Raw genomic sequence first — 54,827 nt, forward strand, 5'->3', positions numbered from 1 at the left:
TAACCCGAACTCAGGTTAAAATATTAAAAGATTAAATGATTGGAATTACTACCGTATTGAAAATCAAAAAGAATCTTTATCTGAAAAAAATCATAAATAGTGGTTTTAATTAGTCTAATCAAATTTTCATTCCTATTTTTGCGAATCATAATTTTCAGAATGAAAAAGATACAGGATATTCTTATTTCTACAAGGACAATGGCAGTGTTGCTACTTGCTTTCGCCATCTCCATGGCCGTGGCTACGTTTGTTGAAAATGATTACGGAACACCAACAGCTAAAGCTTTAATTTACGAAGCCAAATGGTTTGAAGTTATAATGTTTTTGCTGATTCTTAATTTTATTGGAAACATTGGGAGATATAGACTTTGGAGAAGAGAAAAATGGCCTGTTCTGGTTTTTCACCTCGCATTTATCCTGATTTTTATAGGCGGCGCGATAACCCGTTATATCAGTTTCGAGGGGACAATGCACATCCGCGAAGGCGAAACTTCCAATGAAATTGTCACCGACAAGCATTTTTTCAAAATTAAAATTGAGCAGAAAGGAGAGCAGCAGAATTACCACGATGTTCCTTACTTGATGTCGCCTTTGCATCACAACTTTCAGGCAACTTATGATTTCCTTGGTAAGGAGAAAATTGTAGTAAAAGCTTTGGATTATATCCAGAGAAAGAAAGACAGTTTAGTTGCAGGTAACGGCAAAGAATATCTGCACTTGGTTTCTACAGGCGATATGGGTGGTAGACAAAATATTTATCTGGCTGAAGGCGAGGTTCAGAATATCAACGGAACTTTGGTGAGTTACAATAGAACGTCTATTGACGGTGCTGTCGAATTCCAGAAAAAAGACGGACAGCTTTATATCAAAACACCAAGTGATGCCTCTTACATGACGATGGCTACACAAGCTACAGGAACAACAAAAAAAGATGAATTCCAGCCTTTGGCGCTCAGAAGCCTCTACACCGTCGATCAGTTGAAATTAGTAATTCCTGAGGGAACTAAAAAAGGAAAACTGGTTGCGTACGAAGGTGATAAACAGAAAGATAAAGATGTGCCGGATATGTTAAAAGTGGAAGTTGCCGGACCAAAAACTAAGCAGGTTGTTGACCTTATAGTTGAAAAAGGAAATCCAAATAATTACAAACAGATTCATTTAGATGGACTGGATATAATGCTTGGATTCGGACCAAAAGTCTATTCCACGCAGCCTTTTGCCTTGAAATTAGATAAATTCGTGATGGAAACTTATCCTGGTAGTTCTTCGCCATCAGCTTATGAATCACATGTGAAAATTGTGGATGAAGGAAAGGAAACGCCTTATAAAATATATATGAATCACGTTCTTAATTATAAAGGATACCGATTTTTCCAGGCGAGTTTTGACCCAGACAGAAAAGGAACAGTTCTTTCAGTAAACCATGATTTTTGGGGAACACTCATCAGTTACATTGGTTATGCGTTTCTGTTCGTTGGAATGTTTGTAACGATGTTTTGGAAAGGATCCCGTTTCTGGAATCTTAATAAAATGCTGAAGCAGGTGAGCGCTAAAAAAGCGGCAACATTGATTCTAATTTTGCTAAGTTTCGGGTTTCATGCTCAGGAAATTGATATGCACGGAAAAGATGGCAGCCACGAAGGGCACGCCCATTCTACAGAAATTAAACCTACATCTTCCGGGAAAAATCCGACGGTGATTGATGGGGATGCAATGGTCAAAAATATAGAAATCAATAAAGAACATGCGGACAAGTTTGGTTACCTTCTGGTTCAGAACTATGAAGGACGGATTGTTCCAGCTAATACTCAGGCACTTGACATTCTTCATAAATTGACAAGCAGAAGTAAGTTTCAGAATCTTGATGCTAATCAGTGGTTTTTAGCTGCAACAATAGATCCGATGTTCTGGGCGCAAGTCAACATTATCAAAATCGAAACTGCTGGGAAGGTAGGGAAGGATTTGAGAGCTAAAACCAAAGCTACAGATGAAGGATTTACCAGTTTAATCAAATTGTTTCCTGCAGATAAAAATGGAAATCTGCGTTTTGTTTTGGAAGATGATTTTAACGAAGCGTTTCGTAAAAAAGCATCAGAAAGAACAAGATATGATGAAGCTGTTATCAAACTGAATGACAAAGTTCAGGTACTGAACGGCATTATGTCTTATCAATATTTCAGAACTGTTCCGGTTAAAAATGACTCAAACCACACTTGGAATTCGGTAATGACACCTGATTTTGAAGCAGATGAAAATGCACAGGCGGTTTTAGGTCCTTATTTATCAAGTGTTCTAATGGCAACACAAGGCGGTAGCTGGGCAAAAGCCGATGCAGAGCTTAAGAAAGTAGAAGAGTATCAACAAAAATGGGGTAAAAATGTAGTGCCTTCTGAAACCAAAGTTAAGCTTGAAGTTCTAATGAATACATTGGATATCAACTTCAAATTGTTGATTTTCTATACAATCATTGGAGGTTTATTATTGGTTTTAGGTTTTGTAGAATTATTCAGACCGCGCAAAATTCTTCATAATGTTATAAAAGCATTGATTTACATCGGTGCAATTGGTTATATTTTTCATTTCCTTGGTTTGGTCGGAAGATGGTACATCTCTGGTCACGCACCTTGGAGTAACGGATATGAAGCAATTATTTTCATCTCTTGGGTTGGTATTTCGGCTGGATTTGCTTTGTACAGAAACTCCAATACTTTGATTCCAGCAGCAGGATTTTTGGTTGCAGTAATTATGATGGGATTTGCGCACGGAGGTTCTGCGTTGGATCCACAAATTACGCCATTAGTTCCTGTTTTAAAATCATATTGGCTTGTGGTGCACGTAGCAATTATCACCTCGAGTTACGGATTCTTCTCATTATCGATGTTAATCGCAATGATTTCCTTGATTTTTTATGTGATTTCAAATAAAGAAACATTCAAAAAACATAATGACACGACGTTAAAAGAATTGGCTATCGTGAGTGAAATGTCTTTAAACATTGGATTGTTGGCTTTGACTATCGGAAACTTCTTAGGTGGAATTTGGGCCAATGAATCCTGGGGTCGTTACTGGAGCTGGGATCCAAAAGAGACCTGGGCATTTATTTCAATTATGATTTACGCATTTGTCATTCATATGAGATTGGTGCCGGGATTGAGAGGAAGATATACTTTCCATGTGGTTACGATGTTTGCATTCTGCTCAATGGTGATGACTTATTTTGGTGTAAACTATTATTTATCTGGACTGCATTCTTATGCAAAAGGTGACCCGATTCCTTTGCCAACTTGGGTTTATGTGAGTCTTGCATATATGTTTCTGCTTTCTTTGGCTGCCTGGTTCAAATACAGGAAGCTGAATGACAAAAACGAAAAACGAACTCAAATTGAACCATAAGCCGACTGGAATATAAATTATAACCGAACTTTAATAGTTCGGTTTTTTTATGAATAATAAAGAAAAGCAGCAATGGTAAGTAATCTGAGGAATAGATGTTATACTGAATTCTGAATATTTTAACTAAATTTCAGTGTATTATTTTTGTAATGATAAATGACGAAGATTTTTGCACTTGATCTTTTAATTCGTTATCTTTAAAAAAAATAACTCTTATGATTTTTATTTGGATTATCGTCTTTTTTGGACTGATTACTTTATTTGCTTCTTTTTTTACAGTAAAACAGGAAACAGCAGCTATTGTAGAGCGCTTAGGAAAACTTCATTCCGTACGACATGCGGGTCTTCATCTCAAGATTCCGTTTATAGATCAGATTTCTAAAAGAATGAATCTTAGAATCCAACAGCTGGATGTGATTATCGATACCAAAACGCTTGACAATGTTTTCATAAAAATGAAAGTTTCCGTTCAGTATCAGGTCATCAGAACTCAGGTTGGCGATGCTTACTATAGACTGGAAAATCCGGAATCTCAGATCACTTCTTTTGTGTTTGATGTCGTAAGAGCAGAGGTGCCAAAGTTGAAACTGGATGATGTGTTCGTAAGAAAAGACGATATCGCAGTTGCTGTAAAAGGAGAGCTTCAGGAGGCCATGAACAGTTACGGTTATGATATCATCAAAGCATTGGTGACAGACATCGATCCGGATGAACAAGTAAAACATGCGATGAATAGAATTAATGCGGCTGAACGCGAAAAAACGGCTGCAGAGTATGAGTCAGAAGCGCAGAGGATCAGAATCGTAGCTGTAGCAAAGGCGGAAGCTGAATCCAAAAAACTCCAGGGCCAAGGTATTGCAGATCAAAGAAGAGAGATTGCAAAAGGCTTAGAAGAATCTGTAAAAATGCTGAACAGTGTGAAGATAGAACCGCACGAAGCATCTGCACTGATTGTGGTAACCCAGCATTATGATACACTTCAGTCCATTGGGGCTAACAATAGATCTAATTTGGTTTTACTGCCTAATACACCAACTGCAGCCAGCACAATGCTTAATGATCTGGTAGCAGCGATGGCTGTTTCTAAACAAATAGATAATGTTGATAATAAAAGATAGTGAAAGTAAAATCTCTGTCTGCAAAGTAGAAAGTCTGAGTCAATCAGACTTTTTTTTATTAAAAATAGGTATTCAGCAATATGCTAACCTGAAACAATTTGAAACAGCCAGTTTACATTTAGAGAAATAAAATCAAAAATGCATAGCTTAAAATCTTAAATGTGTTATTTGAAAGTTATCCGTAGCTATCAATTATTCCGTAAAATTGTGAAAAAGCTTATTATTTTTGAAAAATTTATCAATTCAAATAGAAACTATACAATTCGAAGTAACAAATAAGTCAAAGTAAAGACTTTTATATAAAATATTAATATGGTGAAAATACTGGAAGTAAAAAACCTGACCAAAAAATTTAAACATATTGCGGTCAATAACATTTCGTTCGACGTAGAAAAAGGAAATGTTTACGGATTGCTGGGGTCAAACGGAAGTGGAAAATCTACCACTTTCGGGATGCTGCTTTCCACCATCAATCCTACTTCTGGTAGCTGGAAATGGTTCGGGAAAGAAGGGACTGATACAGACACGCTTAAAAAAATTGGTGCGATCATAGAGCAGCCAAATTTCTACCCTTATCTCAGCGCAGAGAAAAATTTGCAGATTGTAGCTGAAATAAAAGGTGTTTCTGAAAAGAGAATTGATGAAGTTTTAGAAGTTGTCAATCTGCTTGCAAGAAAAAAAGATGCATTCAAAACATATTCTCTTGGGATGAAACAGAGATTGGCTATCGCATCGGCTTTGCTGGCTAATCCTGAAGTTCTTATTTTGGACGAACCTACCAATGGACTGGATCCCGAAGGAATCATCCAGATCCGGGAGATCATCAGCCAAATTGCAAAATCCGGAACCACCATTATTGTCGCAAGCCATCTTTTGGATGAGATTGAGAAAATATGTTCTCACGTTATCGTTTTGAAACAAGGAACTGCCATCTATTCCGGATCTGTGGATGCGATGAGTAATACCAAAGGCTTCTTTGAACTGAAAGCTGAGAATACTTCACAATTAATGTCTGCGTTGGAATCATTGGGAATATTCTCTTCCGTAAAAGAACGAGATAACCTCATAATAGCTCAGATTTCAGAGGATATCTCTGCTTCGGAACTCAACAGAAAACTTTTTGAAAAGGGAATTGCACTCGCACATCTGCAAAAGAAAAAAGAAAGTCTAGAAACCCAATTCCTTGAACTTGTAAAACAAAATAACCTATGATACGCCTTCTAAAATTAGAATATTTCAAAAACTTGAACTACAATCCATTTAGGATCTTTGCATTGCTGTATTTTCTTGTTCTCACTTTGCTCTTGTTTATTGGTTTGGTAGATTTTGATCTCGCGGGACTCAAAGTTAATCTGAAAGAACAGGGAATGTATAATTTTCCCGGAATTTGGAATTTTACCACCTATATTGTCGGCCTGCTAAAGATTTTTCTTGGATGCATCATTGTATTTTCTATTTGTCAGGAATTCAGTAATAGGATGTTTAAGCAAAACATCATCGATGGTCTTAGCAGAGAAGAATTTATAGCTTCCAAATTGCTAACCATTCTGGTTTTTACTATTTTTTCTACATTGCTTGCTTTTACAATTGCGCTCGTTCTTGGAAAGACTTATTCTGATACGCAGGATGGTAAATTAATTTTTAAAGAGATTTATTTTATTTTCAATTATTTTCTCAAATTATTTACATTCTTCACATTCTTGATGTTCTTATCTGTTTTGTTTAGAAAATCGATTTTTGTTTTTCTTGGGTTTTTTATGCTCTGGTTTGTAGAAGGCGTTTTTTCCGGAATTGAAAAGTTTATGCTTTTGAAAAATGTAGCACAGAAAGACAAAGCTCGAGTGATGCTGGAACATCATTTCATCACGGACTATCTCCCATTGGAAAGTATGTCCAGCCTGATTCCAAACCCGCTGGTGAGAACCAAAATGGCTCAGATGATTGGCATGGATTTTAAGCTTGATTATCCGTTTTATAGTGTTATTGCATGTCTTGTCTGGTCATTAATTTTTATTGGTGGCAGCTATTTAATTCTTAAAAAGAAAGACTGGTAAAAACTTATTTTTTTACGGTTATATTTAATCATTCTATTTAATAAAAATGCTATTGAATTATCGATAGCATTTTTTCATTTAAATGACCATTTTTATTTTCAATAAATGCCTTATTTTAGAGGTTTTATAATGCTATTTTTAACCCAATTTTAACTTTTAAACTGTTGATTTTAACAATAAAACGGATAATTTTGCATTGATGGATATTAGGTCGTTTCTAACCACATTGGTTTTTTTATTTTTCACACAGTTTTTTGTAGCTCAGAAGAGTTACAATGCGCTTGTGTATGAAGGTAATAAAAAATTTGATGCGAAGGATTATAATGCTGCAACTGGGAAGTACCTGGAAGCTATATCTGAAAAGAGCGGAAATTACACAGCCCATTACAATTTGGGCAATTCACTTTATAAAAGTAAGAAGTACGAAGAAGCATCTGCAGAGTATCAGAAATCTATTGGACTTACAAAAAGTAAATATGAGAAAGCCGCAGCATTGTACAATCTTGGAAATGTTTCGATGCAGTCTAATAATCCGGAAAAAGCAGCAGATTTTTACAAGCAATCACTGAAACAGGATCCTTACAACGAGGCTGTGCGCAAGAATTATGAAATCGCTAAGCTGAAGGATAAAGAAAAGAAAGAGCAACAAAAGCAGAAAAACAACGGCAAAGGAGGAGGAAAGGATCAGAAAGATCAGGACCAGTCTGGGAAAGGTAATCAGAAAAAGAACGATCAGAACGGACAAGGCGATCAGCAGAAAGGTGATAGCCAGGGAAAACCAAATCAGCCTAAAAAGCAAGAAAATAAAATACCTGAAGAGGCAGAAAACACAATATTGCGGGATATTGAAAACCGGGAACGGGAAACCGCAAGAAGAATTTTAAACAAAAGAGCCAATTCGATGCCGCAAAGCAACGAAAAGGACTGGTAATGATAAAAAAAAGTTTATACATATTATCTATTCTGGCATCGTATTTTTCGTTTGCCCAGGTTAATCTTTACTCGGAAGTCAATACGAAGGAGGCCCGTGTCAATAATCCTTTTGTTTTTACTGTTGTACTGGATATTTTCGGTGAAGATCTGATCCAAGAAACTCCAATCAAACTTCCTGACTTTTCAAAATTTGATTATGCCGTATCTTCTGAGCAAAGCACGTTCATAGATCCTGTCAAAAAAATCAGGATTAACCAAATTGTTTGTCAGATCTCTTTGGATCCAAAAGAGGCTGGAAATCTCCGTGTAGGTTCTGCACTGGTAAAGGTGAATGGTAAGATTTATAAAACGGAACCAATTGATATCAACGTAAAGGAAGCCGATAAAAAGCCACTTGCCAGCAATGCAACAAGCCCTGCAAAAAATATGTATGTGAATATGCAGGTTTCTGACAGAGATGTCTATAAAAATGAGCCAATAATCGGTGTTATAAAAGCTTATTCAAAAAATATAGCTGGTTTCCGACATTTGGAACCTGCAAGATTTGAATCGGCAAAAAATTTCGCCATTAGATCGATTGCTAATTTTGATGAATCTATTGAAGAGTCAGATAATGATTTTTCTTCGCAGGTGGTTGCTATGTTTGTGATAGTGCCCAAAGTGGCAGGAATAATGGAAATTCCGCATGCAGAAGTACCTTTCAAAAATCATAAAAGCGAGTTGATTTCCAATAAAGTGAAAATCAATGTGAGGAAGCTTCCTGATGGTGCACCGATACATTACAAGAATGCTGTTGGAAAATATGATTTTAAAGTCGATTTCGTGGACAAAGGGAAGGAAAATTTTGAAATCAACAAAGCGTTTAATATCAGTGTAAAAGTGAGTGGGACTGGTAATCTTTCCCCATCAATATTGCCAAAAATCCTTCCTTCTCCAGAGTACGAAGTGTTCGAACCAAAAATTATCAACAATTCTATCCCAACTTCCGAAGGTATTGAAGGAGAAGTTCAGGCGCAATATGTCATCATTCCTAAAAAACGTGGCGACATTAGGATATTAACCGAAGATTTTTCTTATTTTGATCCGAAAGAGGAAAAATATGTTGAAGTCGGACAAAAATTTCTGATGCTGAAAGCAGTTACTCCGCAGGATATTGCCAATTCTAAATCAACTTTGCAAAAAGTCAATGAATATACCAATAATGTATTGGATAAGGTTGATTCTCAAGTTATAAGTACTCAGAAACTAAAAATTAATGTGCATAAAAGTGTCAATTGGTCTGGCATACTTGGAAATATGGTTATCGTTTTTCTGGGTGGCAGTGTATTAATTTATTTTTTTAGAAAATATAGAGAAAAGAAAAGATTGGAGGAAGCTAAAGCAAAAGATCGTAAAAAACCCATTATTAATATAGAAGAAACTGAAGCGCTTCTCAGAAAAAAGGTAGATTTTGATACTAATTCTTATTTGGGCTATATGGGAAAAATGTTGGAACAGGACAATCAAAGCCGGTTTTTTGAAGGTTTTGAAAGCTTAAAGTCCGATGCAGATCAGTATTGTCTCAATCATTATTCGTTAGATTTTGCAGGATATCTGAGATCTAAAGCAGGAAGTAGTTTGTACGAAAAATACAATACTATGCTTACAATGATTAGTATTGAAAAATATTCTCCATTTTCTTCCAAAGAAAAACTGCAAGATATTTTTAGAGAAATCGAGGGTGTATATAAACAGCTTTAAGGAATTGTCAATAAAGTTTCTTATTTTTGTGAAATCTTTAAAGTTAAAGTTATGGAATTTTTAGAAGAATTTTCGGTCAAAGAGACAATGACTGCATTTATGGTTTTATTTGCGGTTATTGATATCCTTGGATCTGTGCCAATCATTGTTTCGCTGAGACAAAAATTCGGAAGAATCGAGTCTGAGAAAGCTGCAATAGTTGCAGGATTGTTAATGATTTCATTTTTATTTATAGGAAATAATATTCTGAAATTCATTGGTGTGGATGTCAATTCATTTGCGATAGCAGGTGCTTTTGTTATTTTCATCATAGCCATAGAAATGATTCTGGGGATAGAAATTCATAAAACCAATCAGCCGCAGGCCGCTTCTATTGTTCCGATTGCGTTTCCGCTTATTGCCGGTGCAGGAACACTGACTACAACGCTCTCACTAAGAGCAGAATATCACGATATCAATATCATTTGTGGTATTGTACTTAACACCATTCTTGTCTATGTCGTTTTGAAGCTTGCGCCGTGGATTGAGCGAAAAATGGGTGAAGGTTCTTTGCAGGTTTTACAAAAAGTTTTCGGAATTGTGCTTTTGGCTATCTCTATTAAATTATTTACTGCTAACTTTGCGCAACTGTTTCAAAATTATATTCATTTTTAATCATCAGAAATTATGAAAACGTTTTATAAAGTATTTTTAGTTTTATTCATCATATTCATTGGGATTAATATCTATGCAATTGACTGGAGATCCGGATTTTTTGATGAAGATAATACCAAGTTTATATTCTCTATTTCAGCAGGAATCTTGGGTGTTATTGTAGTTTATATTCTACATACCTGGAGTAAGCTGGCAGAAAAAAAATAAAAAAACGCTTCAGATTTCTGAAGCGTTTTTTTTAGTTCATTTCGGAAAGTATATTTCTCAGAAGCTTGATGCCTGTTTTGTTAATTTTATGTTGTGACTTTTTGTTATCCCATTGAGAGAGGATTTCTTCCACAAGTTCATCTTCGCATTCATATCTATCCTCGTCATCGAACATTACTGTTCTCGCAAAGTGAATGAGTTCATCTTTATTAACTTCTTCCGAAAGAAACCTATCACAGATTTTTATCAACTCTTTTTTTGTGATAATCATTGATATTTATTTAGTGATTGAATGTAAAATTATCTGTCATAAAGTTTATCATATAACTTGATAAAATGTTCCTTTATGGCTTTCCTTTTTAATTTGAGGGTAGGTGTTAGTAAACCATTATCTTCAGTCCATATTTCTGGTGTCAATTCAATTTTTTTGACCTGTTCCCATTTTCCGAGATGTACATTTATTTTAGAAATTTCTTTTTCAATTTCAGCTTTCAGCTCTTTAGAACTGGCAATTTCTTCAGGTGAACTACCAATGTTTAGATTGTTTTTTGAAGCCCAGCTTTTGGCGAATTCAAAGTCTGGCTGAACCAAAGCTGTAGGCATCTTCTCACCATCACCTACAACCATAATCTGCTCAATGAACTGCGATGCTTTTGCAAGATTTTCAATGACCTGAGGTGCTACATATTTTCCTCCGGAAGTTTTGAACATTTCTTTTTTACGGTCTGTGATGAAGAGAAAATTGTCTTTATCCAATATCCCAATGTCGCCAGTTTTGAAATAGCCATCCTCCGTAAAAGCTTCTTTTGTTTGCTTTTCGTCTTTGTAATAGCCTTGTGTTACGGTTGGTCCTTTTACAGTAATTTCGCCGTCTTCCTGTATTTTTACATCAATATTTTTTATAGGTCTTCCAACAGACCCTATTTTGGTATGCTCAAAGCTGTTTACAGCAATTACAGGTGACGTCTCGGTCAGTCCATAACCTTCCAGAATAGGAATTCCCGCAGCATGAAACATCGTGTTAAGACGTTTTGATAATGCAGCAGACCCGGAAACCAATGTAATAATATTGCCACCTAAACCTTCTCTCCATTTGCTAAACACCAATTTATCCGCTATAATGTGAGCCAGTGATTTAGAATCACCAATTTTATATTTTTCAGCTACTTTAATTGACCATAAAAATATTTTAGATTTTAGGCCTCCAGCTTCCGTTCCGCGTTTGTAGATTGCGTCATAAACTTTTTCTACCATTCTCGGAACCACCGTCATATATTGTGGTTTTATCTCCTTCAGGTTTTCGCTTAGTTTCTCGTTGCTTTCTGCAAAATAGATAGAAATTCCATTCGTGGCAAAAAGATAAATAATCATTCTTTCATAAACATGGCAAAGCGGAAGAAAACTAAGTCCTTTGTTTTTGGAATCTTTATGCGGAACTCTATCTTCGCAGCCTAACACATCAGATACAATGTTTTTGTGTGTAAGCATTACACCTTTTGGCTTTCCTGTGGTTCCGGAAGTGTAGATAATGGACACCAGATCATCTTCTGATATGGAATCTTTTATGGTTTCCACTTCCTGCTGATTATCGGTTTCTTTGCCAGATTCTAATAATTCTTTCCAGTTTTTAGCATTCTTTACATCATCGAATGTAAAGATATCTTTCAGTTCAGGAAGTTGGCTTTTAATTGTATTGATTTTGTCAAACAATTTTTCATCCGAAACGATACAGATTTTTGAGCCAGAGTTTTCCAGATTGTACACGCAGTCTTCGGAAGATATCGAAGGATAAATAGGAACTGTGACAGCGCCAATTTGCAAAGCCGCCTGATCAAAAAAGCACCATTCAACTCTGTTTGTGGATGTGATGAGCGCGATTCTGTCTCCTTTTTTTATGCCATATTTTAAAAGTGCCCGGGACAGTTGGTTGGTAATCCTGATGTATTCATCCGTAGATATTTTTTCCCATTTTCCATTTCTTTTGTCGCATACAAAATCATCTTTCTCGAAATGTGCTTTCGAATAATACGGAATATCAAAAATCCTTTTTACTTCCATTGAATGTTAATTTTTTTTAAACTGTCGTTTAGCGCAAATATAAATAAATAAGAAGTTTCCCGGTGTTAGTATTTGCATAAAAAAAGCTATCCTATGGATAGCTTATAGTTAACTTCTATACATTCGGTCATACAAATCCTGGAATTCTTCCTTGATAGCTTTTCTTTTTAGTTTGAGTGTGGGTGTCAGCAGTCCGTCATCGATGGTCCATACTTTAGGTGTCAGTTCAATTTTTTTGATCTGTTCCCATTTTCCAAGATTTTCATTTATCTTTTCGATTTCCTTCTCAATTCTAGATTTGATAGCAGGATTAGCAGCGATTTCTTTATGGGAATCGATGACTTTTACATGGTGTATTTCTGCCCAGTTTTTGGCAAAATCAAAATCTGGCTGAACCAAAGCACAAGGCATTTTTTCACCATCACCAACCACCATAATCTGTTCAATAAACTTGGAAGCTTTAGCAAGGTTCTCAATCACCTGTGGTGCAACAAATTTACCTCCGGAAGTCTTGAACATTTCTTTTTTTCTGTCTGTAATAAAAAGAAAGTTATCCTCATCAAGATGACCAATGTCACCAGTTCTAAAATATCCATCATCCGTAAACGCCTCCTTTGTTTTTTCCTCATCTTTATAATAACCTTCAAAGATGGAAGGTCCTTTTACGACAATTTCTCCATCTGATTCTATTCTAACCTTTACATTTTCCAAAGGAATACCAACGGAGCCAACTTTTACTTTTCCAAAACTGTTCACCGAGATTACTGGCGAGGTTTCTGTCAGCCCATAGCCTTCCAAAATCGGGATTCCTGCGGCGTGGAACATTATATTTAGTCTTCTGGATAAAGCTGCTGAACCGGACACCAAAGTTATGAGGTTGCCGCCAAGTCCTTCGCGCCATTTTTTAAATACAAGTTTGTCCGCAATGTTGTGCATAAAGGATTTAGGCTTTCCTAAGTCGTATTTTTCGGCGATACCTAATGACCAGAGAAATATTTTAGATTTTAGACCGCCAGCAGAAGTTCCTTTGTTATAAATAGAGTCGTAAACTTTTTCTACAAGTCTGGGAACAACAGTCATGTAGTGAGGCTTTACTTCCTTTACATTTTCGCCGATTTTTTCAACGCTTTCTGCAAAATATATCGAAATTCCGTTGCTTAGATAAAGATAAAAAATCATACGTTCGAAAACATGGCAGATTGGAAGAAAGCTTAACGATCTTACTTCTTTATAGTTCAGGTTTTTATCTTTAGGAATTCTTGGTGTGCTTGCTGTTACATTAGAAACCAAATTTTGATGCGTGAGCTGAACGCCTTTTGGCTTTCCAGTGGTTCCGGACGTGTAAATAATGGTGGCAATATCTTCCGGATTGATAGAGCTGGCCAAATCATCCACTTCAATCTGGGTTGCATCATTCTCGCCAAGATCCAAAATTTCATTCCAGTTCGGAGCACCATCAATCTCATCAAAGGTGAAAACACCAACCAATGAAGGAATCTGGGGTTTAGCTTTGGTTATTTTTTTATATAACTCGCTGTCGGAAACAAAACAATATTTGATCTCGGAATTATTAAAGATGTATACATAATCCTCAGGAGAAATCGTTGGATAGACAGGAACTGTAACCACACCAATTTGCGAAATTCCGAGATCCATTACTGCCCATTCTGTTCGGTTATTAGAGCTTATGAGTCCTATTTTATCACCTGGTTTTATGCCAAGTTTCAAAAGTCCTCTAGAGATTTTATTTCCTTGGTTAATGAATTCGACTGTAGATGTTTTTATCCATTTTCCGTTTTTTTTGGTTACAAGACAGTCTTCTTTTGGAAATTTTTCCAGCGCAAGAGCAGCAAAGTCAAATATTCTTTTAACGTTCATAATATATTCTTATTAAAATATTATTAAAATTCTGTTTACATTATCGTAAATATAATTTTTTTTTCTAAGATTACAAAATATTAAATTTTACTTTGAAATTTTCGCAAAAAGTTTAATTTTACGAACGAAAAATATAATAAAAATTTTTATGGATTTCAATTTAACAGAAGAACAACTGATGATACAGCAGGCAGCAAGAGATTTTGCACAGGCAGAACTTTTGGAAGGTGTCATAGAACGAGACAATGAGCAAAAATTTCCTTACGAGGCTGTCAAAAAGATGGGCGAAATGGGATTTTTAGGAATGATGGTGGACCCAAAATACGGCGGTGCGGGACTGGATAGTATTTCTTACGTTTTAGCGATTGAAGAGATTGCTAAAGTTGATGCTTCCGCTGCGGTTGTAATGTCAGTAAATAACTCTTTGGTATGCGCAGGTTTGGAAAAATTCTGTAATGAAGAGCAGAAAATGAAATATCTAAAACCTCTGGCAAGTGGTGAGGTAATCGGGGCGTTTGCATTGTCCGAGCCAGAAGCCGGGTCAGATGCTACTTCCCAATCTACAACAGCTGAAGATAAAGGGGATTATTATCTTCTTAACGGAACTAAAAACTGGATTACTAATGGTGGAAATGCTACATATTATATAGTTATTGCACAGACTAATCCGGAAAAAAAGCATAAAGGAATTAATGCTTTTATTGTGGAAAAAGGTTGGGACGGTTTTGTTGTTGGAAAGAAAGAAGATAAGTTGGGAATCCGTGGAAGTGATACACATTCATTGATGTTTACAGATGTTAAGGTACCGAAGGAAAACAGAATTGGAGAAGATGGTTTTGGGTTTAATTTTGCAATGGCTGTACTCAATGGCGGTAGAATCGGGATTGCTTCCCAGGCATTAGGAATTGCTTCTGGTGCTTATGAACTGTCTTTGAAATATGCTAAAGAAAGGAAGTCTTTTAAAACAGAGATTATTAACCATCAGGCTATCGCTTTCAAACTGGCAGATATGCACACTAGTATTATGGCAGCAAGAATGCTGATTTACAAAGCGGCTGCTGAAAAAGACGAAGGAAAAGATATCTCAGAAAGTGGTGCGATGGCAAAATTGTACGCGTCTCAGGTCGCAATGGACACTACTATTGAAGCGGTTCAGATCCACGGTGGCTATGGATATGTGAAAGAGTATCACGTAGAAAGAATGATGCGTGATGCTAAAATCACGCAGATTTACGAAGGGACTTCAGAAATTCAGAAAATTGTAATTTCAAGATCAATTGCGAAGAAATAATACAACTCGATTTTAAAATATGAATCCGTCTCACAACTGAGGCGGATTTTTTTTGGTTATTATTGAGGGTTTTCGTATATTTATATCTGATAATCAGAAAGTTGTTTATGAATTTTAAGCATTACAATCAAAATCAGTTGGTTTTGTTTCCTTATAGTTTTGAGGATTTGATTCCCGAAAATCATCCTGTTCGGATCGTTAATGATATTTTGGAGAAGGTAAACATTGACCCGCTCCTGAAAGCTTACAGCAAAGAAGGGACAAAACCAATCTGATGTTCTTCATGCGGCTAATTTTTATGTGGCTTTTAAACTTTATCCGTTTTGGGATAATGAACTGAAGCGTCACAGAAGACAAAAATGTGATTGCGAGAAATAGAAAATGCCAAAGTATGGACTTCAGCATTTTTAATTATCAAGATTTGTCTTATTATTTAACGATTTTCATCTCGTTGATCAACCATTTTGCATCGGCAAATTTGTCAATCACGAAAAGAATATATTTGGTATCTACCATAATGTTTCTACACAATTTAGGATCATAATTAATATCACTCATCGTGCCTTCCCATTGTCTGTCAAAATTAAGCCCGATCAGATTTCCGTAAGCATCCAAGGCAGGACTTCCGGAGTTTCCGCCAGTTGTGTGATTGGTTGCTGTAAAATTCACTGGAACATCGCCTGTTCTATCTTTATAAATTCCGTAATCTTTGGTATTATAAAGACTGATTAATTTTTTAGGCAAATCAAATTCATAATCGCCGGGAATATATTTTTCCATCACACCAGCAAGATGCGTTTGATAACCATAAGTAACAGCATCTCTTGGGTTAGAACCTTTTACTTTTCCATAAGTTACACGCAATGTGGAATTGGCATCTGGAAAGAATTTTCTGTCTTTATCCGTTTCCATTTGTTGTGCCATAAACTGTTTTTGCAATGCATCAATTTCAGTTTGCAGAGAAGTTACTTTTTCGTGAGTTGTTTTTACATAAGTTCCTTTGATTGATGCATAAAGTTGAACAACAGGATCTTTTTTAAGCGCTTGAACCAAAGCGTTTTGATCTGCAAAAACTTTATTGATGTCAGAATAAACTGTTGCGCTGTTCACTTTTCCGCTTCCCATTACTACAGAATTTTTTGCCCAGTTTTCTATGGTTGAAATATTTTGGTTTACATCTTTATAATTTTCAAAACCAGCTGGTAAAAATTGTTGAGGCGTTTTGTTGGCATAAAGTGCTACAACTTTTGCAGTAACTTTTGCATCAAGACCGCTTTCATAATCTTTATAAATTTCAGACAATCTAGATTTTAGTTGATCCAAAGATTTTTGAGAAGAAGTTCCGTTTTCAACAGCTTCTACATAGCTTCCAAATAAACTTCCTAGTGCCAAAGTTTCCGCATTTCTTGGCAACTCACTGTAGTAAGCTCTGTTCAAAGCATAAGGCGCTTGCTCATTATAAAGTTTATTAAGTCCGTCAATTGTTGTTTTGATAGCCGGATTTTTTGAAATCAAAGATTGCTCATATTGCTGCTTCTTTCCAACAGCATTAGACTTTTTAAGACCTTCTATTTCGCCTTGCCATTTTTTCCAGGCATTTGAGATTCTAGCATACTTAGAAGCATATTTGATTCTTGTTGCATTGTCCACTCTCATCTTTTCGTCAAGGGTTTTCAACGTGACATCACGAACCGAAATCATTGCTGGATCAATCTCCGTCATTATTTTTTCAACGGCTACAGCAGGAAGATATTCCGTTGTTCTTCCCGGGAATCCGAATACAAATGTGAAATCATCCTCTTTCTTATCCTTGATAGAAATTGGCAAGAAATGTTTCGGAGTGTAAGGGATATTATCTTTGGAATATTCTGCAGGTTTATTATTCTTATCAGCATAAATTCTGAACATAGAAAAATCCCCCGTATGTCTTGGCCAAACCCAGTTGTCTGTATCAGAACCGTATTTACCAATAGCCTGTGGCGGTGCGCCAACCAAACGGATATCTTTGTAAGTCTCTATGACATAAGCATAAAACTTATTGCCATAATACATAGATCTTACAGAAATTTTCTGATAGCTCTCAGGTTTTTGAGAAGCAATGTAAGCATCTGTGTTTTGTTTGATTTTTGCATCCAGATCTTTTCCAGTAAGACCGTTAGTTCCGGCAAGAATGTCTTTTGTAACTTCTTTGATATCAGTGATGAAATCTACAGTCACTCCAGGATTTGGTAATTCTCCATTCATATCTTTTGCCCAAAACCCGTTGGTCAAAAGGTCATTTTCTACAGTAGAATGAGATTGGATATTGTCATAACCACAATGGTGATTGGTTAGTAACAAACCTTTTCCCGAAATGATTTCCGCAGTACAACCACCATCAAACTGAACAACAGCATCTTTGATGCTCGCTTTTTCTGGATTGAAAATATCTTTTGCAGAGATTTTCATTCCCAGTTCTTTCATTTCTTTTTCATTAACTTCTGTCGGAATCCACATTCCTCCGTATTGCTGTGCAAATGTCATTACTGTTGACAATGCAAAAGCTGATAAGAGAATTTTTTTCATTTCAAATTTTTAAAATTTTACGAATTTAATTAAAATTTTTGGAAGAGATTATTCAACTTTGCTTAAATATCAGACAAAAAAAATAGAATCTGATTTAGATTCTATTATAATTCTGGGTTTGTATTTTTAACATGAAGTCGATCCTCAACATATTCGATTTTTGTTTTTCCGTGCGGTTTTGGCAATCCATCTTCGCCAAGAGCTACGAAAACCAATTTATCAATGGTGATGATTTTCTGATGTGTCATTTTATTTCGAACTTCACATCTTAGTGTTAGAGAGGTTCTACCAAATTCCACTGCTTCAATTCCAATCTCAATAATGTCGCCTTGTTTAGCAGAGCTTACTAAATTGATTTCAGAAATATACTTTGTTACCGCCCTCGAATTTTCTAACTGAATAATTGCATAAAGTGCCGCTTCTTCATCAATCCATTGCAAAAGTCTTCCTCCAAAAAGTGAGTGATTTGGGTTAAGGTCTTCTGGTTTTATCCATTTTCTAGTATGATAATTCATCATAATTCTATATTCATTTAAATTGATACAAAGGTAAAATTTATTAAAACACTTATTCCAAAAGAATCATAGAAACTATGGATAACAGCATTAATTTTTAGAAATATCTGCAAATTATTTTGGTTGAATTTTTGATTACCTAGAATCTTAGTATTTTTGTAAAAATTTTTAGAAATGTCAAAGGTTAAAATCGGAACAGTTCAGATGTCTTGTGTTGCTGATAAGCAATCTAACCTGAACAAAGCCATCGAAAAAATAAAAGAAGCAGCGGCAAAAGGTGCTCAAATAGTTTGTTTACAAGAACTTTTTACGTCATTATATTTTTGTGATGTTGAAGATTATGACAATTTCGAATTGGCAGAAGCAATTCCCGGTCCTTCAACCGATGCACTTTCTGCAGTTGCTAAAGAATTGGGTGTTGTTATTATTGCTTCATTATTCGAGAAAAGAGCGCAAGGTCTTTATCACAATACAACAGCTGTCATTGATGCAGACGGAACTTACCTAGGGAAATACCGTAAAATGCATATTCCGGATGACCCTGCTTTTTATGAGAAATTCTATTTTACACCAGGCGATTTAGGTTACAAAAATTTTGATACAAAATTCGGAAGAATCGGAGTGTTGATTTGTTGGGACCAATGGTATCCGGAAGCTTCAAGAATTACTGCATTGATGGGAGCAGATATTATGTTTTATCCCACAGCGATTGGTTGGGCAACAGACCAAGACGAAGAAACCAATCAAGACCAATATAATGCTTGGCAGACGATTCAGCGTTCTCACGCAGTTGCAAACGGTGTTCCTGTGGTTTCTGTAAATAGAGTAGGCTTCGAGCAAGACGGTGCTATGAAATTCTGGGGCGGAAGTTTTGTAACTAATGCTCAAGGAAAGCTTTTGTATTTGGCTTCTCACGACAAAGAAGAAGTTGTAGTAACAGAAGTTGACCTTGCTCAATCAGATTATATGAGAAAGCACTGGCCTTTCTTGAGAGACAGAAGAATCGAGACTTATTCGCCGATTACAAAACGTTTTATTGACGAAGACTAATTGTCAGAGGACAGATGTCCGATGTCGGAGGTCAGAAGTCAGAAGATTGTAATTCTAAACGTATTAACAAAACATAATAATTAAAACTTCGGACATCAGTCTTCCGACTTCCGACAAAAAAAATATGGCTTTTAAATTTGAAAAATTACGAGTTTGGCAAAAAGCTTTGGAATTATCTACATTAGTTCATAATGTCACAAGAGAATTTCCAAAGGAAGAACTGTTTATTCTTACTTCTCAAATTAAAAGAGCCGCAGATTCTGTTAATTTGAATATTGCAGAAGGCTCTACAGGGCAATCAAATAAAGAATTTATCAAGTTCTTAAGATATTCTTTACGTTCCAATATAGAAGTAGTAAGTTGTATTTTTATAGCAAAAGAAAGAGAAATTATTTCAGAAGAAAATTTTAATAAAATATATGAGATGAGTGAAGAAATTTTAGCAATGATTTCAGCACTGATCAAGAAACTAGATAATGAACAATAATAATAACACCGAATTACAATCTTCGGACATCGGACATCAGACTTTGGACTTGGAAAACTATGTTTTCCCCGCAGAATGGGAAGAACACGAGGCAACTTGGTTATCTTGGCCACATAAAGAAGAGTCTTGGCCGGAGAGAATCGATTTGATTTATCCTGCTTACGCACAATTCATCGCTGAGTTGACGAAAGGCGAATTTGTTTGCATCAATGTAAAAGACCAAGAGATGCAGGCTTTTGCAATGGAACATATTTCCAAAGCCGGCGCAGATATTTCTAAAGTCGAATTCTATTTCCACGAAACCAATGACGCTTGGTGCAGAGACCACGGTCCGGCATTTTTGGTTAATAAAAACGGAGAAGAACCTAAAAAAATAATTGTGGATTGGGGCTTTAATGCGTGGGGAGGAAAGTATCCGCCATTCGAGTTGGATGATGTGATTCCAACTAAAATTGCCGAAGAAAAAGGTTTGCCTGTTCTTTATCCCGGAATTATTATGGAAGGCGGTTCTGTTGAATTTAACGGTGCTGGAACTGTTTTGACTTCCAAATCTTGTTTGCTTAATGAAAACAGAAATCCGCATTTGTCGAAGGAACAAGTGGAAGAATTTCTGAAAAAATATTATGGACAAAAGCAAGTTCTTTGGGTTGATGATGGCATTGTTGGCGATGATACAGACGGTCACGTAGATGATACCATCCGTTTTGTGAATGAAAATACAGTTCTAACAGTAATCGAAGATAACCCTGAAGATGATAATTACGAAATTCTTCAAACCAATCTTCGTCAGTTAGAAGAAATGACTTTGCTCAACGGCGAAAAGCTGAATATAATTCAGCTTCCAATGCCAGACCCTGTTTACTGTGATGGACAAAGGTTGCCTGCTTCTTATGCTAATTTTTATATCGCCAACAAGTCAGTCATTGTGCCTACTTACCGATGTGATAAAGATGAATTGGCTTTAGAAATCATTCAAAAATGTTTTCCTGATAGAGAAGTGGTTGGGATAGATTCTACCGACATTATTTGGGGATTGGGAAGCTTCCATTGTTTGAGCCAGCAAGAACCTTTAGTATAAAATCAATCCGCTGAAAAAGCGGATTTTTATTTTTTAGTAAATTTGTGAAATGAGCGAAACTTTGCCTCTAGATTCCGTTAAAAAATTTCTTCCACTGATATTAGCTACTGCGATTTTTATGCAGATGCTGGACTCTACGATTCTGAATACATCTTTGCCTTCAATTGCCAGAGATTTGAACGAATCTCCACTTAATATGCAGAACACAATCATAAGTTATGTTCTCACATTAGCCCTGTTTATGCCTGTTAGCGGATTTTTGGCGGACAAATTCGGGACTAAGAATGTTTTCATAACTTCTTTAGCTTTATTTTCACTCGGTTCGTTGTTTTGTTCTTTGTCACAAAATTTAACAGAATTAGTAATTTCCAGAGTGATTCAAGGTGTTGGCGGAAGCTTAATGACACCTGTTGGAAAACTCGCACTCATCAAAACATTTGACAAAAGTGAACTTCTCAAGGCAATGAATTACGCGATTATTCCAGCTTTGATTGGTCCCGTTTTAGGACCTTTGGTTGGTGGATATTTGGTGGATTACTTGTCTTGGCATTGGATTTTTCTGATTAATATTCCGATTGGCGTTTTAGGAATTGTTTTAGGCTTAAAGTATATGCCGAATTACAAATCTCCCGTCATCGATTTTGACTTGAAAGGATTTCTAATTTTCGCAATGGCTTCATTATCACTTTCTATTTCGTTGGAATTATTCGGAAATGCTAAGAATATAACACCCGTTTTATTGGTATTTTTGTTAGGATTCTTGATGTTGTTTTTTTATTATAAACACGCCAAAAAAGATAATAATCCAATATTTCCACTCAATCTTTTTCAGGTTCGTACGTTTAGAGTTGGGATTTTGGGGAATTTGGCTACAAGATTGGGAATCAGCTCAATACCATTGTTAGTTCCTTTGATGATACAGATTGCTTACGACCAATCGGCATTCACATCGGGTTGGATTGTCGCACCAATGGCATTGACTTCGATGTTTGGGAAATCTGCGGTTATCAAGATTTTGGATAGATTTGGTTATCGTTCTACGTTGATGGTCAATACATTTATCATTGGTTTTCTCATTTGTTGTCTGGCGATTCCGAGTATTCACAGTTCAATTTATTGGTACGTTCCGCTTTTGTTGTTGCTTGGATTTTTCAACTCGATACAATTCACGTCAATGAATACGATTTCCATTGCCGACCTCAGAACTTATCAGACGAGTAGTGGTAATTCGTTGGTTTCTGTTAATCAGCAATTTGCGATTGGATTTGGAGTTGCGTTTGGATTAATTATTCTAAAGATTTTTGAAGGCGATACCAAGTTTATTCATAACGAGATTCATAATGCTTTCCGTTATACATTTTTGATTGTTGGTTTTCTAACAATTCTGTCAGGCTTAGTTTTCCGAAGACTGAATTCCAGAGACGGCGATAATATGAAATCAGTTTAAAGGATTATTAAACATTAAACCACAAAAGTCAAAAAAAAAAAAAAATTATAAAAAAATCTTATAAAGAGCAAAATAGTTAAGGTCATTATCCTTATTTAAACATTTGATAAACTTAAGGAAATTTAAAACTTTTGTGACTTTTGTGGTTTTCAAAACAGATTTAAACAGTTAAGATTTTGTTTAATAACCTTAATAAAATCAATTTTTTGATTTCTTAAATTCTTTTAGACTAAAATAGCTTACCTTCTTTTATTTAAAATTAAGAAACTAAATTTTATCTTAGAGCTTGTTTAAGTTTGTATCAGAAATGATTTTATAACCACATAGACACATAGTTTTTGTAAAAATAAGAGAAAAAAAAAGTAAATATTATACTTCTTTTTTTTCTTTTTGCACTTAATCTTGAGGTTTTCTATGCGACTATGTGGTTTTAATTAATTTTTAAACAAGCTCTTAATTAAATTTTTAGTAATCGTATGGATTTTTCAAAATTAATTTCTTCTGATATTCAAAACTATATCAATCAAAATCTCAATTCTGATGTAACTAAATTATTATTGAAAAAATCGCCATTCCCTGATGTTTCGATGCAAGAAATCGTACAACAAATCAAAGGCAGAAAAACAGCCGAAAAGAAGTTTCCATTCCTCACAAAAGAAGGAATTATTTTTCCTCCAAATCTCAATCTGGAACAAGCTTCATCCCAATCAACCGCAGAATATAAAGCTCAAAATCTTACAGGAAAATCTTTCCTCGATTTAACTTGCGGATTCGGGATTGATGCTTATTTTTTATCCAAAAATTTTGATGAAGTTACTTTAATAGAACAAAATCCAGAATTGATTTCAATCGTCGAAAATAACTGGAAAACCTTAGATAGAAAAGCGAATTTCATTAATGAAAATCTTGAACAATTCTTAGAAAGTCTCCGAGAATCTCAGACTGATAATGGAAAAGGTTTCGATATCGTTTATCTTGACCCAGCAAGAAGAGACCAGCAAAACAAAAAGAAGTTCCTGCTTGAAGACCTTTCTCCAAATCTATTAGAAATAGAAGATAAATTGCATTCAATTTCGGATAAAATTATTGTGAAATTGTCGCCGTTGATTGATATTTCATATTTGATTTCAGAATTAAAAAATATTAGTGAAATTCAAATTATTGCAGTTAGAAATGAAGTCAAAGAATTAGTTTTAATTATTGAAAATAATCTATCAACCGGCAACCAACAACCAACAACTATTAAATGTGTAAATCTTGAATCTAATGAACCTGAGTTTTTATTCAATTTCAATGATGAAAAATCAGCAAAGTCAGAATTCTCAGAAAGTTTGAAATTCCTTTATATTCCAAACAATTCGATATTGAAAGCAGGTGCATTTAACATCATTTCAGAAAAATTCGGATTGAAAAAACTTCATCCAAATACTCATTTTTATACTTCAGAAAACAAAATTGAAAATTTCCCTGGCAGAGTTTTAGAAATAGAAAAAATCGAGGCAAAAGATTTGAAAAAAGGAGAGAAGTATAATTTAGTTTCTAAAAATTATCCTTTAAAACCAGAAGAAATCAAGAAAAAATATAAACTGAATGACGGCGGAAATCATTACCTGGTTTTCACGCAATCGATTAATGGAAAAGAAATCCTGAGAAGCCATTAATTTAATTTATTGATTAACAAAGCTTTAATTAGATGTTAATTATTTAGCCATATTTTTAAAAATAATTGAATCTACGTTCATCTTCACATAAAAATTCACTACATTTGCACGCGTAAAAAATGGATATGCAAAACATTAGAAATATAGCGATTATCGCACACGTTGACCACGGAAAAACGACGTTGGTTGATAAGATTATTCACGCAACAAACATCTTCAGAGAGAATCAGGAGAGTGGTGAGTTGATTATGGATAACAACGATCTGGAAAGAGAAAGAGGAATTACGATTCTTTCAAAAAACATCTCAGTAAATTACAAAGACACAAAAATCAACGTCATCGATACACCTGGTCACGCCGATTTTGGTGGTGAAGTAGAAAGAGTTTTGAAAATGGCTGATGGCGTAATCTTATTGGTAGATGCGTTCGAAGGACCAATGCCACAAACAAGATTCGTACTTCAAAAAGCTTTGGAACTTGGTCTTAGACCTTTGGTTGTAATTAACAAAGTTGACAAACCAAACTGTCGTCCAGACGAAGTTCACGACCAAGTTTTCGATTTGTTCTTCAACTTGGATGCTACTGAAGAGCAGTTGGATTTTCCAACTTTCTATGGTTCATCTAAGCAAGGTTGGTTCAACACTTCATTAGAAGAAACTGATAATATTTTCCCATTATTAGACGGGATTTTACAATACGTTCCAGAACCAAAAGTAACTGAAGGTAACTTGCAAATGCAGATTACTTCATTAGATTTCTCTTCGTTCTTAGGAAGAATTGCAATCGGTAAAGTTACGAGAGGTGAGGTTAAAGAATCTCAATGGATTGGTCTTGCTCAGGCAGACGGAAAAATTGTGAAAGGAAAAGTAAAAGAACTTTACGTTTTCGAAGGTCTTGGAAAGAAAAAAGTAACTGAAGTACAAGCTGGAGATATCTGTGCTGTTGTAGGTTTCGATGCGTTCCAGATTGGAGATTCTTTTGTTGATTTAGAAAATCCTGAGCCATTGGAAAGAACTGCGATTGATGAGCCAACGTTGAATATGACGTTTTCTATCAACAATTCACCTTTCTTTGGTAAAGATGGTAAATATGTTACTTCAAACCACCTTAAAGAAAGATTAACTAAGGAATTAGAGAAAAACTTGGCATTAAGAGTTCAACAAACTGACGATGCGAACACTTTCCTAGTTTTTGGTAGAGGTATTCTTCACTTATCCGTTTTGATTGAAACGATGAGAAGAGAAGGTTACGAAATGACAATTGGTCAGCCACAAGTTATCTTGAGAGAAGACGAAAATGGTCAAAAATTAGAGCCTTATGAGTCTTTGGTTGTTGATGTTCCAGAAGAATTTGCATCTAGAGTTATCGATTTGGCAACTCAGAGAAAAGGTGACCTTCACATTATGGAAACTAAAGGTGAAATGCAGCACATGGAATTTGAGATTCCTTCCAGAGGTCTAATCGGATTACGTTCTCAAATGTTGACAGCTACTGCTGGTGAAGCTATTATGGCACACCGTTTCACAGAATATAAGCCTTTCAAAGGTGCAATTCCTGGAAGAAACAATGGTGTATTAGTAAGTAAAGGAACTGGTCCAGCTACAGAATATTCTATCAATAAACTTCAAGATAGAGGTAAGTTCTTCGTTGATCCAGGTGAGGAAATCTACACAGGTATGATTATCGGTGAGCAAAATAAGCCAGGAGATTTGGTTGTAAATATTGTAGAAGCTAAACAGTTGAACAATATGCGTGCAGCCGGAAAAGATAAAGATACTGGTGTTGCACCAAAAATCTTGTTCTCTCTGGAAGAATGTATGGAATACATCCAAGCTGATGAAGCAATAGAGGTAACACCTAACTTCATCCGTATGAGAAAGAAAATCCTTTCTGAAGAAGATAGAAAAAGATTGGAAAGACAAGCGAAAGCTTAATTTTTCCCAAATATTATGTCAAAAGCATCCATTAGTGGATGCTTTTTTTGTTATTCTAATTTTATCGTTTAGTTTTGCAAACTATGCGTTTCAGATTATCATTTTTCCAAATATTATTGCTGGCAGTTTTTGTGGTTTCTTGTGCAACAAAAACTAAAAAATCAACTTCCAAATCAGATGTTAAAAAACCTGTTGTAAAGACAGAAGTTAAACTTCCGCCAAAACCAGTTGTCAAATTGGATAACATTGATTTACCTGAAATCAAAAGAGAGTTCCGTGCAGTTTGGATTGCCTCAGTGGCGAATATCAATTGGCCTTCCCGAAACAATCTTTCCGCAGATCAACAAAAGCAGGAAGCTGTTCAGCTTTTGGATTTATTGGTAAGTTTGAATTTCAATGCGGTTATTCTACAAGTTCGTCCTTCGGCTGATGCGTTGTATAAAAGCCCTCACGAACCTTGGTCTTATTTTTTAACTGGACAAATTGGTGTTGCACCTTATCCAGAATATGATCCTTTGGAGTTTTGGATTGAAGAATGTCATAAACGAGGTTTAGAATTCCATGCTTGGCTCAATCCGTTCCGTGCGCATCATTCCAATGGAGGTACCATTTCATCAGAATCTATGGTTAGAAAATCACCAGAAAATGTGGTGAGACTGAAAAACGGAATGTATTGGTTTGATCCGGCTGATGACAGAACGCAAGAGCAGGCTTCAAAAGTGATAAAAGACATCATCTCAAGATACGATGTGGATGGAATTCACCTCGATGATTATTTTTATCCTTACGCCGAATATAACGGAGGAAAAGATTTTCCGGATTACAAAACTTGGTCAGCTTACCAAAACTCTGGCGGAACACTTTCCAGAGCAGATTGGAGAAGAGCAAATGTCAACAAATTCGTGAAGCGAATCTATGACGAAATCAAAATTCAAAAAAATGATGTAAAATTTGGAATCAGTCCGTTTGGAATTTGGAAACCCGGTTTTCCTTCTGGAATCAAAGGGTCTTCTCAGTACGATGAATTGTATGCTGATGCCAAACTTTGGCTGAACCAAGGCTGGATCGATTATTTTACGCCACAACTTTATTGGCCGATTGACTCAGCAGGTCAAAGCTTTCCACTCTTGTTGCAATGGTGGAACGATGAAAATATAAAAGGTCGCCATCTTTGGCCAGGTCTTAATACTGTTGCTATAAAATCTTCGAATCCTGTTTCAGAAATTGCAAGAGAAATAGATGTTACAAGACAAATTGTAAAAAATAATACAGGCCAAGTGCATTGGAGCATAGCGGGAATCACTAAAAGTAAAGCAATGCAGGATGAACTGAAGCTAAACGTGTATAAAGATAAAGCCCTGATTCCTGAAACCAAATGGCTGTCTTCAAAAAATCTGCCGGAGTTGGATGTGACGTGGACACAACAGCAAGGTCACTTCTTACTGAATTGGAATAAACAATCTGAAGCATTATCGTACGTGCTATATCTGAAATATGGCAATACTTGGCAGACAGAAATTCTTGCTCCAGAGCTGTTGTCCAAAAAGGTTCCTTCAGAATCTAATGGAAAAAAATTATCAACATTCGTAATAAGATCTCTGAATAGATTAGGAAAACTGAATGATTATAAAGCTGTTGTCGTGAATTAAATTAAACGTTCAATATTGTTTTATAATATTTTAAAATGTTTAAATTCGGAGAAATTATTTTCCGGCATGAATATCAACAGAAGAGATTGGCTGAAAACCGCTTTTTTGGGAAGTGCAGCTTTGACACTTTCGCCATTAGAATTTTTGGCAAACGAAACTCCGAATTTCAATGAATTAAAAAACAGCAACGAAACAATTCGGCTTTGCTTTAACGAAAATCCGTTTGGAACTTCGCCCAAAGCTTTGGAAGCAATGCAGAAAAGTCTGAGTCTATCCTCTAGGTATGATTTCAAATTGGCTGATGTTTTGTGTGAGAAAATTGCTGGAAATAATAATGTCAAAAAAGAGAATATTTTGGTTTCTGCGGGTTCGTCTTTTCTTTTGGAATTGATTACCAAATATGTGTCTCTGGACAAAGGTCACATCATTATTCCAGACCCATCATTCACGATATTCGCACCTATCGCTGAGTTTCTTGGAATGTCAAAATCGGTGATTGAGCTGAACGATAAAAAGAAAATCGATTTGGAAAAGATGAAAAATTCTATCCAAAAAGACACGAAGCTCATCTACATTTGCAACCCGAATAATCCAACAGGAGATTTGCTTTCAAGACTGGAAATTGAGAATTTTATCAAATCAATTCCAGACAACATTATCGTTTTGGTTGATGAAGCTTACATCGAATTTACGACTCAGAAATCTCTCAGCGATTTGGTTGATGTCTATAAAAACCTGATTGTCACGAGAACATTTTCCAAACTTTATGGATTTGCAGGTGCAAGATTAGGTTACGCTATCGGAAACCCAAAATTAATTGTTGAATTGAAGAAACTACAAAGCTGGAGTGGTGCAGAAATAAGTGTTGTAACAATGGCTGGTGCAATTGCGGGAATGGATGATAAAGAGTTTATTTCTAAAGTTTTGGATAACAATCAAAAAGTGAAAGATTTTACGATTTCAGAATTTAATAAACGGGGAATTAAAACCATTCCATCTTCTGCTAATTTTGTTTATTTCTCATTGGAAAATTACAAAAGCGATTACTTCAAAAAGTTGAAAGAAGCTAAAATTCTCGGCGGAAAAACGTATGAAGAAAAAGGGAAGTGGACGCGGATTAGTTTGGGGACAATTGAAGAAATGCGAAAATACTTTGATGTGATTTCTTAATCTGTCAAGCCAAAATATTACTAAACTCCTTCCGATACTGAGACGGACTTTTCTGCGTATGTTCTTTAAAAGTTTTGTTGAAGTAACTGAAATTATTAAATCCGCTGTCAAAACAAACCTCGGTAATACTCATTGGTTGTTCTGCCAGTAGTTTTAGAGAATGCGTGATTCGATATTCATTCACAAATTGAGTGAACGTTTTGTTTGTAATTTTCTTAAAATATCGGCAAAAAGAAGGAACTGTCATATTGGATAATTCGGCAACGGTTTCCAAAGTGATTTGCTCCTTAAAATGGTCTTTCACATAATTGAAAATCACATTGATGCGGTCATTATCTTCTTTTTGCGTTTGCAAATAGTATTTTGAAGCATTTAGGATTTTATAATCTTGGGTTAGTGACATCTGATCCAGAACTTCAATCAGAAGAAGCAATTTGATCAGAGAATGTGATTCCGTCAATGCATCAATTTTGGGTTTCAAAGCTTTTTTAAAATCTTCCCCGAAAACAATTCCACTTTTTGCTTTTTTCAACAATGCAGAAATCCTGTTCATTTCTACAGCCTTCCAAAAATCCTGACCGAGAAATTCTTTTGAAAACTGAATCACCACTTCATATTCATTTTTTGTGTTCTCATTCGTCATTCCACAATGCGGAAGATTACTTCCGATAAGAATCAGATCGCCATCAGTAAAATAAGAAATATTACTGCCTATTTGTCTTTTACCAGAACCTTTGTGAACAAATATAAGCTCAATTTCCGGATGATAATGCCAGAAATTGGACTTTATATTTTCATCACGATGATATTTGAGACATGTAAAACTGCTTCCCACATCAGGACTAACAGATTCTAAAACTGGATTATAATGTTTCATTGCACAAAGATAAGATAATATAAATATATGTTTTATATTGTCTTAAATACTAAATTAATATTTAGTTAATGTTAAAATAGTATATACTTCTGAAAATTGAATGGTATTATAAGAGTTTAATCCTCTATAGATTTGCTTCATCATTAATCAAGTAAATCAATTATTATGAAAAATATATTAAAGTTAAGTCTAATTGTGGGTGCATTATTTTTCACAATTAACATCTCAGCAAAAGATAGAGTCTTTTCAATATCGTTAGTGGACGTCAGTTCCAAAGTTTTAAAGTTTGAGGTTGTGAATGCGGAGAATGTCTCTCTTTATTTTTATAACGATAGAAAAGATGAAATCTACTCAGAAAATCTTGGCAACAGAGCTATTGTTGAGAAAACCTATGATCTTTCTACCCTTTCCACAGGCGAATATTTTCTGGTAGCTGAATCGGAATTCAAAATAGAAAAATATAGAGTGACCATTGATAAAGATGGAAATGTGAAAGCAGAAAAAACCCCTGTACTGGCATTAAATAAACCTGAATATACGATTGAAAACAACATAGTAAAACTATATATGAACAATGTTGAAAACGGCGTCAATGTTTCCATTTCAGATTTAGCTAACAATGAATATTACAACCAAACTGTTAATACAAAAAATGGTGAGATCAATCTTAAATTTGATTTCAATGCCAATAATTCTGCTGCCTATGTTATCAGCGTAACAAAAGACGGCGCTGTGTTTAACAGACTGATTACTTTGAAATAGTTTCTCTAAACTAAGGTTATATATTATTTTCTAAAAGCTTCACATTGTGTGAAGCTTTTTTTGATTATTACAATTTAATTAAAATAAAAAAATCCCAATATCAAATTGGGATTTGTGAGATTATAAAACTTCTTTGATATGCTTATAATTGCTTGTGATAGTATCCGCAACTTCTTTGAAGTTACCATCCAGCATCATTTTTGTCATCGCAACGCCCATACCTTTCATCTGTTCCCAGCCAACTTTTGGTGGCATTGCCAGAGCATTTGGATCGGTAAAAATATTGACCAAAACTGGACCATCAATTGCTAATGCATCTTGAATTGATGTTTCTACTTTTTCCGGATCTGTAACATTGATGCCATTGATGCCGAAAGCTTGAGCCAATAACCCAAAATCTGGATTAACCACATCAGTTTCGTTATCAGGAATACCGTTAACTTCCATTTCTAATTTTACCATTCCCAAAGATCTGTTGTTCAATACAATAATCTTGATGGGAAGATTATATTGTTTGATGGTCGCGATATCTCCCAACAACATAGAAAGTCCGCCATCACCACAAAGTGCAATCACCTGCTTATCCGGATGGGACAGCTGAGCACCAATAGCCATTGGCATTGCATTGGCCATAGTGCCGTGATTGAAAGATCCTAAGAGTTTTCTCTCTCTAGTAGCTTCTAGATATCTAGCACCCCAGACACAGCACATTCCTGTATCGACTGTGAAAATGGTATCTTTATTAGCCTTTTGATTGATTGTTTCCGCTACGAATTCGGGTGAGATATGGTTTTCTTTGCCTTTATCCTCAACATAAGATCTAAGATTTTTTTTTACTTTTTGATAGAAGTCTAGTTGCTTGTCAAGAAAATCTTGATTATCATTGATTTTAATTAAAAGTAGAAGATTAATTAAAGAATCCTTTATTTTTCCAGCAAATCCTCTTGTCAATTGGGCTCGTCTTCCTAAACGCTCTGGCTTATCATCTATTTGAATAATTACTTTATCAGTAGGCATAAATTTTACATAAGGAAAATCGGTACCTAAAAGTAAAACAATATCAGCTTCGTGCATCGCTTTGAAGGCGGAAGGTAAACCCAAAAGTCCAGTCATTCCAACCTCATAAGAATTATTATATTGAATACCCATTTTTCCACGGAAAAAATATCCTATTGGTGCTTTCAGTTTTTCTGCTAAAGCAACAACTTCTGTGTGAGCTTCGGAAGCTCCTATTCCACAATAGATTGCTACTTTTTTTCCTGAATTAAGCTGATTTGCGATCCAGTTTATTTCTTCTTCTGAAGGAATGATTCTAGGATTTGTCTTGAATACGAGATCAGAACTAATGTTTTTTTCACATTTAGCCTCAAAAAGATCACCCGGAACACCTAAAACCGAAATGCCTTTTTGTGATATGGCGTGTTGAAAAGCAGCTTGTAACATTCTTGGAGCTTGTTCTGGTGTATTGGCTACCTGATTGTAAACAGAGCAGTCATCAAACAATTTGATGGTATTAGTTTCCTGAAAATAAGATGTACCAAACTCAGAACTCTCGCAAGTTGATGCTATGGCAAGAACTGGAACATTTCCTCTATTAGCTTCGTACAAACCATTAATCAGATGAACGTGTCCTGGACCAGAACTTCCTGCGCAGACCGCCAAACCATCTAGCTCAGCTTCGGCAGCCGCCGCAAAAGCACCGACTTCCTCATGTCTTACGTGGATCCATTGGATAGAACCTTCACGTTTTATAGCATCATTTAAAAAATTAAGGCTGTCTCCAGTGACAGCATATATACGTTTAATCCCTGCTTTTACAAGAATCTCTACAAATTGTTCGGCAATATTTTTTGACATAGTATTATGAATTTTACAACATCAAAATTTACAAAAAATATTCCAAGCAAATGTTTATTAATAATAAGTAAATGTTAAAGAAATCAGTGAAAATGTTTTGGAAATGCTTCTTGCGGAGTTTGTTTCAGAATATTGAGCATAAACCAAGATTTAAGAAAACCGTAACCGTATGAAAACATTTGGATGTAAGTAGAAATTATCGCCATTCCGGCAATGCTGATATTTTTTGTAACAATCAAAGCGTGCAAGAAAACTAGAAATGTATAAAGTCCATACAAAGCAAGAATCAACCCATTTTCCCAAACGAAATAATGAATAACTCCAACCAGATAACCCAACAGAAAAAGGCTCGGAAACCAAAACGTAGGTTTCACATATTTTGGATGTCTTTGATTAAGGATTGGTCTTGCACAACCGAATTGATACACTTGTTTTGAGAATTTGCCAAAGTCAGTTCGACGTTTGTGATAAACGCCAATATTATCGTAGAATAAAGTGGTGTAGCCATTTTCCCAAAACGTCATTGATAAATCTGGGTCTTCGCCAATTCTCATTTCAGAAAACCCACCAATGCTCAAAAATTTTTCCTTATTCACGCCCATATTGAAACTTCTTGGCTGAAATTTCGTCACGGCTTTTTTGTTTCCGCGGATTCCGCCAGTTGTGAAAACTGAAGTCATAGAATAAGAAATGGCTTTCTGCATCAGATTGAAACCTCTGTGCGCTTTGTCTGCACCTCCAAACGCATCACAAGGATTCTCAATAATGTTTTTCTTGATATTTTCAATGTAATCTGTTTCTACAATCACGTCAGAATCTACAAAAATCAACCATTCATTTTTCGCTCTTTTTGCACCATAATTTCTACTCAGTCCAGGCCCGGAATTCTCTTTCCTAAAAAACTGAATATCCAATTGTTCTTGAAATAATTCAACCGTTGGGAGAAGTGCTATTTTGGAACCATCATCTACAATGATGACTTCGAAGTTTTTATCTGTCTGATGAGAAAGAGAATTCAGAAGCTCGAATAATTCGTCTTTTCTATTGAAGATAGCGATGATGATGGAGATTGTTGGATTCAATTTTATAATTTAATATTTATTTCAAATTTTTGAAATGTTGTTTCGCTTCTTTATCATTTTTCTTTTTTCCATTTCCATTTGAAAAAAGATTGAAAAATTCAAAAATTAATTCGATGAGATTACCGATCATTCTTTAATTTTATGAAGTTTCTTTGTCCCGTCATACATTTCATACTGCAAAAATCTCGTCTCCAATTTCCCATTGAAAAGCTTGATTTTTCTTGAAGGTCTCAATCCAATTTTCTTCGGAGCGTCCAAGTCTGCAGAAATCAACCAAGCCAAAGTATTTGGATAATTTTGTTTGAAAGTATCTCCGATTTTCTTGTAGAAATCATCATCATTGATAGAAATTCTCTCATCATAAGGCGGATTGAACACTATTAATAAAGGGAACATATCTTTTTCTGAATCAAAGAAATTTTGTTTTCTTACTTCGATGATATCTTCCATTTCTGCTGATTCAATATTCGCTCTTGCTGCATCCAAGGCGCTATAATCAATATCGTAACCAACGATCTTTCCGGTGAATTCCTTCACACGGTTCAGTCGTACTTCTTTTATGGTTTTGAATAATTCAGAATCATAGTTTTTCCAATTCTGAAAAGCAAAATTCCTTCTGAAAGTCTGTGCTGGCAAATCCATTGCAATCATCGCCGCTTCTATCAATAACGTTCCGGAACCACACATTGGGTCTAGGAAATTACCTTTTCCGTCCCAACCAGCAAGTTGCAACATTCCGCTAGCCAAAACTTCATTAATTGGCGCAACCGTTTGTTCCTTTCTGTAACCACGTTTGAAAAGTGGGTCTCCAGAACTGTCAAGAGAAATCGAAACCAATTCTCTGTCAATATGAAGATGGAATTTGATATCCGGATTGTCTTTACTAATGTTCAGTCTTACCTTATGTTTTTCCTGGAAATAATCAACAATGGCGTCTTTCATTTTCAAAGTCATAAACTGCGAGTGACTGAATCTCTCAGAGTTCACAGTCGCATCTATCGCAAAAGTTTGATTCGGCTCCAAAAATTGGTCCCATTCAAACTTGTATAATTTATCGTAATATTTGGTCTCGTTAAAAGCTTTGAACTCCATTATAGGAACCAAAATCTTAAGAGCGGTTCTGCAAGAATAATTGAGTTTGTAAAGAAAACCAAGGTCGCCTTCACAAGTTACGGCGCGGTTTTTAACTTCCACTTTTTTACCTCCTAATTTCTTAACTTCTTCAGCCAAAACCTGTTCTAGACCAAAGAAAGTTTTGATTTGTATTTGCAGATTATCTGTATTCATAGCGCAAAAATATGGATTTTAGTTGATGGTTGTTGGTTTATAGTTGATAGAAATTATTATAACTTATAAAAACCATCAACAAACAACTATCCACTGTCCACCAAAAATCACTATTTTTGCAGGATGCAATGGTTCGAAGAATGGTTTGATACACCATATTATCATATTCTTTACAAAAATCACGATTACCAAGAAGCAGAAGATTTTCTGAATCTTTTAACTGATTACGTGAATCTTGAGAAAAATTCAAAAATAATTGATTTAGCTTGTGGAAAAGGCAGACATTCGGTTTACCTTAACAAATTAGGTTATAATGTTTTAGGGTTGGATTTATCTGAGCAAAGTATCCGTTTTGATAAACAGTTTGAGACAGAAACTTTGAAGTTTCAAGTTCACGATATGCGAAATAAAATAGAAAGTGAGCATGTAGATGCGGTTTTCAATCTGTTTACGAGTTTTGGATATTTTGAAACGGAGGAAGAGGATAGAAGTGTTTTCCAGTCTGTTTCCGATGTATTGAAGGATGAAGGTTATTTCGTTTTGGATTTTCTGAATTCTGATTATGTGAAAAATGGCATCGTTCCAAACAGTTCCATCGAAAGAGAAAATATTACCTTTAATATTCAAAAACATATTGAGAATGATTTTATTATCAAAGAAATAGATTTTGAAGACCAAGGCAAAAAGTTTCATTTTTTCGAACGTGTAAAACTGACTTCTCCAGAGAAAATTCTGAAATTTGCAGAAGACTTTGGTTTTGAATTAATCCAGCGTTGGGGCGATTATCAATTGAACGAATTTGTTGAAAAGAGTTCTCAGAGATGTATTAACTTGTTTAAATGTCAGAAGTCGGAAGATGGAAGCGTGAAGACTTCCAGCATCCCACTTCCAATTTCCATCTAAATTATGATAATTATTCTATTAATTTTAAGTGTTCTGATTGGCGTTTTTCTCGGAAAATATTTCGGAAGCAAACAACAGTTCGCCAAAAATCTTCTCATTTTAAGCGCAGGTTTCCTGATAACGATTTGCTTGAATGAAGTTTTTCCAGAAGTTTATCATTCCGAAGACCATAATATTGGGATTTTCGTGATTCTTGGAGTTCTAATTCAGATGTTATTGGAAAGTTTGACCAAAGGCTTTGAACACGGACATCTTCATCATCATTCGGATGAGCATTCTATCATTCCAGTTGCTTTGATTATTGGACTTTTTGTCCACGCTTTTATAGAAGGAATTCCTTTGTCCCACGAGAAAGAAACGTTGTCGCCTTATCTTCTGGGTATTTTATTTCATAACATTCCGATTTCTTTTGTTTTGGGAAGTTTCTTGGCACACAGCAAAAATTTTACAACCAAATTCTGGTTCATTGTTTTGGTATTTGCCTTGGCTTCACCTTTAGGAATAATTTTAGGAAAATACTTTGACGAAAATCTGAAAGTTTATTTCTTGGCAGTAGTGGGCGGAATTTTCCTTCATATTTCGTCCGTCATTATTTTTGAGAGCAACAAAAATCATAAGATGGACTGGCAAAAAATTGTCCTGGTTATCTGTGGTATTGCGCTAGCTTTAGGCGGGCATCTTTTTCATGGACACTGATTAAAAAATTTTATTTTACCAAAGGAAAATCCTAAATTTACCTAAATGTTTTTTATGGGATTTTTAGATCAAATATTCGGAAAAAAAGAAGATCAGGATCACAGTACATCGCTGTGGAAGAAAATAGAATCACAAAAAGATCTGGATGCAGCATTAGAAAAATCTTCTCAGCAAAAAGTTCTGATTTTCAAACACTCTACGAAATGCTTTATCAGCAAAACCGTACTTCGTTCCTTCGAAAAGCAAATGCAGGAGTCGGATAAAAATTTTGGTTATTATTTTCTTGATCTTTTGGCGTACAGATCTATTTCGAATGAAATAGAATCACGCTTTGACGTTGTACATCAAAGCCCGCAGCTTATTGTTTTAGAAAACGGAAAAGCGATTTACAATGCTTCTCATCAAAATATTGATCTGGATAAAATATAATACACCTCCTAAACTTAACAAAAATTGCAAATGGAATATAATAACTTTCGGAATCATCTTTCCAGAATACTAGGTGTGCCAATAGAAAGCTTGGAAATGTGCTCTTCATTTTATGAAATAAAGCACGCTAAAAAGAATGAAGTTATTCTGAGAGAAGGCGAGGTCTCTGACTGCACATTTTTCGTAGAAAAAGGACTTTTGCGAATGTATTCTATTGATAAAGCTGGAAAGGAACATGTGATACAATTTGCTCCGGAAAACTGGATTATCTCTGATACCACTAGCCAACTACTGAATGAAAAATCCAGGTTTTACATAGAAGCTATTGAGGATAGCATCATTGTGGTAACAAGAGAAGGTTTTTTTGAAAACTTATCTAAAATCTATCCCGATGTAGCAGAAAAAAATCAAAGGCTGATGTTCAATCACATCAAAAACCTACAAAACAGAGTGAATGCTTTAATCAGTACAACGGCAGAAGAACGCTATCTGGATTTTATAAAGAAATATCCGGACCTGATGCTCAGAGCACCACAATGGATGGTAGCATCTTACTTGGGAATTACGGCAGAAAGTCTGAGCCGGGTGAGAAAAGAACTGGCCAAGAAAAAATTTGAAATTTAAGATTTTGAAATATTTCCTTTTATTGCTTTTCAGCAGTGTGTATTATTTTAGTCAGGATGTGGATGCCAATTTGAGGAACCAAACTTTTTCTGCAAAAGTGATTGGCATTTCTGATGGCGACACGATGGAAGTCCTATTTAGATACAAGCCTATAAAAATAAGATTAGCTCATATTGACGCTCCGGAAAAAAGAGGAACTCAACCTTTTGGGAATAACTCAAAGAAGGCATTGTCAGATCTTTGTTTCGGGAAAATTGTGACTGTCCAATCCGAAAAATATGATCGTTACAAGCGTTTGATCGCTGTGATCATTACTGATAAAAATAAAAACGTAAATAAAGAAATGCTTCGGCTAGGAATGGCATGGCATTATAAAAAATATTCCAACAACGCTGAGTATGCTCAATTGGAAAATCTGGCAAGAAAAAATAGGGTAGGACTTTGGCAAGATCAGAATGCCATTGCACCTTGGCTATGGCGAGAAAATAAAAAGAAAAAATGAATCAAGAAATTTTAAGGGCCGAAATTACCGATATACCTGTATTATGTAAAATGATGAAGGATTTTTATGCCATAGATCATTACCCCTTCAACGAGAATCTGGTTACAAAAAATTTTGAAATATTTATTGAAAATGACAAATATGGCGAATGTTTCAAAATCATCTCTGAGGAGCAGATTGCAGGATATATTATTCTTACAAAATATTTCAGTTTCGAGTTTGGAGGCGAGATTTTGTTTTTAGATGAATTGTACATTAAACCAGAATATCAGGGAAAATCTCTCGGGAAAAAGTCTCTGGAATTCGTAAAAGACTATTCAGCTGAAAAAAAGTTTCCTGTTGTACTTCTGGAAATAGAAAACCATAATGAGAAAGCAAAAAAGCTTTATGAACATTATGGCTTCCAAAAGCATAAACGGAGTCTGATGATTCTTAAGAATTAGAAAGGCTTTAGAATTTCTAAAGCCATTTTATTATATAAAATTTATCTTTTATTTGTCGATGGAGCCCATTACTTTCTGGGCAAAAGAATTAAGTGCGTCTTTTTCACTCATTCCGTTTTTTACATTAGCGTGAACTTCTAAAGCACCGCAGATATTGGTTATCAACTCACCAGCAACATTCATATCTTCCTCAGAAACATTACGGAACTCGCAAAAACTTTCTAAAACTTCTAGCGTAGCTTCTAGTTTTTCCGGCGTTTGATTCTGGTAAAATTGTCTTATGATTGGTAATTTCATTTTAATAAATTTAGAAATTATAACATTTAGAGATTAAGAAATTTCTTAATTTTTAACCTTTTAATTCGCTGAAAAGATTGTTAAGGCTTTCAGCCTGATTGGTTTGAACCTGATTTTTCAAACTTCCCCCTTCAAATGCTGCAAAAGTTGGTAGATTATCTACCGTTGCCAATTTTCTGCTTTCCGGAAATTTTTCTGCATCCACATAATAAAAAGGGATATCTTCATTTTCTGCAGCTAATTTTTTGAACTTTGGCTTCATAATTCTGCAGTTTCCACACCAAGTTGCTCCATATTGAACCATTACTTTGTCATTCTCCTGAATGATTTGCTGTAATGTGTCTCCTGTAAGTTCTATATACATTTTTGTGATTTTTTAAATGTGATAATTATTAACTTGAAAATATGATGATTTGTTAATGAGTTGATAAAAACAAATCATCATATTATCTCATTATCAAATCGATTTAGTTTTTGCTTAGGTACTCAGCAACACCTTTTCTGTCGGCGTTCATTGCGTCTTTACCTTCTTCCCAGTTAGCAGGACAAACTTCACCATGCTTCTGAACGTGTGCATATGCGTCAACAAGTCTCAGATATTCTTTCACGTTTCTTCCCAGCGGCATATCATTCACAGACTCGTGGAAAATTCTCCCCGTTTCATCGATAAGGTAAGTCGCTCTGTAAGTTACGTTAGATCCTGTAAATACCTCGTTTCCTTCTTCATCATATTCCAAATCCTGATCTACAATTCCAAGAATATTTGCTAATTGTCTGTGTGTGTCTGCTAGAATTGGATATGTTACACCTTCTATTCCGCCATTATCTTTTGGGGTGTTTAGCCAAGCGAAATGAACTTCGTTCGTGTCGCAAGAAGCTCCGATTACGATTGTATTTCTTTTTTGGAACTCTGGCAAAGCCTCTTGAAACGAGTGTAGTTCTGTTGGACAAACGAAAGTGAAATCTTTCGGATACCAGAATAAAAGTACTTTTTGCTGATTATTAACCGCTTCTTCGAAGATGTTGATTTTAAGATCATCACCCATTTCACTCATTGCATCAATTGCTACATTTGGAAATAATTTACCTACTAATGACATAATATTTAAGTTTAAATTGTTTATTTAAATTTTCTGTGACAAAATTAAACAGATTTTATGAATTGGAAAACAAAATGTAATTTATAAAATCTATCGAAGTGAAAGATATGTCTCGACTTGAATTTATACCAAATTTCGGCAAAAAACATTAGAAAAAAAATGATGAAACTCATAAAAAAATCCGCTTTAATAAAGCGGATTTAATTATTAAAACTGATCAAGACAATCTTTAATTCGTCTCATGGCTTCTCTCAGTTCTGCTTCAGAAGCTGCATAAGAAAAACGAATACATTCTGGACTTCCAAAACTTACACCGCCTACACAACCAACGTGTGCATTCTCCAGTAAGAACATGGCAAAATCATCTGAATCTTTAATTTCTGTTCCATTAAGATTCTTTCCGATGAAATAAGAAATGTCTGGGAAGAAGTAGAACGCACTTTTCGGAAGATTGCATTTGAAACCTTTGATGTCTTTCATCAAATCAAAAACCAAATCACGTCTTTTATGGAATTCTGAAATCATATACTGCAACTCAGACGGATCCATTTGTAAAGCAGTGATAGAAGCTCTTTGAGCAACTGTATTTGCGCCACTGGTCATTTGTCCCTGAACTTTGTCACAAGCACTTGCAAGCCATTCTGGACAAGCAGAATATCCGATTCTCCAACCCGTCATTGCAAACGCTTTACTCATTCCGTTTATCACTGCTGTTTGCTCATAAACTTGAGGGAAACTTGCTATAGAAACGTGCTCTCCTTCATAATTGATGAACTCATAAATTTCGTCAGAAATGATTGTTACATGCGGATATTTGGCCACAACATTGGCGATAGCTTCCAATTCTTCTCTTGTATAGAAACTTCCAGAAGGATTACAAGGCGAACTATAAAGTAAGGCTTTGGTTTTTGGCGTGATAGCTTTTTCTAATTGTTCAGCAGTAATTTTGAACTCTGTTTCAATAGAAGTTTCAATGAAAACCGATGTTCCACCAACCAATTTTACCATTTCGTCATAACTCACCCAATATGGAGCAGGAAGAATCACTTCATCTCCGTCATTCACAATTGCCGACAGAACATTGATGATGGATTGTTTTGCGCCATTTGAAACACAAATTTGAGTGGGTTTATAATCTAGATTATTATCTCTTTTCAGTTTTGCAGAAATAGCTTGTCTGAGTTCTAAAAATCCTGGTACAGGCGAGTAGTGGCTGTAGTTTTCATTAATAGCATCAAAGGCTGCTTGTTTAATTTTTTGCGGAACATCGAAGTCTGGTTCTCCCAAAGTTAAACTAATAACATCTATTCCTGCGGCTTTCATCTCGCGCGCCTTATTACTCATTACAAAAGTCTGAGAATAGCTCAGCCTGTTTAATCTGTCAGAAATCTTACTCATTATCAAAAGAATTATATTAATTACTTATAAATAAACAAATATAATTTTTTATCTCAGAAAATGGAGTTTGAAAAGTCTATATTTTAGTAATTCAATTTCTTATTCGTTCTAAATCAATACTTAACAAAAATATAGAATGTTCCCTAATTGAGAATAGTTATTTTACTGTTTGATTTTATTTTAATAAAAGTTTAAAATTATCAAAACATGCTCAAGGTAAAACAAAGAGTACATGTTTTTGTTTTCTAAGGCTCATTTTAAAACAACATTGTCAAATTCCCAACGGTATTTTTTTATAGATATTAACAAATCTTTTCATAATTTCGCCTTATGTCTTTAGAATTAATTTTACAATATTTCCCAAATATTACCAGCGAACAAAAAAAACAATTTGCAGAACTAGAAGTGCTGTACAAAGATTGGAATGAGAAAATCAACGTGATTTCCAGAAAAGACACAGACAGTCTTTATGAGAAACATATTCTTCACTCTTTAGGAATCGCAAAAGTGATGGCGTTTGCAGATAATACCAAAGTTTTGGATATCGGAACCGGAGGCGGTTTTCCTGGAATTCCTTTAGCAATTTTATTCCCTAATGTACAATTCACTTTGGTGGACAGCATCGGAAAAAAAATCACAGTGGTAAAAGGTGTTGCCGAAAGTCTCGGACTGAAAAATGTGACTGCTCATCATATGAGGGCAGAGCAGTTAAAGGAAAAATTCCATTTTGTGGTCAGCAGAGCCGTAACGCAGATGCCGGTTTTCCTAACTTGGCTGAGAGGAAAATTTGAAAAAGACCAATTCAATCCAAAGCATAACGGCGTTCTTTATCTAAAAGGCGGAGAATTAGCCGAAGAATTAGCAGGATTGAAAGCAGAAATTTTCAGTTTGAAAAATTATTTCGAAGGCGAATTTTTCGATACCAAAAAAGTAGTTTACCTTTCAAAAGGTAACTTCAATAACTAAATTAGAAATGATTATGAAGAAAGTATTTATTTTATCAGTTTTAGCGGTGTTTTTAGCATTTGCCGTTTCGTGCAAGGACAATGATGATTACAGCCAGATTGAAGAAGTTTTTGCAACCAAAATAGACAGCGTGAAAATCCCGATGGATACAATGTCTCTGGGTGTCACGCAGGAGATTTTAGCCTATTCTACGTTCAAAAAAACTTGTGAAGGTATTTACAGTTACGATTATAATTACACCAACGATTCGGTCCGCACAATCGCCAATTTTGCTTACAAAACCAATGACGTTTGTGGCGACGGAACTTATGTTGATGGTAGCAGAATTAACTTCAAACCCATAAAAATAGGAACTTATACTTTCAAATTCTGGACAGGAAAAGACACCGCTGGAACCAATACTTTTCTTGAGAAAAAAGTGGTTGTAGAATAATTTGAGGAGCTTAATCCCGCTTTCCACTATATTTTTTTTGTCATTGCGAACGAAGTGAAGCAATCTGTTGAACATTTAGCCATCGCAATAGCAAAAAAGGATGCCGTTGCAAAACGAAGTTTAGACGATGCACATAGAAATATAAAAGTAAGAGTCAATCGGGGCTAGGGATTTTGTCATCCAAATAAAGTTTTAAAATCAAAAAGAAATTAACCACAACTTTTGTCATTGTTTGATAAGCGAAGCGTCTTTGCGAGCTTAAAAATGTTTTCAATATTTTCAAAAAATATTTGCGGACTTTACGTTTAAATGAATCAAAAAATAATTAAATTGAGCCTTTAAGTTTTTAAAGGCTTTTTTATAAGATAGTATGAGCATTTTCAGTCTATCACCAATTAGCTTTATCAATTATAATTAATCAATTATCAATTATAAAAAATGCAGTTTCTTCAGAAGATTATTACAGAGTTATTAGAAAATCATCAGGACATTTCCGAGCTGGATATTGTTCTTCCCGGAAAAAGACCAATGGTTTTCATCAAAAGAATCCTGAAGGAAAAACATTACGAAGGACTTTTACCGAATTTCGTCACAATAGACGAACTCATCGCAGAACTTTCAGAAAATGTAGAAATCAAAGGAATTGCGCTTTGGCTCTTTTCTTTCCGTATTTACAATAAGATTGATTCTTCTGAAGATTTTTCTGGTTTCTTGAAATGGTTTCCGACCTTGCAGAAAGATTGGGACGATATGATGAAGTTTTCCGATGACGACCAGAAAATTTTGCTTTGGATGTTGGACGAGGAACGGATTAAAAATTGGGGCGAAAACCTCGGCGACGATGACAACCCAAGAAAACGAAACCTCAATTTCTGGCGAAAAATGAACGAGTTTCTACCACTTCTGAAATCAGAACTTCAAAAAGAAAATCTCGCCACTTCCGGAATGTTATATCAGGAAGGATTTTCCAAGATTGAAAACTTTGCTAAGCAAACCAATCGTCAATTTGTATTTTGTGGTTTCAATGCGTTGTCTAGAGTAGAAGAACAATTGGCAAGACAACTTTTGCAATGGAATAAAGCGGAAACTTATTTCCAAGCCGACCAATATTATATTGACGACGAAAGACAAGAATCCGGAAAATTCCTGCGAGAAACCTTGAAATGGAAAGAGTTTAATGACAGCAGAGATTTTAAATGGATTGAAAATCAATTTAATCAACCAAAAAATATTAAAACCTATGAAGTTTCGGGAAATATTGTTCAAGCGAAATTCCTTCCTGAAATTTTAAAAAAAATTCCGAAAAAAGAATTCTCGGAAACAGCTTTGGTTCTGTTGGATGAGAATCTTTTGCCTGCGGTTTTAGACAGTTTAAATGTTGTAGAAAGCGTAAACATCACAATGGGATTTCCGTTAAAGAATCTCTCGTTCAGTAATGCGATTAAAAAACTGTTTTATCTTCACAAACAACAGGAGAAAAAATCATCAAGCTATTATTACGCCGATGTTTTGCCAATCCTAGAAGAATTACCAAATGACGAAAAAGATTCTGAAGTCATCAGGGATTTTGTCGCAACAATAGAGGAAAGAAACATTGTTTATATTTCCAAAACTTTTCTACAAGAATTACTCGGAAATTTGAGTTATTTCCAGCTTTTACAGAAGCCAGAAAACTCCCAACAATTTTTAGATTTATTAATTAAATTTTGTTACGAGCTTAAATTCAAAGAACTGGATGACATTCAGTATGAGAATATTGCGTTGTTTGAGAATGTTTTCAAAATCATCAAAAATCAATTATTACCTTACCACGTTGATGTTAAAGTAGAAACTCTCGAAGTTCTCATTAATCAATTGGTCAATTCAGAAAGTATTGATTTTGTGGGAGAACCACTGGCTGGATTCCAGATTATGGGACTTTTGGAAACACGTCTTTTGAACTTTAAAAATGTGATTCTCCTTTCCGTTAACGAAGGGAAATTACCTTTAGGAAACACTCAAAATACTTACATTCCATTTGATGTTCGCAAGAATTTCGGCTTGAATACTTTCTTGGAAAATGACAGTATTTATGCTTATCACTTTTACCGATTGATCCAGAATTCGGAAAATGTTCATTTGCTTTACAATGCGTTGAGTTCGGGCGTAAATACAGGCGAAAAAAGCCGTTTCATCACCCAATTGGAAATGGAAAGTCCGCACAAGATTGAACACGTTATTATCGAAAATTCCTCAGAGCCAATTGCTCAGGAATTGATGAAAATTGATAAAAATGAAGAAGTAATACGACTTTTGAACGAATGGAAGAAGCGAGTTTCGCCTTCCCATCTTGTGACCTATCTTTATAATCCGATTGATTTTTATCTTAATAATCTTCTCAAAACCAGAGAAACCAACGAAATTGAAGAAGAACTTTCGCAAAGAAATTATGGAAATTTGGTTCATTATGCATTGCAATATTTACACGAACCGATTAAAGGTAAAATATTATCGGTTAATGATTTAGAAGGTTTACTTCAACAAACAGATTCAGCAATTGATTTTGCAATTGAAAAATTGAAACATCAGCAGGAATTCTATGAACGCGGAATGAATTACATCCATAAAGAAATCGCCAAAAGGGTCGTTCGTAATATTGTGGAGTATGATTTGGAGTTAGTCAAAAATGGTTCTGCTTTGGAGATTTTGGATTTGGAAAAAGAAATCAATTGTGATTTTTTCCTTGATGAAAATCAAAACGATAAAATCAGTTTTTATGGTTTTATTGATAGAATCGACAGACTCGACGGAATCACAAGAGTCATCGATTATAAAACGGCAAAACCTAAAAAATTAACGGTTAATCTTGGGAAAAATAAGGAAGAGAAACTTCCTGAATTATTTTTTAATGATGAATACAAACAAGCGTTACAGCTTTCGATTTATAAATATTGTATCAAAAACGTTTTGAATATCAATCCGGAAAATATAGAAACTGCAATCTGGTCTTTTGCCGAAGTCAATAATGGTCCACAAAAACTGAATTTCATTGATATTGAGGATAATGAAGTAGAGGATTCCATCAGAAATCTGATTGCGGAAATTTTGAATCCGGAAGTTCCGTTTGAGGAAAGAGAAAAGGTGATCCGGAAGATTACTTTTTAATGAACTTACCTATGAAATTTTTATTTTTTGTAGTGATTTTCAATATATAATTCCCTTTCGTAAGATAACTTACATCAAAAGAATTGCTAACCAATCTGCCTTCCGTATTGTAAACACCGATCGACAGAATTTCCTTTTCTGTAATATTAGTTTGTATTGTATTTTTTACAGGATTCGGATAGATAATGAGCCGGTTTTTTTCTGTTTCGGAAACACTTAGATTCGGAAAATAAAGATATTTGGCATTAGCAGGAACAAAGATGCCGTTGGTCTCGGTTCCCGTAACACTTAGGACGGGGATTTTGCTGTCTTTGGAAAACCACTGATAAGAAACTTCTCTCACATTTTGCGTGGTGGAATTTCCTTCATATGTCACGGTAATGTCGTGATCGGATACAGACTTAAGTTTCAGGACACTGGTAAATGTTTTATTAGGAATCATCAGTTTTCCCCAGCCTTCTACCGTATTCTGACGTGTTCCTGTGGAAGCTACCTGCAAATTGTAACCCAGGTTTGTAAAATTCATACTGATGCTGTTGGGATTGGTGTAAGAATCTCCATATATGATTGGGAATTGATACAGGACATCAGGCTGCGTATATTCTACGATTAGCGGCGCATTTGTCCCGTTGAGATTCACTTGTGCGGCATACATTTTTGCCAGCAGTCGCGAAGTGCTTTTTTTATAAAAAACATAGGCATCCGAGATACTGTAGCCTCCGAAAGAATAATCGTCCGGCAATGGTGCTGCAAGATTGAAAGCATTATTAAACTGGTTGTTGCAATTGAGGTAATAAGAATGATACAGGCACCAGATCGTTCTGTAGTTACTTTGAGAAGTTGGGTTTACGAATTCGGAAGTGTCGGTTCCGGTACCCTGGATGCCGGAATAATCCCATGTGATATCAGTTCCTGCCTGAGTAAAATTAAAAGCCGCGATACCTTGGGAGGTGGTTAGGTTTATGGAAGTTCCTATATCCGCATAATCTGTAGATGAATAAGAAATCTGAGCGCTTCCCGATAAGCTCATAAAGACAGCAAGTAATAAAGTTTTTTTCATCATTTGTTTTTTTTCAAAATTAAAAAAAACTTTTCTGAAGTTGGAAATATTATAGAAAAATAATTGTAAAAATTATATGTAATGAATAAATCAAATTGTTTTTAAAGACTATTTGAAAAAAATTTATTACCCAAAAGCATTGATTCCCGTAATATCCATTCCTGTAATCAAGAGATGAATGTCGTGAGTCCCTTCGTAAGTGATCACAGATTCCAGGTTGGCAGCGTGGCGCATCATCGGGAATTCTCCCATTATACCCATTCCGCCAAGCATTTGTCTGGATTCTCTTGCAATATCGATTGCCATTTTCACATTGTTTCTTTTTGCCATAGAGATTTGTGCAGGCGAAGCCTTATGTGCATTTTTCAGATTTCCCAATTGCAGGCAAAGCAATTGCGCTTTGGTGATTTCTGTTAAGAATTCTGCCAGTTTCTTCTGCTGGAGCTGGAAAGAGGCAATCGGTTTCCCGAATTGTTTTCTCTCTTTGGTATATTGAACAGCCGTACAATAACAATCCATCGCTGCTCCAATCACACCCCAAGAAATTCCATATCTCGCTGAGTTAAGACAAGATAACGGACCTTTCAATCCTTCAACATTAGGAAGTAGATTTTCTTTCGGAACTTTCACATTATTGAAAACCAATTCTCCGGTTTTCGATGCTCTAAGACTCCATTTGTTATGCGTAGTTGGTGTGGTGAAACCTTCCGTTCCGCGTTCCAGAATCATTCCTCTTACTTTTCCGTCTTCACCTTTTGCCCAAACTACAGCGATGTCTGCAACTGGAGCATTGGTAATCCACATCTTGGTACCATTCAAAAGATAATGGTCTCCTTGGTCTGTGAATTTGGATTCCATAGAAGAAGGATCAGACCCGTGGTTAGGCTCTGTCAAACCAAAACATCCAATCATATCACCAGAAGCCAGCTTCGGAAGGTATTTTCTTTTCTGTTCCTCAGAACCATACTCGAAAATAGGAAACATTACCAAAGAAGACTGTACAGAAGCCGCAGAACGCACTGCCGAATCTCCTCTTTCCAATTCCTGCATTATCAATCCATAAGAGATTTGGTCAAGTCCCGGACCGCCATATTCTTCAGGAATGTATGGGCCAAGCGCACCGATATTTCCCAATTCTTTCATCAATCCTGGGATATCCGTATGATTTTGCGCTGCTTCATCTATCTTCGGCATTACAAAACCCTCCACCCAATTCCTTACAGAATCGCGGATAAGCTTGTGTTCTTCGGTCAAAAGAGCGTCTATGGAGTAATAATCTGGTATGCTTGATAACGGGTAATATGACATTATTTTTGTTTTGCCTAAAAATAAAGCTTTTCCTGAATTACCAAAAAGTTTTGTTAACAATTAATTTACTTTCTACGGTTGTTGGATTCACTTATTCTAATAAAGAACTACATTCCACATTAAATTGATATATTTGAAAAACAATTTTAGTAAAATGACAGAAGAACAAAGGATTGAGATTTTAAACAATGCAAAAGACTTTTTTAGAAGTGAAATTGTAATTAGTCATATTGAAGGTGCTTGTTAACGTGCGAGTAAATTATCTGAATATAATGTAAACCCTTTCATGTTTAAATATCTTGCAAATTTTCTTACTGGAAATGATAACGCCGAAAGTATTGCAAAAGCATTAGTCTTACCAAGAATTCTTGGTTCTTCTATAAATACTTCCTTTGGTATGAAAGTCCAAAAATTGATTGGTCAACTATTCCAAGGATTAGGCTCTACAACATCTGGAATTGATATTGAATTTATTGACGGAATTGATGGTCGAAGAAAATATTGTCAACTAAAAGCTGGTCCTAATACAATCAATCACGATGATGTTACTACGGTAATTAATCACTTCAATGGTGTGAGAAATTTAGCGAGAACCAACAATCTTAATATTGGAATTAATGATATGATTGTAGGTGTGATTTATGGAGAAGAAGCTGAATTGAGTTCACATTATAAAAAAATATCGCAATCTTATCCAGTAATTATAGGAAAAGAATTTTGGTATAGATTAACTGGAAAAGAAGATTTTTATCTTGATTTGATTGATGCTATTGGTGATGTCGCGTTAGAAGTAGATGGAAGTCACATTGTAGAACAAACTATTTCAAATCTAGCGATAGAAATTCAAGCAAAATATTTTGATTAAAATAAGTATTGATTCCTATCTTGTTTTATAATAATCATTCAAAAACTTGATGATTGAATAGCCAATTTCTCTACCTAAATTAACAGGTACGGCATTTCCTATTTGTTTGTATTGTTGAGACATTGGTCCCGCAAAATGCCAATCATCTGGAAAAGTTTGTATTCTTGCATATTCGCGGACTGTAAAGGGACGAGTTTCATCTGGATGACAACGTTCTGTTTGCTTCTGCGCTGGACTGCAAGTTAATGTCAAACAAGGTTCGTCCCAACCGATTCGTCGTGCCATCCCTGTTTTTCCTCCTCCTAGATAAAAACTAGCTCCCATAAACTCCTTTTGAATATCTAAAGGCAAATCTCTCCAATATCCTTTTGGCGGAACTAAATCCAAAACATTTTTTTTACTTTCAGGATATTTTACTCCATCAGACTTTGGAACATTAGTGTCAAATAAATCGCCTTTTTTCAAAGCATCTTTTAGGTTGTAGATTTTCTTGTAAGGTTTTGGATATTCATATTTTACATCAATATCTTTTCGAATACCAACTAAAATTAAGCGCTCTCTTTTTTGTGGAACTTTGTAATTAATAGCTTTCAAAACTTCAACTGGAACCACATTATAACCAATTTCGTCTAATATGGAAATCATTCCTTGCAGAGTTTTCCCATTATCGTGACTTAAAAGACCTTTTACATTCTCACCAATACAAATTGGAGGATTTACTTCTTTTACTACACGAGCAAATTCATAGAACAAAGTTCCTCTAGCATCTTCGAAGCCTAGTCTTTTACCTGCATAACTAAATGCCTGGCAAGGAAACCCGCCTGTTACAACATCAACTTGATTATGGTAGCTGAAAAAGCTAAAGTTCTTTATATCGCCTTCATAGACATTCCAATTCGGGCGATTTGTTCTCAAAGTTTCACAAGCGTGTTTATCTATTTCATTCAATGCAACACATTTTAGACCTGCTTTTTCCATTCCAACGGCTAAGCCACCTGCACCTGCGAAAAGCTCTAAAACTTTATACTCGTTAAGTGGTTCAGCAAAATTTGAAACAGTTTCTATTATTTCATCTTGTATAAATTCTGAAAACAATGCTTGCACATCATCTTTGCGATAAACTCTATAATTGCTCATAGGTTCTCGTACTGCTGAAAGCTTTCCTTCTTCATCCCAACGACGAAGAGTTTTTGTGCTTTTATTAAGTAATTTTGCTGTTTCTGAAATAGTTAAATATTCGCTCATAACCAAATTGTACAAGGTTGGACATTGGTTACAAATTTAATCTAAAATTTTTCAGATTTCCAAGAAAAATATATAAAATTTTCAAGCTTGAAAAAAACTCCAAACCAATTGGAGCTTTCCTTTTACTTCTTCTTCAAATCTTTATCAATCTGCTTTTCGGCATTCTCAGCTTTCTTTTCCTGAGCACGTTTTTCCTTTCGTTGTTGTGCTCGGGATTTTTTCTCGGCGCGTTTTTCTTCTCGGATAACTTTGTTGGATTTTGTATTATACAAAGCTTCTATAATACCTTGTCCGGTCTTGCTGAAGATTTTGATTTTCGGTTTCTCGTGCGTTCCTGTGACTACAATTGGGAATCCAATCCATCCGGCGGGTGGTAATCCAACTCTCACTCGGAAATCCAGCAAACCATTGAAACTTGTCGTTCCACTAATCGTCGGTCTCAGAACAGAAACTTTAAAAGTAAACGGCTCTACGTGAATCAAATTATTATTGATGCTCGTTTTGATATCCACACCTTTCATATCCGGATTATCAAAGGCATTCGCTCCAATATTATCGCCAACTGCGGAAAGCATTTTTAGGTTTTTGACTTCCACATCTTTAAGGTTCACATTTCCGCCACCTTCTAATGACGGGAAAATCGGTTTCATATTGCTGTCAAAATCGCCTTTCAGTTTGTAATCCAAAGAGACAATCCCTTTCACGTCTTTCGCGGCAGTCGCCATTTCACGCACCATATCAATTTCTTTGTAAGCCCTTTGAACATCGAAGTCTGCAACATTCAATGCTACGTCATAATTAGCTGTGATTGGTGATTCGTCCTGATATCTTGCATCGATTTTCATTCTACTTCCTATGATGTCAAAACTTGTATTTTTCAGATAAACTTCGCCTTTGCTTACGGAAGCTAATCCCAAAAGATTATTCAGTCCAAGTCCTTTGAATTCTACTTTTTTCGCATTAGCTTCCAATGAAACATCCAGATTTTTTGGAACAATGACAACACCACTGCTTTTCGGATGTTCTTCTTTCGCATACTCTACAGAAAGCGATTTGTCTTTGTTGTCGCCTTCTTTCAGCGCCATAAATTCATCAATCAAAATATAATTGGATTTGAGATGGAATTTGCCGTGAAGCGTTCCTTTTCTTTCGATGAAGTAATTGATGGTATTGAGAAGATAACCATTCAAAGCAAAATCGGATTTTCCATAAGTTGCAAAGAATTTTCTAAACCACATTTTCTCATTCTCAAACTCGAAATTACCTTCTTTGATATAGAATGATTTCGGAAGATATTCGGTGGTAGCTTTAATATTTTTCAGAATTAAATTCCCTCTGTTATCAAGTTTGCTGTATTGTCCGGTTGTCGCATAACTTTGACGACCATTCAAAGATAAATCCGCCATAATCAAACCGCTGATATCCAAACCTTCTTTTTTGAAAACTTTGTAGATTCTGCCAACATTCAAAACACCTTTTGCTCTGACTTTGTACAATAAATCCTCAAAATCCTGCAAATCTGCATTCACAAAAACAGGATTGCCTTCAAAATCAAATTTGAAAGGGTCGAGTTTTACACCCAGACTTTTAAATGTTCCGTCGGTATTATGAATATTCGCTAAAATGTTGATATTCTGAATTGGATTTGGATAATATTTTGTTTTCAGCCAGCCATTTTTTAGATTGAAATAACCTTTCGTTTTCGGGAATAATTTTTTGTCAAAATTAAAGATTCCATTTGACTGAATATCAGTATTCATAAGCCCCTTTAGTTCAATATCTTTCAATCCTAAAGCTGCATCTAAAGTTGCCAAATCGATTCCGCCTTTGATATTAGCATTGATATTCATTTCATTTAAACCTTGTGTTCTGACTTTTGCACGGAATTGATTATTCTTGCCTAAATCAAAACTTAGATTTCGCAAATCGAGTAGGAGTTTGTCTGTGTCTAGCGCAGGCAACTCGACATTCATATCCAGATTAAGATTGTTCATCGGCACAGGTGCATTGCTGTTGGAAACAAAACCATTATCGACTTTAAGACTTGCTTTCAAATCTGGTTTTTGATTTTTCGGCTCACTGAATCTTCCTTTTAAACTAAAAAACAAATCGCTGTTTCCCTCGATTTTTGTATCCTTAACCCAGCTAAGATATTGTGGAGGCAAAACGGACAACATATCTTTAATCGTCGTTTTCTCCGAAGCCGCATTGATATTAAGGTTATATCCATCTTTCAGAATACTCACAAATCCTGTGAATTTCAAAGGAAGTTCATTGATTCTTAGTTCATTTTTTCTCAAGACAAAAGTCAATGCATTGGTGTTGATTCTCGTAATCAAATCGGCTTTCAGATATTTCTTTTGTGCGTACCAAATTCGATTGAGTGCAAAATCTATTTTTTCAATTTCGAGGTCGGTTTTTAAATCAAAAATATCTTCGCTCAGTCCACCTTTACCAGTATAATTCAGATTTTTTGCCTGAACCAAAACATTGGCCGCGTGGTCATTGTATTTGATATTCCAGTTTTTCAGTTTAATTAAATCCAATTTAATGGATGCTCCGGTTCCTGTTGTATCTTTTGGTTTTTCGGACGGTTTTGAAACGTAAACATTATAATTGGCTTCGCCTTTGGAATTAACAAAAACATTGGCAGTTGCGTCGTTCACATAGATTTCATCGATTTTAACTTCTCTATTGAAAATCAGATTTTTCAGATTGATTCCAACTGCTACTTCTTTTGCTGCAAGTAATGTATCTTGTTCAAAAGGTTTTGAACCTTTCAACAAAAAATCGTCTACGGAAACCGTGAGGGAAGGGAAGTGACGGAAAAAAGTAAGATGCGTTTTCTTATAATCCAATTCTCCGGCAAGGTGTTTATTCGCAAAAAACTTAACCTGCTGAGAAATGGTTCCCGGAAACAAAATCGGGATAATGAACATTAAAAATAGGATAGAAGCGATGGTGATTCCCAGCCATTTTAATATTTTCAGCAATATCGTTTTTACATTAACCGCACTCATAAACTTTAATTTTTCGGAATAATTCAAAGATTGTGCTAAAAGTAATTCACAAAAAAATCCTCTCTGAAATTTCAAAGAGGATTATATGCTTTTAAAATATTTAAACTTGTTTTTACAGAATTGTTTTTATCGCAAAGTCGCAAAAGTTAATCCTATTAAAAATGTGTTAAGTCGCAAAAAAAATGGAGATTTTCATTTTTAACGAAGTTAAAAACTTTGTGCCTTGAAAACATAATTTCTTTTAGTAAATAATTTGTGCCTTTGCGTTAAAAAATAAATTTTAAAGATATTTCTCAATAATTGGAATTGCAATTTCAGCCATTATTCCGTAACCTTTTTCGTTGGGATGAACACCATCCTTGGAAAGCAGAATTTCTTTATCGTGTAAAAAAGCTGAATGAAAATCAATATAATTTAATGAATTTTCAGTTGCAATAGTTTTAAGGATTTGATTATAAATTAAAACATCTTCATTGGTTCTCACTTTTCCTGTTGGAGAAACTTTCGAATCGATGTTTTCTGAAAGAGGAAGAATGCTTACCAGATAGATGTCTTTGGAATATTGTTTAGCGTTTTGAACAGCAATTTCAATATTAGTTTTGAATTGTTCCGGATTTACCAATTGATTTTCATCTTTTTTTGCCAAATCATTAGCTCCGTAACCGATGAAAATGATGTTTCCATCAGCGGAATTTCTGGCTTTCATTTCGTGAGACATTCTATTGAGCAAACCTTCCGTTGTTTCGCCACCAATTCCGAGATTGAAAAGAATTAATTCGTTACTCCCTTCATTATATTTTTGCAAAGCATATCGTTTCAGGATATCAACCCAGCCGCCAAAAACGCCATCATATTCTCCGTAAGTAATGCTGTCTCCGAAGAATAATCCATAGATCATCTTGTTCATTAATTTAAAACTTTTGTAATTTTAATTTTAATTTTTTGGTTTTAAAAGTACTGAAAACAAAAGTCCGATTCCTACGATTGCATCCACAATATTCCACAGTTCTCTGCCTAATGCAATTTTGAAAAACGGTTGAAAGAGTAATGCCAATGCTCCATAGATAATCATTTCCGTATGTTTGCCTTGGTGATTGGCTTGGTACGCTAATGTTCCAAATCCTATCAACGCTAAAAACCGCACCAGTTGATAATATCCGTAAGGCATTTTTGCAAGGCAGAGGAAGATAAGGATTGCCAATGTTATTTTTATTAATCGTTCCATAATTTAAGGTTGATGTTGAAAACAATAACCGTTACCAATACTTGTCATATGTCGGCATCGTGTCCCTTTTTTAGTGTATCCTATGCATTGTTGAGTCTTGGATTGTCCTTGTGTTCGTTTACTGATTAAACTTTGGGGAGTTCCCATTGTCGGTTTGCAAATTTTGCAAGGTTGCAGTCCTTGATTAACAGCACTTGTTACATTTAGTTTTTGTGATACATTTTTAACCATTCTGCAAGAAGCCAAGTGATATTTATTACCGGATGGTGTTTTATAAACTGTTTGGGCAAGTAAATTTGAACTTAGAAAAAAGCAAAATAATATTGTTAAAAGGTGTTTCATATAAAAACTTTAATTATTCTCACTATACGCTTTTTTATAATTTGAAGTATTCAACACTATTTAGTCGTTCCTTAACAAAA

Annotated in this window: 47 protein-coding genes and 1 pseudogene; 29 read left to right on the top strand and 19 right to left on the bottom strand. The window is 35.1% G+C overall.

Going from position 1 to position 54,827, the window contains the following annotated elements; genetic code table 11:
- Positions 1–159: 159 nt before the first annotated feature.
- From ccsA to EGH73_RS03865, 8 genes are all read left to right on the top strand, one after another.
- Positions 160–3,393 (top strand): cytochrome c biogenesis protein CcsA, encoded by a 3,234-nt coding sequence (gene ccsA, locus EGH73_RS03830; RefSeq protein WP_123280767.1) that lies wholly within the window; start codon positions 160–162, stop codon positions 3,391–3,393.
- 215 nt (positions 3,394–3,608) lie between these two features.
- A complete protein-coding gene (locus tag EGH73_RS03835; protein WP_123280768.1) occupies positions 3,609–4,511 on the top strand; it encodes an SPFH domain-containing protein in 903 nt (300 codons plus the stop codon).
- Between the two features lie 312 nt (positions 4,512–4,823).
- A complete protein-coding gene (locus EGH73_RS03840; RefSeq protein ID WP_123280769.1) occupies positions 4,824–5,723 on the top strand; it encodes an ABC transporter ATP-binding protein in 900 nt (299 codons plus the stop codon).
- Positions 5,720–6,565 carry an ABC transporter permease subunit gene (locus tag EGH73_RS03845; RefSeq protein WP_123280770.1) on the top strand — a complete coding sequence of 282 codons (846 nt, stop codon included), beginning with the start codon at positions 5,720–5,722 and terminating at the stop codon, positions 6,563–6,565. Before EGH73_RS03840 ends, EGH73_RS03845 begins: the two co-directional genes overlap by 4 nt.
- Positions 6,566–6,791: 226 nt before the next feature.
- The gene (locus EGH73_RS03850) at positions 6,792–7,496 is read left to right on the top strand and encodes a tetratricopeptide repeat protein (RefSeq protein WP_245985406.1); all 705 of its coding nucleotides are present in this window, start codon (positions 6,792–6,794) and stop codon (positions 7,494–7,496) included.
- Positions 7,496–9,238 (top strand): BatD family protein, encoded by a 1,743-nt coding sequence (locus EGH73_RS03855; protein WP_123280772.1) that lies wholly within the window; start codon positions 7,496–7,498, stop codon positions 9,236–9,238. Before EGH73_RS03850 ends, EGH73_RS03855 begins: the two co-directional genes overlap by 1 nt.
- A 51-nt stretch (positions 9,239–9,289) precedes the next feature.
- A complete protein-coding gene (locus EGH73_RS03860) occupies positions 9,290–9,892 on the top strand; it encodes a MarC family protein (protein ID WP_123280773.1) in 603 nt (200 codons plus the stop codon).
- Between the two features lie 12 nt (positions 9,893–9,904).
- Positions 9,905–10,099 carry a hypothetical protein gene (locus tag EGH73_RS03865; RefSeq protein ID WP_089770349.1) on the top strand — a complete coding sequence of 65 codons (195 nt, stop codon included), beginning with the start codon at positions 9,905–9,907 and terminating at the stop codon, positions 10,097–10,099.
- 31 nt (positions 10,100–10,130) lie between these two features.
- Here the strand turns inward: EGH73_RS03865 and EGH73_RS03870 are convergent, their stop codons facing one another.
- The 3 genes from EGH73_RS03870 to EGH73_RS03880 all read right to left on the bottom strand — a co-directional run bounded on the left by EGH73_RS03870 (position 10,131) and on the right by EGH73_RS03880 (position 14,035).
- The gene (locus EGH73_RS03870) at positions 10,131–10,370 is read right to left on the bottom strand and encodes a hypothetical protein (protein WP_089770350.1); all 240 of its coding nucleotides are present in this window, start codon (positions 10,368–10,370) and stop codon (positions 10,131–10,133) included.
- A gap of 29 nt (positions 10,371–10,399) precedes the next feature.
- Positions 10,400–12,157 carry an AMP-dependent synthetase/ligase gene (locus EGH73_RS03875; protein WP_123280774.1) on the bottom strand — a complete coding sequence of 586 codons (1,758 nt, stop codon included), beginning with the start codon at positions 12,155–12,157 and terminating at the stop codon, positions 10,400–10,402.
- A gap of 108 nt (positions 12,158–12,265) precedes the next feature.
- Positions 12,266–14,035 (bottom strand): AMP-dependent synthetase/ligase, encoded by a 1,770-nt coding sequence (locus EGH73_RS03880; protein WP_123280775.1) that lies wholly within the window; start codon positions 14,033–14,035, stop codon positions 12,266–12,268.
- A gap of 148 nt (positions 14,036–14,183) precedes the next feature.
- On the opposite strand from EGH73_RS03880, the gene EGH73_RS03885 reads away from it, so the two are divergent.
- Both EGH73_RS03885 and EGH73_RS03890 read left to right on the top strand, forming a co-directional pair.
- On the top strand, positions 14,184–15,326 hold the full coding sequence (locus EGH73_RS03885) for an acyl-CoA dehydrogenase family protein (protein WP_123280776.1): 1,143 nt from the start codon (positions 14,184–14,186) through the stop codon (positions 15,324–15,326).
- A 107-nt stretch (positions 15,327–15,433) separates the two neighbouring features.
- Positions 15,434–15,601, top strand: a complete 168-nt coding sequence (locus EGH73_RS03890) for a transposase (RefSeq protein WP_123280777.1) — start codon at positions 15,434–15,436, stop codon at positions 15,599–15,601.
- 154 nt (positions 15,602–15,755) lie between these two features.
- Here the strand turns inward: EGH73_RS03890 and EGH73_RS03895 are convergent, their stop codons facing one another.
- Positions 15,756–17,891 (bottom strand): S46 family peptidase, encoded by a 2,136-nt coding sequence (locus EGH73_RS03895; protein ID WP_123280778.1) that lies wholly within the window; start codon positions 17,889–17,891, stop codon positions 15,756–15,758.
- A gap of 104 nt (positions 17,892–17,995) precedes the next feature.
- A complete protein-coding gene (locus tag EGH73_RS03900; RefSeq protein ID WP_123280803.1) occupies positions 17,996–18,406 on the bottom strand; it encodes an acyl-CoA thioesterase in 411 nt (136 codons plus the stop codon).
- A gap of 174 nt (positions 18,407–18,580) precedes the next feature.
- Between EGH73_RS03900 and EGH73_RS03905 the strand changes: the two genes are divergently transcribed.
- The 8 genes from EGH73_RS03905 to EGH73_RS03940 all read left to right on the top strand — a co-directional run bounded on the left by EGH73_RS03905 (position 18,581) and on the right by EGH73_RS03940 (position 28,882).
- A complete protein-coding gene (locus EGH73_RS03905) occupies positions 18,581–19,456 on the top strand; it encodes a carbon-nitrogen hydrolase (RefSeq protein WP_123280779.1) in 876 nt (291 codons plus the stop codon).
- A 124-nt stretch (positions 19,457–19,580) separates the two neighbouring features.
- On the top strand, positions 19,581–19,943 hold the full coding sequence (locus tag EGH73_RS03910) for a four helix bundle protein (RefSeq protein WP_123280780.1): 363 nt from the start codon (positions 19,581–19,583) through the stop codon (positions 19,941–19,943).
- The gene (locus tag EGH73_RS03915) at positions 19,933–21,021 is read left to right on the top strand and encodes an agmatine deiminase family protein (protein WP_123280781.1); all 1,089 of its coding nucleotides are present in this window, start codon (positions 19,933–19,935) and stop codon (positions 21,019–21,021) included. The genes EGH73_RS03910 and EGH73_RS03915 overlap by 11 nt, the downstream gene beginning before the upstream one ends.
- A gap of 49 nt (positions 21,022–21,070) precedes the next feature.
- Positions 21,071–22,468 (top strand): MFS transporter, encoded by a 1,398-nt coding sequence (locus EGH73_RS03920; RefSeq protein WP_123280782.1) that lies wholly within the window; start codon positions 21,071–21,073, stop codon positions 22,466–22,468.
- Between the two features lie 476 nt (positions 22,469–22,944).
- Positions 22,945–24,129, top strand: a complete 1,185-nt coding sequence (locus tag EGH73_RS03925; RefSeq protein ID WP_123280783.1) for a class I SAM-dependent methyltransferase — start codon at positions 22,945–22,947, stop codon at positions 24,127–24,129.
- A 125-nt stretch (positions 24,130–24,254) separates the two neighbouring features.
- Positions 24,255–26,063: a translational GTPase TypA gene (typA, locus tag EGH73_RS03930; RefSeq protein WP_123280804.1), complete on the top strand. Its 1,809-nt coding sequence runs from the start codon at positions 24,255–24,257 to the stop codon at positions 26,061–26,063.
- 83 nt (positions 26,064–26,146) lie between these two features.
- On the top strand, positions 26,147–27,712 hold the full coding sequence (locus EGH73_RS03935; RefSeq protein WP_123280784.1) for a glycoside hydrolase family 10 protein: 1,566 nt from the start codon (positions 26,147–26,149) through the stop codon (positions 27,710–27,712).
- 66 nt (positions 27,713–27,778) lie between these two features.
- Positions 27,779–28,882, top strand: coding sequence for a pyridoxal phosphate-dependent aminotransferase (locus EGH73_RS03940; protein WP_123280785.1), 1,104 nt, complete (start codon positions 27,779–27,781; stop codon positions 28,880–28,882).
- A gap of 4 nt (positions 28,883–28,886) precedes the next feature.
- On the opposite strand, the gene EGH73_RS03945 is transcribed toward EGH73_RS03940, so the two are convergent.
- Positions 28,887–29,759 carry an AraC family transcriptional regulator gene (locus EGH73_RS03945; protein ID WP_123280786.1) on the bottom strand — a complete coding sequence of 291 codons (873 nt, stop codon included), beginning with the start codon at positions 29,757–29,759 and terminating at the stop codon, positions 28,887–28,889.
- 165 nt (positions 29,760–29,924) lie between these two features.
- Between EGH73_RS03945 and EGH73_RS03950 the strand changes: the two genes are divergently transcribed.
- Entirely contained in the window at positions 29,925–30,521 is a 597-nt protein-coding gene (locus tag EGH73_RS03950; RefSeq protein WP_123280787.1) for a hypothetical protein, read from the top strand.
- Positions 30,522–30,641: 120 nt separating this feature from the next.
- Here the strand turns inward: EGH73_RS03950 and EGH73_RS03955 are convergent, their stop codons facing one another.
- The 3 genes from EGH73_RS03955 to EGH73_RS03965 form a co-directional block, all read right to left on the bottom strand.
- Entirely contained in the window at positions 30,642–32,378 is a 1,737-nt protein-coding gene (locus EGH73_RS03955; protein ID WP_123280788.1) for a thiamine pyrophosphate-dependent enzyme, read from the bottom strand.
- Positions 32,379–32,461: 83 nt separating this feature from the next.
- Positions 32,462–33,460 carry a glycosyltransferase gene (locus EGH73_RS03960; protein WP_089770132.1) on the bottom strand — a complete coding sequence of 333 codons (999 nt, stop codon included), beginning with the start codon at positions 33,458–33,460 and terminating at the stop codon, positions 32,462–32,464.
- Positions 33,461–33,586: 126 nt separating this feature from the next.
- Positions 33,587–34,747, bottom strand: a complete 1,161-nt coding sequence (locus EGH73_RS03965) for a THUMP domain-containing class I SAM-dependent RNA methyltransferase (protein ID WP_123280789.1) — start codon at positions 34,745–34,747, stop codon at positions 33,587–33,589.
- A 123-nt stretch (positions 34,748–34,870) separates the two neighbouring features.
- Here EGH73_RS03965 and EGH73_RS03970 point away from each other — a divergent pair, with 123 nt between their 5' ends.
- From EGH73_RS03970 to EGH73_RS03995, 6 genes are read left to right on the top strand one after another with little or no spacing between them, the layout of a single operon-like run.
- Positions 34,871–35,650, top strand: a complete 780-nt coding sequence (locus tag EGH73_RS03970) for an SAM-dependent methyltransferase (RefSeq protein ID WP_123280790.1) — start codon at positions 34,871–34,873, stop codon at positions 35,648–35,650.
- Between the two features lie 3 nt (positions 35,651–35,653).
- A complete protein-coding gene (locus tag EGH73_RS03975; RefSeq protein WP_089770135.1) occupies positions 35,654–36,346 on the top strand; it encodes a ZIP family metal transporter in 693 nt (230 codons plus the stop codon).
- A gap of 54 nt (positions 36,347–36,400) precedes the next feature.
- Positions 36,401–36,775 (top strand): bacillithiol system redox-active protein YtxJ, encoded by a 375-nt coding sequence (gene ytxJ, locus EGH73_RS03980; protein ID WP_089770155.1) that lies wholly within the window; start codon positions 36,401–36,403, stop codon positions 36,773–36,775.
- Positions 36,776–36,805: 30 nt separating this feature from the next.
- Complete coding sequence (locus EGH73_RS03985; RefSeq protein ID WP_123280791.1) at positions 36,806–37,399, top strand: Crp/Fnr family transcriptional regulator; 594 nt, start codon at positions 36,806–36,808, stop codon at positions 37,397–37,399.
- A 4-nt stretch (positions 37,400–37,403) separates the two neighbouring features.
- The gene (locus EGH73_RS03990) at positions 37,404–37,901 is read left to right on the top strand and encodes a thermonuclease family protein (RefSeq protein WP_245985408.1); all 498 of its coding nucleotides are present in this window, start codon (positions 37,404–37,406) and stop codon (positions 37,899–37,901) included.
- Entirely contained in the window at positions 37,898–38,344 is a 447-nt protein-coding gene (locus EGH73_RS03995) for a GNAT family N-acetyltransferase (RefSeq protein ID WP_089770137.1), read from the top strand. Before EGH73_RS03990 ends, EGH73_RS03995 begins: the two co-directional genes overlap by 4 nt.
- 48 nt (positions 38,345–38,392) lie before the next feature.
- Here EGH73_RS03995 and EGH73_RS04000 read toward each other — a convergent pair whose 3' ends face one another.
- From EGH73_RS04000 to EGH73_RS04015, 4 genes are all read right to left on the bottom strand, one after another.
- On the bottom strand, positions 38,393–38,641 hold the full coding sequence (locus tag EGH73_RS04000) for a DUF6952 family protein (RefSeq protein WP_089770138.1): 249 nt from the start codon (positions 38,639–38,641) through the stop codon (positions 38,393–38,395).
- A 52-nt stretch (positions 38,642–38,693) separates the two neighbouring features.
- A complete protein-coding gene (locus EGH73_RS04005; protein ID WP_123280792.1) occupies positions 38,694–39,005 on the bottom strand; it encodes a thioredoxin family protein in 312 nt (103 codons plus the stop codon).
- 103 nt (positions 39,006–39,108) lie between these two features.
- The gene (locus tag EGH73_RS04010) at positions 39,109–39,741 is read right to left on the bottom strand and encodes a peroxiredoxin (protein WP_123280793.1); all 633 of its coding nucleotides are present in this window, start codon (positions 39,739–39,741) and stop codon (positions 39,109–39,111) included.
- Positions 39,742–39,948: 207 nt separating this feature from the next.
- A complete protein-coding gene (locus EGH73_RS04015) occupies positions 39,949–41,139 on the bottom strand; it encodes a pyridoxal phosphate-dependent aminotransferase (protein ID WP_123280794.1) in 1,191 nt (396 codons plus the stop codon).
- 330 nt (positions 41,140–41,469) lie between these two features.
- Here EGH73_RS04015 and rsmG point away from each other — a divergent pair, with 330 nt between their 5' ends.
- The 3 genes from rsmG to EGH73_RS04030 all read left to right on the top strand — a co-directional run bounded on the left by rsmG (position 41,470) and on the right by EGH73_RS04030 (position 45,682).
- Positions 41,470–42,105, top strand: coding sequence for a 16S rRNA (guanine(527)-N(7))-methyltransferase RsmG (rsmG, locus tag EGH73_RS04020; protein WP_123280795.1), 636 nt, complete (start codon positions 41,470–41,472; stop codon positions 42,103–42,105).
- A gap of 13 nt (positions 42,106–42,118) precedes the next feature.
- Complete coding sequence (locus tag EGH73_RS04025; RefSeq protein WP_148041678.1) at positions 42,119–42,538, top strand: hypothetical protein; 420 nt, start codon at positions 42,119–42,121, stop codon at positions 42,536–42,538.
- A 438-nt stretch (positions 42,539–42,976) separates the two neighbouring features.
- Positions 42,977–45,682 carry a PD-(D/E)XK nuclease family protein gene (locus tag EGH73_RS04030; protein WP_123280797.1) on the top strand — a complete coding sequence of 902 codons (2,706 nt, stop codon included), beginning with the start codon at positions 42,977–42,979 and terminating at the stop codon, positions 45,680–45,682.
- Here EGH73_RS04030 and EGH73_RS04035 read toward each other — a convergent pair.
- Both EGH73_RS04035 and EGH73_RS04040 read right to left on the bottom strand, forming a co-directional pair.
- Positions 45,672–46,742, bottom strand: a complete 1,071-nt coding sequence (locus EGH73_RS04035; protein WP_184808069.1) for a T9SS type A sorting domain-containing protein — start codon at positions 46,740–46,742, stop codon at positions 45,672–45,674. The two genes, EGH73_RS04030 and EGH73_RS04035, sit on opposite strands and share 11 nt — an antisense overlap.
- Before the next feature lie 126 nt (positions 46,743–46,868).
- The gene (locus EGH73_RS04040) at positions 46,869–48,050 is read right to left on the bottom strand and encodes an acyl-CoA dehydrogenase family protein (RefSeq protein WP_123280805.1); all 1,182 of its coding nucleotides are present in this window, start codon (positions 48,048–48,050) and stop codon (positions 46,869–46,871) included.
- A gap of 283 nt (positions 48,051–48,333) precedes the next feature.
- Between EGH73_RS04040 and EGH73_RS04045 the strand changes: the two are divergent.
- A pseudogene (locus tag EGH73_RS04045) lies at positions 48,334–48,915 on the top strand (PmeII family type II restriction endonuclease); the annotation flags it as partial.
- A gap of 15 nt (positions 48,916–48,930) precedes the next feature.
- Here EGH73_RS04045 and dcm read toward each other — a convergent pair.
- The 4 genes from dcm to EGH73_RS04065 form a co-directional block, all read right to left on the bottom strand.
- Positions 48,931–50,160 carry a DNA (cytosine-5-)-methyltransferase gene (gene dcm / locus EGH73_RS04050; RefSeq protein WP_123280799.1) on the bottom strand — a complete coding sequence of 410 codons (1,230 nt, stop codon included), beginning with the start codon at positions 50,158–50,160 and terminating at the stop codon, positions 48,931–48,933.
- 122 nt (positions 50,161–50,282) lie between these two features.
- Positions 50,283–53,180, bottom strand: coding sequence for an AsmA-like C-terminal region-containing protein (locus tag EGH73_RS04055; RefSeq protein ID WP_123280806.1), 2,898 nt, complete (start codon positions 53,178–53,180; stop codon positions 50,283–50,285).
- Positions 53,181–53,460: 280 nt separating this feature from the next.
- Complete coding sequence (locus tag EGH73_RS04060) at positions 53,461–54,087, bottom strand: SGNH/GDSL hydrolase family protein (protein WP_123280800.1); 627 nt, start codon at positions 54,085–54,087, stop codon at positions 53,461–53,463.
- A 27-nt stretch (positions 54,088–54,114) separates the two neighbouring features.
- Positions 54,115–54,405: a DUF6804 family protein gene (locus EGH73_RS04065; RefSeq protein ID WP_123280801.1), complete on the bottom strand. Its 291-nt coding sequence runs from the start codon at positions 54,403–54,405 to the stop codon at positions 54,115–54,117.
- Positions 54,406–54,827: the final 422 nt, after the last annotated feature.

The organism is Epilithonimonas hominis (assembly GCF_003730015.1).
GTDB lineage: Bacteria > Bacteroidota > Bacteroidia > Flavobacteriales > Weeksellaceae > Epilithonimonas > Epilithonimonas hominis.

Coding starts and splice junctions, on each gene's coding strand:
- ccsA (WP_123280767.1), top strand. CDS start 160: ATGAAAAAGATACAGGATATTCTTATTTCTACAAGGACAATGGCAGTG.
- EGH73_RS03835 (WP_123280768.1), top strand. CDS start 3,609: ATGATTTTTATTTGGATTATCGTCTTTTTTGGACTGATTACTTTATTT.
- EGH73_RS03840 (WP_123280769.1), top strand. CDS start 4,824: ATGGTGAAAATACTGGAAGTAAAAAACCTGACCAAAAAATTTAAACAT.
- EGH73_RS03845 (WP_123280770.1), top strand. CDS start 5,720: ATGATACGCCTTCTAAAATTAGAATATTTCAAAAACTTGAACTACAAT.
- EGH73_RS03855 (WP_123280772.1), top strand. CDS start 7,496: ATGATAAAAAAAAGTTTATACATATTATCTATTCTGGCATCGTATTTT.
- EGH73_RS03860 (WP_123280773.1), top strand. CDS start 9,290: ATGGAATTTTTAGAAGAATTTTCGGTCAAAGAGACAATGACTGCATTT.
- EGH73_RS03865 (WP_089770349.1), top strand. CDS start 9,905: ATGAAAACGTTTTATAAAGTATTTTTAGTTTTATTCATCATATTCATT.
- EGH73_RS03870 (WP_089770350.1), bottom strand. CDS start 10,370: ATGATTATCACAAAAAAAGAGTTGATAAAAATCTGTGATAGGTTTCTT.
- EGH73_RS03875 (WP_123280774.1), bottom strand. CDS start 12,157: ATGGAAGTAAAAAGGATTTTTGATATTCCGTATTATTCGAAAGCACAT.
- EGH73_RS03880 (WP_123280775.1), bottom strand. CDS start 14,035: ATGAACGTTAAAAGAATATTTGACTTTGCTGCTCTTGCGCTGGAAAAA.
- EGH73_RS03885 (WP_123280776.1), top strand. CDS start 14,184: ATGGATTTCAATTTAACAGAAGAACAACTGATGATACAGCAGGCAGCA.
- EGH73_RS03890 (WP_123280777.1), top strand. CDS start 15,434: ATGAATTTTAAGCATTACAATCAAAATCAGTTGGTTTTGTTTCCTTAT.
- EGH73_RS03895 (WP_123280778.1), bottom strand. CDS start 17,891: ATGAAAAAAATTCTCTTATCAGCTTTTGCATTGTCAACAGTAATGACA.
- EGH73_RS03900 (WP_123280803.1), bottom strand. CDS start 18,406: ATGAATTATCATACTAGAAAATGGATAAAACCAGAAGACCTTAACCCA.
- EGH73_RS03905 (WP_123280779.1), top strand. CDS start 18,581: ATGTCAAAGGTTAAAATCGGAACAGTTCAGATGTCTTGTGTTGCTGAT.
- EGH73_RS03910 (WP_123280780.1), top strand. CDS start 19,581: ATGGCTTTTAAATTTGAAAAATTACGAGTTTGGCAAAAAGCTTTGGAA.
- EGH73_RS03915 (WP_123280781.1), top strand. CDS start 19,933: ATGAACAATAATAATAACACCGAATTACAATCTTCGGACATCGGACAT.
- EGH73_RS03920 (WP_123280782.1), top strand. CDS start 21,071: ATGAGCGAAACTTTGCCTCTAGATTCCGTTAAAAAATTTCTTCCACTG.
- EGH73_RS03925 (WP_123280783.1), top strand. CDS start 22,945: ATGGATTTTTCAAAATTAATTTCTTCTGATATTCAAAACTATATCAAT.
- typA (WP_123280804.1), top strand. CDS start 24,255: ATGCAAAACATTAGAAATATAGCGATTATCGCACACGTTGACCACGGA.
- EGH73_RS03935 (WP_123280784.1), top strand. CDS start 26,147: ATGCGTTTCAGATTATCATTTTTCCAAATATTATTGCTGGCAGTTTTT.
- EGH73_RS03940 (WP_123280785.1), top strand. CDS start 27,779: ATGAATATCAACAGAAGAGATTGGCTGAAAACCGCTTTTTTGGGAAGT.
- EGH73_RS03945 (WP_123280786.1), bottom strand. CDS start 29,759: ATGAAACATTATAATCCAGTTTTAGAATCTGTTAGTCCTGATGTGGGA.
- EGH73_RS03950 (WP_123280787.1), top strand. CDS start 29,925: ATGAAAAATATATTAAAGTTAAGTCTAATTGTGGGTGCATTATTTTTC.
- EGH73_RS03955 (WP_123280788.1), bottom strand. CDS start 32,378: ATGTCAAAAAATATTGCCGAACAATTTGTAGAGATTCTTGTAAAAGCA.
- EGH73_RS03965 (WP_123280789.1), bottom strand. CDS start 34,747: ATGAATACAGATAATCTGCAAATACAAATCAAAACTTTCTTTGGTCTA.
- EGH73_RS03970 (WP_123280790.1), top strand. CDS start 34,871: ATGCAATGGTTCGAAGAATGGTTTGATACACCATATTATCATATTCTT.
- EGH73_RS03975 (WP_089770135.1), top strand. CDS start 35,654: ATGATAATTATTCTATTAATTTTAAGTGTTCTGATTGGCGTTTTTCTC.
- ytxJ (WP_089770155.1), top strand. CDS start 36,401: ATGGGATTTTTAGATCAAATATTCGGAAAAAAAGAAGATCAGGATCAC.
- EGH73_RS03985 (WP_123280791.1), top strand. CDS start 36,806: ATGGAATATAATAACTTTCGGAATCATCTTTCCAGAATACTAGGTGTG.
- EGH73_RS03995 (WP_089770137.1), top strand. CDS start 37,898: ATGAATCAAGAAATTTTAAGGGCCGAAATTACCGATATACCTGTATTA.
- EGH73_RS04000 (WP_089770138.1), bottom strand. CDS start 38,641: ATGAAATTACCAATCATAAGACAATTTTACCAGAATCAAACGCCGGAA.
- EGH73_RS04005 (WP_123280792.1), bottom strand. CDS start 39,005: ATGTATATAGAACTTACAGGAGACACATTACAGCAAATCATTCAGGAG.
- EGH73_RS04010 (WP_123280793.1), bottom strand. CDS start 39,741: ATGTCATTAGTAGGTAAATTATTTCCAAATGTAGCAATTGATGCAATG.
- EGH73_RS04015 (WP_123280794.1), bottom strand. CDS start 41,139: ATGAGTAAGATTTCTGACAGATTAAACAGGCTGAGCTATTCTCAGACT.
- rsmG (WP_123280795.1), top strand. CDS start 41,470: ATGTCTTTAGAATTAATTTTACAATATTTCCCAAATATTACCAGCGAA.
- EGH73_RS04025 (WP_148041678.1), top strand. CDS start 42,119: ATGAAGAAAGTATTTATTTTATCAGTTTTAGCGGTGTTTTTAGCATTT.
- EGH73_RS04030 (WP_123280797.1), top strand. CDS start 42,977: ATGCAGTTTCTTCAGAAGATTATTACAGAGTTATTAGAAAATCATCAG.
- EGH73_RS04035 (WP_184808069.1), bottom strand. CDS start 46,742: ATGAAAAAAACTTTATTACTTGCTGTCTTTATGAGCTTATCGGGAAGC.
- EGH73_RS04040 (WP_123280805.1), bottom strand. CDS start 48,050: ATGTCATATTACCCGTTATCAAGCATACCAGATTATTACTCCATAGAC.
- dcm (WP_123280799.1), bottom strand. CDS start 50,160: ATGAGCGAATATTTAACTATTTCAGAAACAGCAAAATTACTTAATAAA.
- EGH73_RS04055 (WP_123280806.1), bottom strand. CDS start 53,180: ATGAGTGCGGTTAATGTAAAAACGATATTGCTGAAAATATTAAAATGG.
- EGH73_RS04060 (WP_123280800.1), bottom strand. CDS start 54,087: ATGAACAAGATGATCTATGGATTATTCTTCGGAGACAGCATTACTTAC.
- EGH73_RS04065 (WP_123280801.1), bottom strand. CDS start 54,405: ATGGAACGATTAATAAAAATAACATTGGCAATCCTTATCTTCCTCTGC.